Source organism: Proteus sp. PR00208 (assembly GCF_016238545.1).
In the GTDB taxonomy this organism is placed as follows: domain Bacteria; phylum Pseudomonadota; class Gammaproteobacteria; order Enterobacterales; family Enterobacteriaceae; genus Proteus.
The window spans coordinates 1-57,671 of the sequence record NZ_JAEHQE010000020.1 but is presented as its reverse complement, the minus strand read 5'-3'; the positions used below and the strand labels follow the sequence as shown (position 1 = coordinate 57,671).

General features: G+C 35.9%; 36 protein-coding genes and 1 riboswitch (1 of these 37 running past the window's edge). Of the genes, 19 read left to right on the top strand and 17 right to left on the bottom strand.

Features of this window, described 5'->3' with window-relative positions; genetic code table 11:
- Together sgrR and mutH are read left to right on the top strand one after the other, a co-directional pair.
- Window positions 1-551, top strand: partial view of an HTH-type transcriptional regulator SgrR gene (gene sgrR / locus JEP36_RS13740; RefSeq protein WP_198630355.1) — the end only. Its footprint begins 1,129 nt before the window's first position; only the last 551 of its 1,680 coding nucleotides appear in the window; the start codon falls outside the window, past its left edge; it ends in the stop codon at window positions 549-551.
- A 623-nt stretch (window positions 552-1,174) separates the two neighbouring features.
- Window positions 1,175-1,852: a DNA mismatch repair endonuclease MutH gene (gene mutH / locus JEP36_RS13735; protein WP_198620926.1), complete on the top strand. Its 678-nt coding sequence runs from the start codon at window positions 1,175-1,177 to the stop codon at window positions 1,850-1,852.
- A 94-nt stretch (window positions 1,853-1,946) separates the two neighbouring features.
- Here mutH and JEP36_RS13730 read toward each other — a convergent pair whose 3' ends face one another.
- From JEP36_RS13730 to speA, 3 genes are all read right to left on the bottom strand, one after another.
- Window positions 1,947-9,047: an anthrax toxin-like adenylyl cyclase domain-containing protein gene (locus JEP36_RS13730; RefSeq protein WP_198630354.1), complete on the bottom strand. Its 7,101-nt coding sequence runs from the start codon at window positions 9,045-9,047 to the stop codon at window positions 1,947-1,949.
- A 196-nt stretch (window positions 9,048-9,243) separates the two neighbouring features.
- Entirely contained in the window at window positions 9,244-10,164 is a 921-nt protein-coding gene (speB, locus tag JEP36_RS13725) for an agmatinase (protein ID WP_198620924.1), read from the bottom strand.
- A 102-nt stretch (window positions 10,165-10,266) separates the two neighbouring features.
- Complete coding sequence (gene speA / locus JEP36_RS13720) at window positions 10,267-12,174, bottom strand: biosynthetic arginine decarboxylase (protein ID WP_198620923.1); 1,908 nt, start codon at window positions 12,172-12,174, stop codon at window positions 10,267-10,269.
- Window positions 12,175-12,863: 689 nt separating this feature from the next.
- Here speA and metK point away from each other — a divergent pair.
- The gene (metK, locus tag JEP36_RS13715) at window positions 12,864-14,018 is read left to right on the top strand and encodes a methionine adenosyltransferase (protein ID WP_198620922.1); all 1,155 of its coding nucleotides are present in this window, start codon (window positions 12,864-12,866) and stop codon (window positions 14,016-14,018) included.
- 185 nt (window positions 14,019-14,203) lie between these two features.
- Here the strand turns inward: metK and bcsG are convergent, their stop codons facing one another.
- A complete protein-coding gene (gene bcsG, locus JEP36_RS13710) occupies window positions 14,204-15,949 on the bottom strand; it encodes a cellulose biosynthesis protein BcsG (protein ID WP_198630353.1) in 1,746 nt (581 codons plus the stop codon).
- Between the two features lie 843 nt (window positions 15,950-16,792).
- Here bcsG and bcsR point away from each other — a divergent pair.
- The 5 genes from bcsR to bcsC are packed head-to-tail and all read left to right on the top strand — an operon-like array spanning window position 16,793 to window position 26,014.
- Window positions 16,793-16,984 (top strand): cellulose biosynthesis protein BcsR, encoded by a 192-nt coding sequence (gene bcsR / locus JEP36_RS13705; protein ID WP_109371180.1) that lies wholly within the window; start codon window positions 16,793-16,795, stop codon window positions 16,982-16,984.
- Between the two features lie 8 nt (window positions 16,985-16,992).
- Window positions 16,993-17,730, top strand: coding sequence for a cellulose synthase operon protein YhjQ/BcsQ (locus JEP36_RS13700; protein ID WP_196533366.1), 738 nt, complete (start codon window positions 16,993-16,995; stop codon window positions 17,728-17,730).
- Complete coding sequence (gene bcsA / locus JEP36_RS13695) at window positions 17,730-20,315, top strand: UDP-forming cellulose synthase catalytic subunit (RefSeq protein WP_198630352.1); 2,586 nt, start codon at window positions 17,730-17,732, stop codon at window positions 20,313-20,315. The genes JEP36_RS13700 and bcsA overlap by 1 nt, the downstream gene beginning before the upstream one ends.
- Before the next feature lie 59 nt (window positions 20,316-20,374).
- On the top strand, window positions 20,375-22,696 hold the full coding sequence (bcsB, locus tag JEP36_RS13690; RefSeq protein ID WP_198630351.1) for a cellulose biosynthesis cyclic di-GMP-binding regulatory protein BcsB: 2,322 nt from the start codon (window positions 20,375-20,377) through the stop codon (window positions 22,694-22,696).
- Window positions 22,697-22,699: 3 nt separating this feature from the next.
- Window positions 22,700-26,014 (top strand): cellulose synthase complex outer membrane protein BcsC, encoded by a 3,315-nt coding sequence (gene bcsC, locus JEP36_RS13685; protein ID WP_198630350.1) that lies wholly within the window; start codon window positions 22,700-22,702, stop codon window positions 26,012-26,014.
- A gap of 82 nt (window positions 26,015-26,096) precedes the next feature.
- Here the strand turns inward: bcsC and JEP36_RS13680 are convergent, their stop codons facing one another.
- The 3 genes from JEP36_RS13680 to JEP36_RS13670 are packed head-to-tail and all read right to left on the bottom strand — an operon-like array spanning window position 26,097 to window position 27,276.
- Entirely contained in the window at window positions 26,097-26,510 is a 414-nt protein-coding gene (locus JEP36_RS13680; RefSeq protein ID WP_198630349.1) for a DUF6691 family protein, read from the bottom strand.
- Between the two features lie 4 nt (window positions 26,511-26,514).
- The gene (locus JEP36_RS13675; protein WP_109371192.1) at window positions 26,515-26,949 is read right to left on the bottom strand and encodes a YeeE/YedE family protein; all 435 of its coding nucleotides are present in this window, start codon (window positions 26,947-26,949) and stop codon (window positions 26,515-26,517) included.
- Between the two features lie 3 nt (window positions 26,950-26,952).
- Window positions 26,953-27,276, bottom strand: a complete 324-nt coding sequence (locus tag JEP36_RS13670) for an ArsR/SmtB family transcription factor (RefSeq protein WP_036912417.1) — start codon at window positions 27,274-27,276, stop codon at window positions 26,953-26,955.
- 105 nt (window positions 27,277-27,381) lie between these two features.
- Between JEP36_RS13670 and JEP36_RS13665 the strand changes: the two genes are divergently transcribed.
- Entirely contained in the window at window positions 27,382-27,891 is a 510-nt protein-coding gene (locus tag JEP36_RS13665; protein WP_198630348.1) for a SprT family zinc-dependent metalloprotease, read from the top strand.
- 76 nt (window positions 27,892-27,967) lie between these two features.
- Here JEP36_RS13665 and mgtE read toward each other — a convergent pair whose 3' ends face one another.
- The 4 genes from mgtE to hcp all read right to left on the bottom strand — a co-directional run bounded on the left by mgtE (window position 27,968) and on the right by hcp (window position 32,825).
- Complete coding sequence (gene mgtE, locus JEP36_RS13660) at window positions 27,968-29,041, bottom strand: magnesium transporter (protein ID WP_100159143.1); 1,074 nt, start codon at window positions 29,039-29,041, stop codon at window positions 27,968-27,970.
- Between the two features lie 75 nt (window positions 29,042-29,116).
- Window positions 29,117-29,288: riboswitch (M-box (ykoK) riboswitch) on the bottom strand.
- A 214-nt stretch (window positions 29,289-29,502) separates the two neighbouring features.
- Window positions 29,503-29,838, bottom strand: coding sequence for a DUF6694 family lipoprotein (locus JEP36_RS13655; protein ID WP_198620915.1), 336 nt, complete (start codon window positions 29,836-29,838; stop codon window positions 29,503-29,505).
- A 271-nt stretch (window positions 29,839-30,109) separates the two neighbouring features.
- On the bottom strand, window positions 30,110-31,114 hold the full coding sequence (hcr, locus tag JEP36_RS13650; RefSeq protein WP_198620914.1) for an NADH oxidoreductase: 1,005 nt from the start codon (window positions 31,112-31,114) through the stop codon (window positions 30,110-30,112).
- Between the two features lie 58 nt (window positions 31,115-31,172).
- Window positions 31,173-32,825 carry a hydroxylamine reductase gene (gene hcp, locus JEP36_RS13645; protein WP_196533359.1) on the bottom strand — a complete coding sequence of 551 codons (1,653 nt, stop codon included), beginning with the start codon at window positions 32,823-32,825 and terminating at the stop codon, window positions 31,173-31,175.
- Window positions 32,826-33,317: 492 nt separating this feature from the next.
- Between hcp and JEP36_RS13640 the strand changes: the two genes are divergently transcribed.
- Window positions 33,318-34,799: an aldehyde dehydrogenase family protein gene (locus tag JEP36_RS13640; protein ID WP_198620913.1), complete on the top strand. Its 1,482-nt coding sequence runs from the start codon at window positions 33,318-33,320 to the stop codon at window positions 34,797-34,799.
- A 187-nt stretch (window positions 34,800-34,986) separates the two neighbouring features.
- Here the strand turns inward: JEP36_RS13640 and JEP36_RS13635 are convergent, their stop codons facing one another.
- Entirely contained in the window at window positions 34,987-36,387 is a 1,401-nt protein-coding gene (locus JEP36_RS13635) for an alanine/glycine:cation symporter family protein (RefSeq protein WP_099074772.1), read from the bottom strand.
- 195 nt (window positions 36,388-36,582) lie between these two features.
- Here JEP36_RS13635 and clcA point away from each other — a divergent pair, with 195 nt between their 5' ends.
- Complete coding sequence (gene clcA / locus JEP36_RS13630; protein ID WP_198620912.1) at window positions 36,583-38,004, top strand: H(+)/Cl(-) exchange transporter ClcA; 1,422 nt, start codon at window positions 36,583-36,585, stop codon at window positions 38,002-38,004.
- A gap of 99 nt (window positions 38,005-38,103) precedes the next feature.
- Here the strand turns inward: clcA and tehB are convergent, their stop codons facing one another.
- The 5 genes from tehB to JEP36_RS13605 all read right to left on the bottom strand — a co-directional run bounded on the left by tehB (window position 38,104) and on the right by JEP36_RS13605 (window position 42,732).
- Window positions 38,104-38,958: an SAM-dependent methyltransferase TehB gene (gene tehB, locus JEP36_RS13625; RefSeq protein ID WP_198630347.1), complete on the bottom strand. Its 855-nt coding sequence runs from the start codon at window positions 38,956-38,958 to the stop codon at window positions 38,104-38,106.
- A gap of 78 nt (window positions 38,959-39,036) precedes the next feature.
- A complete protein-coding gene (locus tag JEP36_RS13620) occupies window positions 39,037-40,152 on the bottom strand; it encodes an NAD-binding protein (RefSeq protein WP_232799457.1) in 1,116 nt (371 codons plus the stop codon).
- 79 nt (window positions 40,153-40,231) lie between these two features.
- Window positions 40,232-41,317 carry a linear amide C-N hydrolase gene (locus JEP36_RS13615; protein ID WP_198620910.1) on the bottom strand — a complete coding sequence of 362 codons (1,086 nt, stop codon included), beginning with the start codon at window positions 41,315-41,317 and terminating at the stop codon, window positions 40,232-40,234.
- A 248-nt stretch (window positions 41,318-41,565) separates the two neighbouring features.
- On the bottom strand, window positions 41,566-42,144 hold the full coding sequence (locus JEP36_RS13610) for a YceI family protein (protein ID WP_109371210.1): 579 nt from the start codon (window positions 42,142-42,144) through the stop codon (window positions 41,566-41,568).
- A 33-nt stretch (window positions 42,145-42,177) separates the two neighbouring features.
- A complete protein-coding gene (locus JEP36_RS13605) occupies window positions 42,178-42,732 on the bottom strand; it encodes a cytochrome b (protein WP_198630346.1) in 555 nt (184 codons plus the stop codon).
- Between the two features lie 1,016 nt (window positions 42,733-43,748).
- Here JEP36_RS13605 and JEP36_RS13600 point away from each other — a divergent pair.
- The 8 genes from JEP36_RS13600 to JEP36_RS13565 all read left to right on the top strand — a co-directional run bounded on the left by JEP36_RS13600 (window position 43,749) and on the right by JEP36_RS13565 (window position 57,567).
- A complete protein-coding gene (locus tag JEP36_RS13600) occupies window positions 43,749-44,576 on the top strand; it encodes a MurR/RpiR family transcriptional regulator (RefSeq protein ID WP_069367652.1) in 828 nt (275 codons plus the stop codon).
- Window positions 44,577-44,803: 227 nt separating this feature from the next.
- Window positions 44,804-45,553: a YadA-like family protein gene (locus tag JEP36_RS13595; protein WP_198620908.1), complete on the top strand. Its 750-nt coding sequence runs from the start codon at window positions 44,804-44,806 to the stop codon at window positions 45,551-45,553.
- A gap of 229 nt (window positions 45,554-45,782) precedes the next feature.
- Window positions 45,783-46,274: an N-acetyltransferase gene (locus JEP36_RS13590; RefSeq protein WP_198620907.1), complete on the top strand. Its 492-nt coding sequence runs from the start codon at window positions 45,783-45,785 to the stop codon at window positions 46,272-46,274.
- 326 nt (window positions 46,275-46,600) lie between these two features.
- Window positions 46,601-48,160 carry a sulfatase-like hydrolase/transferase gene (locus tag JEP36_RS13585; RefSeq protein ID WP_198620906.1) on the top strand — a complete coding sequence of 520 codons (1,560 nt, stop codon included), beginning with the start codon at window positions 46,601-46,603 and terminating at the stop codon, window positions 48,158-48,160.
- Window positions 48,161-48,305: 145 nt separating this feature from the next.
- Window positions 48,306-49,190 (top strand): OmpG porin family protein, encoded by an 885-nt coding sequence (locus JEP36_RS13580; protein WP_198620905.1) that lies wholly within the window; start codon window positions 48,306-48,308, stop codon window positions 49,188-49,190.
- 36 nt (window positions 49,191-49,226) lie between these two features.
- The gene (locus tag JEP36_RS13575; RefSeq protein WP_198620904.1) at window positions 49,227-51,392 is read left to right on the top strand and encodes an autotransporter family protein; all 2,166 of its coding nucleotides are present in this window, start codon (window positions 49,227-49,229) and stop codon (window positions 51,390-51,392) included.
- Between the two features lie 11 nt (window positions 51,393-51,403).
- Window positions 51,404-54,469: a chondroitinase family polysaccharide lyase gene (locus JEP36_RS13570; protein WP_198630345.1), complete on the top strand. Its 3,066-nt coding sequence runs from the start codon at window positions 51,404-51,406 to the stop codon at window positions 54,467-54,469.
- Between the two features lie 56 nt (window positions 54,470-54,525).
- Window positions 54,526-57,567, top strand: a complete 3,042-nt coding sequence (locus JEP36_RS13565; RefSeq protein ID WP_198630344.1) for a chondroitinase family polysaccharide lyase — start codon at window positions 54,526-54,528, stop codon at window positions 57,565-57,567.
- The last annotated feature ends 104 nt before the right edge of the window (window positions 57,568-57,671 follow it).

The following is a 57,671-nucleotide window of genomic DNA, read 5'->3' as shown; positions in this document are numbered from 1 at the left end:
GTCATTGGTCTCCCGCTTATGGCTTATTACTTCATTGGCATCACAGTAAATTAATACGCCAACATCCTAAACCAGCTTCATTAACAAAACTCACTGTCACGCTTTATAAAGAGCATCATGAATACAGTACTATTGCAGACTTAATAGAAAGTATTTTATCTCAGTATGATATTGAACTAACCATTCAAGTACTTGATTATGAACAATGGTATTACGGTGAAGCTAATAGTGATATTTGGTTAGCGACAGTGAATTTTTATAAGCCTTTAGAGTTCTCAATTTTTGCTGCACTTTATGAATTACCCCTCTTTCACCAATGTTTGGGAGCACCGTTCTCACAAGAGCTCACATTATGGCATCAAAAATCTTTGCCACTTGAAGAGTGGTGTCGCCAGCTAACACAAGATATTTGGCTTTACCCTCTATTTCACCATTTATTAGAGCTACAAGGGCAGAGAACCATACGAGGTGTCAAAATGAATACTTTTGGCTGGTTTGATTTTAAATCAGCGTGGTTTACACCTGATATCGATACACCAAGATTAAAATAGGTTATCGTCTCTTTTCAGCATACGGATTAGCCATTATTTGCGTTAATTCACAGAAACCTTGAAAGTTATAAACACCCACATAAATGCTTAGGGGATTTATTCACTTTTTCTGTGGATATCTATGTGAAAAAGAGTGAGATAATCAGGGTATAGTTTTTATATTGTTAGAAAGGCTGTTGATATAAATTTTAAAATATCACTTATAATTCAAATTAATAGCTATATTTCAATGCCTATTTCAGCGATTGGGTAAAACAATTAAAATACTCCCCTGCTTAAATCGCACAAAAAATAACCATAGGGTGTTTTATCCACAGGTTATGCCGATTAGTTAGACAAAATAGGATAATTTTGGCAAATATCTGCAAAAGTCAAGGCTGTAAATCAGAACAGTGATCTCACTTTCTGTGAGTTATCCCATAAAGCTGTGGATAACCTAGTGCAAAAGCCTGTTTATGATTTCAGGATAACCGTGCACAACTTAGAATTATAAATTTCAATTGGCGAGTTAACTCAAAAAAATGATGATATATCATGCTATTATGATTTAAATGAAATAAAGCTAAATACGTTATCAATAACCTGTTTTTTCTGTCTATTATTTATACAAGAAGATAATAACTATGTTTACGCCACCAGTAGCGCCCGAAAATGAGCAAGTTTTATTCGAACGAGCAAAAGCGCTTGCAGGTTATACTTTTGGTGAACTTGCCTCTTTTGCACAACTTCCTATCCCAATTGATCTTAAAAGAGATAAAGGCTGGGTAGGTATGTTGTTGGAATATTATTTAGGTGCAAGTGCAGGTAGCAAACCTGAGCAAGACTTCAGTGAGTTGGGCATTGAACTCAAAACAATTCCAATTGATAGATTAGGTATGCCTTTGGAAACAACTTTTGTCTGTGTCGCAGCATTAACCGGAAACAGCGGTATTACATGGGAAAATAGCCATGTAAAACGTAAACTCTCAAAAGTATTATGGGTGCCTGTTGAAGGAGAAAGGGAAATACCATTAGCACAACGTCGCGTCGCCTCTCCATTACTTTGGAGCCCTAATAGGACGGAAGAAGAATTATTACGTCATGATTGGGAAGAGCTAATGGATATGATTGTGTTGGGTAAAGTAGAAAGCATTACCGCACGCCACGGACAAGTCTTACAAATCCGTCCTAAAGCAGCTAACAGCAAGGCATTAACCGAAGCCATTGGTGAAAATGGACAACGTATTATGACATTACCCAGAGGCTTTTATTTAAAAAAGAATTTTACCGCTCCACTGCTTGCTCGTTATTTTCAGCTTTAACGTTATCGTAGTTAAGATATTTGTTATCTGTGAAACAGCCCCAAATCAAATTGGAGCTGTTTTTTTAAGTTATGGCATCTCAATGATTAAAAAATCACAACTGCTTTTCCACTAATGCCAAAGGTGACCATGTCGATAGCGACATAGTTTCATGATTGTTTACGACAGTAAATTGTTGCTGATTGAATATTGCCATATCTTGGATAATATTTGCCACCCCTTGTAATGATAGCTCTGAGGATGTTTCAGTCATCGAAATAACAGGTTTCTGTTCTTTTTCATTCACCTCATTTGCTGCCATTTTTACAGTTAGCGTAAATTGCTTATCTTCAGTTTGATACTGTGTATTATTACCCACTTGAGATGAAATCAATGTTTCATTTTCCGTCAATCCAGTCACAAAAATATGACTGTTTTTTCCTTCATCATAAACAGTCACATGACTTTGCCGTTTTTGCACCACATATACATTGTTACCTTCACCCCCACTCAGATAATCATGACCAAATTGAGAAATTAACAGATCGTTGCCTTCACCTCCGCTCAAGCGATCATTACCTTCTCCAGCAATTAAAATATGATGCCCTTTATTGACAAGAATATTATCATCACCTTTCCCACCATCAATAACTGAGCTTATATTATTATGATTAATAACAATATCATTCCCATCATTCAGTTCAATAATAGGCAATAAATCAATGAGTTCTTTCGGTTTATCTGCAAGTGCTACTGATAATGGAGTTGAATAAGGCACTACTGAATTAACACCATAGGCAGATAATGCTTCTTTATTTAAAATAAGTGATTCAGGGATCACTAATAAATCATCATTATTACTTATATTTAAATTCAAATTAACTACAGGCATTAGCAAATTTGAATAGCTATCTTTAGTTGGTAATGTAAAAACAATATTATCTTTATCTATTAATCGAATACTCACGTTTGTATCGACGATTTTATTTAATAGCTCTGAATCGAAAGATAGCGTTAAATAATCATCAGGAAGATAGCGATGAGATAAAAGGCCATCTTTAAATGTTAAATCAAAACCACTTATATCTGTTAAAAAGAAATGGCTCACATCAGCATCAGTTAGTTTATCGATATAGTCAGATAGTGAGATATTTACCCTTTCATTGTTATTGTTTGTTAAAAATGTTTTTATTTGATAACTGTCATTTCCCTGACTTAATTTAATGTATGAGTTAGCCTCAATACCAAAATAATGATTATTTTGGTTATTCCCGTGAATACCAAATCGTAAATTTGTTCCAGATGAGAAACCACTATATTTAAACTCTGGCAATAATTTTATATTTCGACTCTGACTTTTAAAAGCAGTCACAACTAAATTATCATACTCATTAATATAAAAATCTTTAATTGCTAATTTTGATTCATTATATTTTTCTAAATAACTAAACTTGTATAATACCTTATCTTTAGTACTTTCATCCAACGTGAGTGTAAAACCATCTTGAGTTATTAATGTATAACGATGTGAATGCGTATTATTTACTGAATCATCATAAACATTTTTCAATGTCACAGAATGATAAATATATTTTCCCTCCTGATTTTCATTATTAATTTTAAAATCAAAAATAATATCTTTTTTATTACGTTTTATTGATGTTATCTCATCAAAACAATAATTAAACCTTACAACACTAGATCCGAAATTATTAGTTTCATTAATTATAGTTTCAAATAATTTATTATAACTCTGTTCTAAAGAAGAACGTAAAATAACATAGCTATCATTGCCCTCCCCCCCTTCAGCATAACCTTCATTTAATACAAGTGTATCATTTCCCCCTTTACCATATAAATGATCAACACTACCAGCACCATTTAAATAATTATCCTCTTCATTACCCAAAATATAATCATCACCTGTTTCACTGCCAATAACATTTTCAATACTGTCTAAATACGCAATGACTTGCTGATCTTGTAACTCTATATTAGGCATTGTATCAATAAGTTTTTTCGAATAAAAACGCCCTTCACTTTGATAAAGATAAAGTTTTGAATGAAAACTTTGGCTATTAGTTTTATCTTCTGAGTTTTGAAATTTAACGTAATTATGTTGTAAATCGACTTTATAACCCGTGTATTTACCTGTGGTTTTTATCAGGCGAAGTGTATCATTTCCTTCTCTACCATAAAAACGACTCGCATAATAAGGTGACTCTGATGTAAAGACATTAAATACATCATCTTTTTCACCACCACTTAATCGCTTAGTGCCATTATAAATATCGAATGTATTTTGAGTTATTGAGGGTGCTGCAATAATATCATTACCATTATGTGTGTTAAAATAAAGCACTGCATTTTCATGCCAATCCGAAGTATAGTATTTTTCAATATTATTAGTTTTTATTAATCCATTCTCTAATTTACTTTCTCCTAATTTATTAATTACATATTCTTTAGTCGTTTTACTATTCTTAAAAAAATCTTCATCCACTATCTCGCCAAAAATAGCATCTTCGTCGTCAGAAGCAATTTTTATTGTATATCGGTTTAACTCATTAATATAAAAATCCATATCAAAAATAAGTTTTTCATCTGTGGCAATCGCTTCTTTAGGTAAATAATATTTATAGACTGTTTTTTTCGCACGCAGATTAGGATGAAGCGCTGACATTTCTTCAGCTTCTTTTTGGCTCATATTTTGTGCTATTCGCTGAGAAATAAAATCTTTTGAAGGTATTAAAATAGAATCGACTGTTTCTTCTATTAATGTAGAAATAACTTTATAATAATAATGTTCTTGATAAATCTGTTTTTCATTTGTATAAAAATAGCTACTATTTGGGCTCTGTTCTTTTATTTCTTCATAATGAGTTAACGCTTTTTTATCAATCATCTCTTCAAGTTGATTTTCGGTGTCTAAATATATTATCTCATTTTTCTTATCTGGCATAATATCGCCCATAAGAAAGGCATGAAAACCATTATTTAATTCCTCCATAGGTGTAAAATTGACTTGTTTTTTTGCCTCTTCAATTAATCTTACTGCATTATAAATTGAAGTTGCCAATGCAATCAAAGTACTCGCGACAATACCAATAGGTCCTGCAATTGTTGAACCTGCAAGTATAGCTATAGAAATGCCGACAGTAACAAGCCCTGAAACAATCGCGAATGAACCATTAACGATATAATCAATTTTTCTCTTTTCATCAGTCTCACCTGAAATACGGCTGAAATTATCATAAGCATGATAAATATCAAATCCAACTGAAAGCACATTAAGCGCAATCCCTACTCGCGTGCTTATCTTACTCACATATTCCAAAGGGTTGTGTCGATATCGCAATAATCCTTTTGCTATTGCAATTTCAATTATTTCAGAAACCCCATTAAATGCCATTTCAGACCACATTAAGGACAAGTCAGTAATGATTTCTTTTCGTTGTTGTAAAGATATATTTGGGTTATTGAGTTGTTCTGCTAAAGAAAAAGTATTATTAACAGACTGCCACATGGAATAACCAATATTAGCATAACCTACCTTACTCAATATTTTCATATGTCTAGGTATTTTTAATGAAGGTTTTCTGATGCTCTCCCAATAATGTTCATCAAATGGGACTTTTTCTAATTCTAGAATTTTAACTAATCGTTCATAACTTGCAAGATAATCAATACGCTCAGCATTAATTGAAATTAATTTTTTTATATTCTCTTCTTTATTATTTAATAAGCTTCTAATAATAGAAATAGCTGTTTTATCATCATCTGTTCCCGAAGCACATAAGAAATAATCATTTAGCTTATCCGCATCGAATGTAAAATTAGAATAATCATGATTTTTTTCAAAAATATCCGTATGCTCTATTTTTTTATTATTAATTTTCGCACCTAAGCTGATAAGTAGTCTTTTGTCTACTTCGATATCATGGATTTTTATTTTATCCTCTACAATTTCACTATTATTAAGCCCTAAGCTTAATTCAAATAAATTATCAGTTGATTTATTCTCATGTGATCTTTTTTGACTTAATGCTCGTACTTCGTTTATACCAAATGATGATAAAATATCTTTATTACTATTTAATGAGATTAAATAATCAACATCATTAATAGCAATATTATACTCTTGTTCATTTAAAGCTATTTTCAATAAATCAACTGTCAATTTATTTTTATTAGGTTCATTAAAATAATGAGAGAGTAAATCAATTGATGCGTCACTTAAATAATCAATCGATTTTGGTATATCATAAATATTATTTATTAATAATTTAATTCTATTTAAATTATCAGTTATAGTATCGTTTAAATAGTTAAAATCATAGCTGTTTTTCCATGCTTCTAAGGTTATATTTTCATTCACATACTGATTAAACGCTTTACTCATTAATGGATCATAAAGAGCAATATATAATTTATTGGATAATAAGGTGCTATTATCAATAGAGAAAACCTCTGAAATTTCTTTAAAGTATTTATGTATTGCATATTCAACTGAAATTTTGCCTTCGATAATTTTATCTATCACATTTTTAATAGTGACTGATCCTAGTGATTCACCACACCAAGCTCCAAAAATATTATTCAGCTGGAAAGAATTTATCTTTCTTTCCGTTTTTTCGTTAAATGTCGTTCTATACTTATCAATACCAATGCCTTTTAATTCTCCGTCATATAAATCAAAAACGGGCTCTTGATAATTTATTTCATTAGCAATTTCTAATACAACGTAATTTTTATTATTGATAATTTTATTTTTTATTACACGAAGATGTGTTCCCGGTGCAATAATTGCTCTTTCTGAACTACCTGAATGAAGACTTGTTAATGGTTTAGCTCGGTGCTTTCCAACAATAGAAACATACACATTATCAGACGATGTTTTCTTTACTTTTTCAATATTACTAAAGCCATGAAAAATACCATCAAAAGCGAGCAAATTTCCTTTTTCATAATTATTTTTTAAAACATCACTATTTTTAACAGTAAATGATTTATATATTGGTGTATCAATATCAGAATATTTAGATAATAAAGAAAAGACACTAATTAAACTAGTTTCATTCGTTCTATTCAAAAAAAGTCCATCTGTCTTAATCAATGACTCAAGTAATTGATAACCTACTTTTTTAAACCATTGTATATCTCTTATTTTAGAATAAAATTCGATTCTCTCTTTTGTAGATAGAAGATGATTTTTATTAGTCATCTTATTTAAAAGATCATTTTTACGATTATATTCTGATGATAATAAAGTTATTTCATTCCTAGCATTATTATTGAGTTCTATTTTAGACGAAATTGTATTATTTTTAACATAAGAACCTTCATTAAACTTATTAAGTGAAGCTTCATGTTCTAACGTATATTTATCTTTTTTATCTATGCTTAACTTTCGTCCTACTTCATTTTTTGTATCAATAAATGAGGCTGAGATCTTTCGTTTATTTGTAAAATAATTATCATTGATCCCATTGTTCCATTTTTCATTTAAAGGCGCAATATAACCTAAATCAATCATAAATTGCTGAAACTTTGAAAATTCATCTGGTGATTGTAATACAACAGTGCCATTATTATTAATATAAAATAAATCATGTAATGTTTGATTTTTTGAATTAAGGGATTTATCAAATAGTGATTTAGGAACAAAAAAAGTGGCAGGAAAATTATCATGAATTACTGCAAAGGGATTAGCATCATCGGCACCATGATGGACTATTTCCATCCCTATTGATCGCCCCAATGCTGTGTTTAGTTCATTTTTTAGTTCTTTTATTTGCTGACTAATAAACCCTAATTGATGTCCTTCATTTTTTTCATATAATAATTGATTATTGTACAATATTTTTTGCTTATCAGTGAGTTCAGAGTAATTCACACTTTGTTTCCATTCCTCCCAAGATACAGGCATATTAACCCGTGTATTTGTTCCTAAATGGCTATAAGGATAAATCACCGTAAATAGATCATAATCCGCAATCATCGGTTTATTTGATATAGGATCAGCTATCACCAATACAGGCTCTACTTCAAGTCGATTATGGTGTTGAACTAAATAATACTGTTTTCCTTCTATTATTTGTGGTTCTAAAAAGAACTCATGTGTTTTATTATTGTGTATGACTTCAAAAGTTAAAGGTGAATCTTTATCATAAGGATAATTGATCACCTTGCTCTCCATCAATTCGTCCACTCTTTCGGTAGAAAGATAAAGCTCACTCACAGATGCAACGCCTGTTTTTATTGCATCTGCTACTGCGTCCTTATATTTCAATAGATCTTTTTGTGCCGATGCTTTAGCCAGTGATTGATCGACAGGAATAAAACCAGCCATAGGTCCCCAATCAGAACTTTTCGCCTTGATAGCTAAACTCTTACTACTATATTCTCCCGATGAAATTAATGAAGTTGAGTTAGTATCGATCGGTCTTACACCAATAATAAGCCCTTTTTCTTCTGCTATCTGAGAAAATATCGCTTGATCTTTAATTGGCATACCTATTTTTACTTCGTTTAACTCCTTTTTTCTATGATTATTATAACCTAATGAATTTAATATCTTATTATTTTCTTTTTTGTTTAATTCTGAAAAGCTATTATATTCTTCTCTATTTGTGAAGCTGATTTTTTTTACTTTTTTATTTTTACTTAATAATTCATTATAGATGAGATTATTGTTATAGTCCTCGTCAGGATTTTCATAAGAGAAATAAATATTTGTATTTATTTCCAAATCTGATGGAAAAATAAATTCATTTTTAGGAAGATAACTACTTAATATAATGCCTTTTATTTCATTATTCTTGGCAATATTATTTGCATATAATAAAAGCGCATTTTCTCTTTGATCGTTATTTCCATGAATGAAAATATTTTGAGGTAATTGCCCTCTATGCTGTAACCAAAGATGTTCTAATAAATCAGAACCTGCATTTTTGTTTTTTGATACATCAACAATAAATAAATCATATCCAGCCGCATGATATTCATCTACATATCTAAGATAGTTTTTTTCTATTTCATCTGCTTCACTCAGAAGAATAATGACATTTTCGTTAGTGTTCTTTCTTTTATCATTTAATGAATAATATGCATTTATTTTATCATTTCTTACTTTTTTTAAGATATCTGTCTCTGCTTTTATGAGTGTAAATCGATATGATTCATCATTATCTATTAATAATTTATTTTCTTCCATTTTATATTTTCCATTTAAATAATTTATTTATCTGAAAAATAATTGCATTATTTCATTAATGTAAATATAAAAAATAACACACATTAAAATAAGATGTATAATTATAATAAAACGAGTAAGAACAAGAATAGTTATTTTATAAAAAAATAGCTTCATATTATGAAGCTATTTTTTATTTAATAGACATCAAGCGAAGTTATTTTTTAGCTGCCTGCAAATAAAGCATATCAAGTGCAATTGTTGCCCCTGCAAGCGCAGTAATATCAGATTGATCGTAAGCTGGAGAAACTTCAACTACATCCATACCGACAATATTTAACGGTTGCAATGCACGTAAGATCTTCAGCGCTTTATCTGTTGTTAATCCACCGACAACGGGTGTTCCTGTTCCTGGTGCAAACGCAGGATCAAGACAGTCAATATCAAAAGTGAGATAAACAGGTAAATCGCCAACAATACCTTTGATCTGATCTACAAGATCAGCCACACCACGATCGTTAACTTGCGCTGCATCCAATACAGTGAAACCATTATCACTGTCATGATCAGTACGAATACCAATTTGAACAGAGTGGTTAGGATCGATTAATCCTTCATTTGGTGCATGGAAGAACATTGTACCGTGGTCAAATTTACTACCATTACCATAAGTATCGGTATGTGCATCAAAATGAACTAATGCCATTTTACCAAAGTGTTTTGCATGGGCACGTAATAACGGTAATGTGACAAAATGGTCACCACCAAACGTTAAACATTTTTTACCTGCCGCTAATAATTTCTCTGTATGAGCTTGTAATTTATCGCTCATATCTTGTGCATCACCGAAGTTAAAAACTAAGTCACCACAATCGACGACGCTTAAACGTTCACGCATATCGAAATCCCACGGCCAGCGGTTACCTTCCCACGCTAAATTCGTTGAGATTTGACGAATAGCGCCCGGTCCGTGACGAGTTCCTGCGCGACCTGATGTTGCCATATCAAAAGGCACACCCGTAATAACCCAATCTGCATCACTGCTGTAAGGCTGAAAATTCAGTGGAAAACGTAAAAAACCAAATGCATTAGAGATCAATGAATTATCAGTCTCATTACCTAACGTACTATTTTTCATGCTATTACCTCTGTTACTTATTTAAAATAAGCAACATACAATCAATATGATAGATAAAGAGTGATGTTTAATAACATCACTCTTGCATTGGAAAGTGAAGAATTACTCTTCTTCTTCCAGATACGTATAACCGTATAAACCACTTTCAAATTCAGTCAGGAATTGCTCTTGTAACGCTTCATCTAACTGTGCATTTTTTACTTGAGTACGGAAACGATCTAACAGCACGGTAGGATTTAACTTAACGTACTGGAGCATATCGGCAACCGTATCACCCTCTTCACTTTGCTCGTAAGTCAGGTTACCTTTCTCATCAAGGTAAACGTCAACAGCTGCCGTATCACCAAATAAGTTATGCATATTGCCTAAAATTTCCTGATATGCCCCTACCATAAAGAAACCGATCATGGGTGGATATTCAGGATCATAAGCGGGCATTGGCATTGTTGTTTCAACACCATCACCATCAACATAATGGTCAATAATACCATCTGAGTCACAAGTAATATCGAGTAACACTGCGCGACGATCAAGAGGTTTATCTAGCCCTTCAATAGGTAATACAGGGAATAACTGGTCGATACCCCATGCATCAGGTAAAGATTGGAACAATGAAAAGTTAACATAGAACTTATCTGACATACGTTCTTGTAACTCATCAATAATAGGACGATGAGCGCGATTACTTGGATCTAAATCATACTGAATACGACGACAGATATTCAAATACAGCTCTTCTGCCCATGCACGCTCTGTCAGGCTTAACATGCCGTGAACATATTGAGTATGCACATCGTGTAAGTCTAATTGGCTATCGTGTAACCATTCACGTAATGAACGGCTATGCCCCTTAGTTTGCATCTCTTCCCATGTTTCCCAAAGACTTGCAATCGGTCTTGCAGCATCATCTTCAGGTGGTGTAATTGCCGTAAATTCATTACGCTCAACGCCAATCACATTAGAAATTAATACGGTATGGTGTGCCGTTAATGCACGACCTGATTCAGTAATAACAGTTGGATGTGGTAAATCATTTTCATCACATGCGTCACCAATCGCCCAAATAACGTTATTCGCGTATTCATTAAGGCCATAGTTAACAGAGCAATCAGATTGTGAGCGTGTACCTTCATAGTCCACACCTAAACCACCACCCACATCAAAATACTGAATATTTACGCCCAATTTGTGCAGTTCAACATAGAAGCGTGCAGATTCACGAACACCCGTTGCGATATCACGGATATTCGCCATTTGTGATCCCAAATGGAAATGCAGTAATTGCAGGCTATCTAAGCGGTCAGCTTGGCGTAACATATCAATTAATTGCAGAACTTGTGTCGCAGCTAAACCAAATTTTGATTTTTCACCACCACTTGCCTGCCATTTGCCTGATCCTTGAGAAGCAAGACGAGCGCGAACGCCTAAACGTGGAATAACTTCTAAACGTTCAGCCTCTTCAAGAACCATTTTAATCTCAGACATTTTCTCAATGACTAAGAAAACTTTATGCCCAAGTTTTTCACCTGTGAGTGCTAAGCGAATATACTCACGGTCTTTATAACCATTACAAACAATCACAGAGCTTGTCATATTGGCATGAGCAAGTACTGCCATTAATTCCGCTTTAGAGCCAGCCTCTAAACCTAAAGGCTCTCCTGCATTCACTAATGACTCAATCACACGACGTTGTTGGTTAACTTTAATTGGATAAACTAAAAAATAGTCACCTTTATAACCATAGGATTCACGCGCGCGATGAAACGCGGCATTAATCGAACGTAAACGATGTTGTAGTATTTGTGGAAAGCAAAAAAGTGCAGGTAAACGCAGGTTTGGTTGCTCTTCTTGAACTCGTTTAACCAATTCGGTTAAATCAAAAGTAGCATCAGGAACATCAGGATTAGGGCAAACACTAATATTTCCCCGATTATTCGCTAAATAGTAACCGCCCCCCCAATATGCAATGTTATAGGTCTGCTGCATCTTACGAGCGATGTTATCATTCATGACATTCTCCTTAGGGAGTATGAGTTTATACCTTGCCTGTCACCATAGTAGTCAATTATCTGACAAAAATCTGAAACGACTGATAAATAACAGTTGGAAGTAATGGCTCACTATATATTTTTATATGATTATCCAGCTATACGCAGGACATAATAGTAGAAAGTTCTTGAGTTAACCTATAACGAGTTAACACAATCACCTATTGGCAAGTAACAGACAACTTCGCTCTAAAGAGAAAGAGCTCAAAGAGGAAATTACTCTAGATATACTACGTGTATAGTATTGGTGAGTACTGTTTTGGTTTTTGAAAAGACTAACCTGTAGACAATGGAACATTACCCATTCACTCCACACATGGCTTAAACCCGTAAGCCATTTCCCTAACAGAGAAACAGGATCAGAAATCCTGCGGTTTACACTGTGTTCAGATTTCACAGTAACCGCGAGTTTATACCTTTACTTAGTTAAAAATGCAAAGCAAAAAGTACAAAAAACTTTTTTTTCTCTACTCCCTATTTTCTCCACACAAAAATAGCGGGCAACAAAAAATAAGATTAACTGTTTGATTCTGCTTTATCCCTATATTTGATTAAAAAAAGCTGGAATTAAAGAGAGAAGAGTCATAAAATGGACGTCTAGATGTTAAAACATCCATCCTTAAACCGTTTGTATTAAGGTAACGAGATATAATGACTACACACCTTTTTACTTCTGAATCAGTCTCAGAAGGTCATCCAGATAAAATCGCGGATCAAATTTCTGATGCCGTTCTGGATGCAATTTTAGAACAAGATCCAAAAGCACGCGTTGCCTGCGAAACTTACGTTAAGACAGGCATGGTTATGGTAGGCGGAGAAATTACCACCAAAGCTTGGGTCGATATCGAAGAAATTACACGTAACACTGTTCGTGAAATCGGCTATACCAGTTCCGAGATGGGCTTTGATGCTAATTCCTGCGCAGTTATCAGTGCGATTGGTAAACAATCTCCTGATATCAACCAAGGTGTTGACCGTGCAAATCCATTAGAACAAGGCGCTGGCGACCAAGGTTTAATGTTTGGTTATGCAACCAACGAAACTGATGTATTAATGCCTGCTCCAATTACTTATGCTCATCGCTTAGTTCAACGCCAAGCACAAGTCCGCAAAAGTGGCACTTTATCTTGGTTACGCCCTGATGCAAAAAGCCAAATTACCTTCCAATATGACAACAATAAAGTTGTTGGTATTGATGCAGTTGTATTATCAACTCAGCATTCTGAAGATATTTCACAAAAAGATCTGCATGAAGCTGTGATGGAAGAGATCATTAAACCTGTTCTGCCAGCAGAATGGTTAAATGAGCAAACTAAATATTTCATCAACCCAACAGGTCGTTTTGTTATCGGTGGACCAATGGGTGACTGTGGTTTAACCGGTCGTAAAATCATTGTCGATACTTACGGCGGTATGGCTCGTCACGGCGGTGGCGCTTTCTCTGGTAAAGATCCATCGAAAGTTGACCGTTCAGCAGCTTATGCTGCACGTTACGTTGCTAAAAACATCGTGGCAGCAGGTTTAGCAGATCGTTGTGAAATCCAAGTTTCTTACGCAATCGGTGTGGCGGAGCCAACATCCATTATGGTAGAAACATTTGGTACTGAAAAAGTCCCAACAGCACAGCTGATCCTGTTAGTGCGTGAATTCTTTGACTTACGTCCTTACGGATTAATTCAAATGTTAGATTTACTGCACCCAATCTACCAAAAAACGGCTGCTTACGGTCACTTTGGTCGTCCTGAATTCCCTTGGGAAGCAACAGATAAAGCTGAAATCTTACGTGAAGCGGCAGGCTTAAAATAAGTCTCTTGCCAATAACATCATGTTATTGATTTTAAATAAGACCACATCTTTATAGATGTGGTTTTTTTATGGCTTCTGTTTATAAAACCCATAAAAAACCCCGCAATCATACGGGGATCTCAATAAGAGAAAACGAGAACATAGATTTATGATGAAACGCTTTTTTTATAAAAAGCGATAAAAAGTTAGTTAGGATAATTAATCCACTCTCCTCCATTTAACTTGATATAAGACTGCCCTTGATAATCAACCACAACCGTAGCTTGGTTTTCTGCAACATTGGCAGTTTGAGGAAGTTCACTGGCTAATGCATCCCAATCAATAGCAGATTGGTTAAAAACATCCCCATTCACATTACGAGAAATAAACTCAGAGATAGCTAAATAGCTGCTTGGTTCATCAACAATCACCGGAGGGTTAAATGATGCTTGCTCTTTTATTCCAGTGAAACGAATACCAACAGGTACGGTAGTAATACTTTGGCTTGGAATATCTCTTAACCCTGACATTTGCGTCTTATCACCTTGTAAAGCCGCACCATGCTCAGGCACAATCACCACCATCACTTTTCTTCCTTTTTTATCTAGTTCATCCATAAAGCTATCTAAATTATCAAGTAATGTGGAGGCACGTTTGCCATAATCAGCAGTACTATTTTCTCCTACATAACGGTTACCATCATGTAGTGATACCAAGTTCACAAAGGTCACAGTGCGGTCTTCGTTAGACTGTTCACGCGCTTTCAACCAACGTTGTAATGTTTCCTTATCGTTGTAAATTTTGGTGCCATCAAATGCGGTAATTTGATGAGAAAGATTTTCTTGATCTTGTAAGGCGATATTAAGATTGCCGAGTTGCTGAACTTCTTTGAGGTAATTACCAAACTTCCCGTTATGGTCGAGTACCAATTTCTTGGCAAATCCTAACGATGATAAATTATCCATCAGCGAGCATTGCGTATCTGCGGGATCGTATAAATCAGAATGGTGAGTCTGACCACAACTCGCACGTAATAATCTTAATGATGCAGGACCACTATAAGAAGATACGCTGTTAAAGTGGCTAAATAACACATTAAAGTTACCCCAAATTGGGTGTTCTTGTAGCCCAACAACCGCCGCATCAGCGGTAGAAAGTGAACAAATATTAATAATCAAGATATCAAAAGGCTGAGCATTGGCTGCTAACTGCGCAGGAAATGGTGTTGTACGTTTTTTCTCGTAACCATAAAATTGTGTGAGCCAATCATCCAATACCTTATTACTAACCTTCTGTTTTTGTGGTGGATAAACAGTATTAATTGATGTACTTTCTACCTCTTTAGTCGGTACAACTTCAGGGAGGACTTGAGGTTCGACTGATGCGGGTAACACCTCAGGAGCTTTGACGACCGCAGTGCTTTTTTCAGTATTAATGTTACTTTCTTGCACAAAAGTATTCGCTGAAACAGGAGGCACCATACCTTGAGAAATATGAGTAAACCCACCAATATTTAGCCACAATACACCTGCAATAATAAAAACAGATACCCTTACCCACTGTTCAATAAAAAGGTAACCGACTAACAAAACAAAGGCGACACCTATCATTTTGATATTGATAAAGTTAACAGTTAACTCAACCAGGTAATCAAAAGAAAACTGTTTAAGTTGCCCACCTTGGGCAAGTACCGTTGAAAAGCTGGGTAACCAAGTATCATGGTAAAATAGTATTATCCCTATTGGGATAGCGACCCAATTGCGCATTTTATGCCAAATATTTTTTGGTAATGGGAACAATAAAAAGGCAAGAAAAAGTAAATTGCTAAAAGCATCAAAATTTAAATAACCATACCAAAGCAAAACAAACTTTAGTAAAAAATAGAAATTCCATGCTCCCAACCCATGCCAGTAATGTAAAAAATTGAACTGGGTTGTATTAGATTTGTTCATTTTAATTTCCTACTCTTTAGTATAAATAAATCCAATTCGACAGTTATATGATTACTCACATCTGTCTTTTTATTACTTCTGATATTTAATTAACTACTAAATAAACATATAAGAGAATATTTATTTAAAACCAAGTAAAAACCCTTAAATAAAAAAAAGAATCTCGCCAGAAAATACCGGTCTCTTATATAAAAGAAAAATTAATGCTAGAAAAATTATTTAAGATGAGTTTAAAAATAAAACACTCAACGTTCTATTTATATAATAGCGCCTATTTTTAAAAATGATGCTTTATTTACATTAAATAATGAAACACAGAGTTATCTTATTTTTATATTTCGAAACAAACACAAAACAAATTACACATCAATAACACCAAATAACAATTAATAAACATACTTATCAATAAACAAACAAGAGCCTCAATATAAAAACAAAACTAATCAATAAAAGAATATAATATAATGATTTTTCTATGAAAAATGATACTGATCAAGATACAATAATGATCATCGAATTTGAATAATTTAATATATTGTTATAAACAGCTAATCTACATTTCTTTTTTTTACTTTACTTTGTAGCTAAGCCCTTTCCGTTATTATTTAACAAATAAATTTTAAAAATATAAATATAAAAAAGAAAACCAATAGCCATCTTTTATAGAAATAAGATAATAAATATCTATTTTATGTGTTTTTACGTAATTGAAATAATGTATTTTAAAGCCTATTCTAAAATAAGAACCTTAATTAAACAGAACAAATCATTAATCAGACACTATTTTATCAAGATTTTAATTTTGATAGAAATCTATTTTTATTTTATTCAGAGGTTATTAAAATGAAAAATGAAAATTTTATTAACTCAAATATGAAAATAGAAAAAAATAATCTAAATAAGGACATTGATAAACTAAAAAAATTATTTTCATTAAATAACTATCACTATCAGGATATTAATAAAGAAGAAGGAAATAATATGCTTATTTATCGCTGGCCATTACTTAATGCATTTCATTACATGACTAAATGAGGCTAACTATGCCACTTATTGTATTAAAAGGACTCCGAGGTGGAGTGGGTACAACATCCACGGCAATTGCACTTGCTCGGCAATTTAATCAACAAAATAAAGAAGTGCTGATTATTGATAATTGCACAGAAAATATTTTGTCTTTCTATTTTCCAGCACAGCAAAAAAGTACCACATTAAGTCAGGCATTATTAGCAGAAACGCCAATAGAGGAGAGTATTTTTTACTATCGACCACACTACCAAGTGTTACCTTTTGGCTTGGTTAATATGAAGGATAACTTGCTCTTACAATTGTCATTCTCAGCAAAACAACATCTTACCCATTTTTTAACGACATTTATTCAGCTACACCCTGATGCCATTATTTTAATGGATTTACAGCATACGCAAGACACCCTTTTCGCGTCTTGGATAGAAAAAGCGGATATTTTTTTTACCGTATCAATGGCAGAAAGCAACTGTCATATTCGCCTTAACCAGCACACATTTATCGAAAATGAATATGTATTAATTAACCAATTTCGTGCCACCAGCCAAATTCACCAAGATTTTTATCAATTTTGGCAAACGACACCATTTCCATTATGCCCTGTTGTTCTTCATCGAGATGAAGCCTCACTAGAGGCCTGTGCCTCACGTTTACCTTTATATGATTACCGAGCTAATTGCATGTTAGTAGAAGAAATATCGCAACTTGCTCAATGGTGTTTTTCGTTATTTAAGAGGAAAGAAGGACAGTCATAATGCCATCATTTTACGATGCTACGAATAAAATCGAAAAGAATGTGACACAACATATTCTTATTCGTTACTACAAGTTTTATCGCCATAACGGTGCATCTCGTAGCGCAGCTATTGTTAGCGAGCTATTTATGGGCATTATGTGGTTTTTTTTACGGATGGAATCCCCTTTTTGGCGGAAAATTGCCAGAAAACAACGAGAGCTATATCCTCATATTGATCCTCGTTGCCCTAAAATTTTCGATCCCTTGCGCTATTTGTTACAAAGCATTTGGCTAGCTTGCCATTATGTAGGGCAATTACTGATTAAAAAACCCACACAATTTATTTTCTATATTCGAAAAACATACAAAAAACTCTTTGTTCATGTCTCTCCTATCGCGATTGAAATCATTGAACATAAGGAAAAAACCACACCTTTTTGGCAATATGCTCTCTATTCCATTATCGCTATTTTTGCCATTTTCTTTATTTTACTCAGTATCACTCAACCGTTTGATCTTACATTTCAGTTCGTTTTTGTAATTGTTCTTTGGCTAGTTGCCTTAGCTATCCGCGATATTCCTGGTCGTTTTTCTTCTATCGCAATGGTTATGTTGGCACTGACAATTGCATGTCGATACATATGGTGGCGTTATCATTCAACCCTTTATTGGATTGATAATTTCAGTCTATTTTGTGGCTTACTGCTTTTACTGGCTGAAACTTACGCATGGTGTGTGCTATTCCTTAGTTTTATGCAATGTATTTGGCCACTGCATCGAAAACCTGTTTCTATGCCTGAAGACATTACACAATGGCAAAGCGTTGATATTTTTATTCCTACCTATAACGAAGATCTGCAAGTTGTTAAACCCACAATCTATGCCAGCTTAAATTTAGATTGGCCTAAAGATAAGCTCACTATTTATCTGCTTGATGATGGCTCCCGTCCTGAATTTAAAGCATTTGCTCAAGAAGTTGGTATTCGTTATATCGCACGAGAAAAACATGATTTTGCTAAGGCAGGTAATATCAATCATGCCTTAACTCTTGCTTCTGGTGAATTTGTCGCCATCTTTGACTGCGACCATATTCCAACACGTTCATTTCTACAATTTACAATGGGATGGTTTTTAAAAGATGAAAAAATAGCTTTGGTACAAACACCTCACCATTTTTTCTCCCCAGATCCTTTTGAACGTAATTTAGGTAACTTTCGTGAAACACCCAATGAAGGCACACTCTTTTATGGGTTAGTTCAAGATGGTAATGACACTTGGAATGCAGCGTTTTTCTGTGGCTCGTGCGCAGTTTTACGTCGTACTGCATTGGATGAGATTGGTGGCATTGCCGTTGAAACTGTTACAGAAGATGCGCATACCTCATTACGCTTACACCGTCATGGCTGGAGATCTGCTTATATTCGCATTCCACAAGCCGCTGGTTTAGCGACAGAATCATTATCCGCACATATAGGTCAACGTATTCGATGGGCGAGAGGAATGGTGCAAATATTCCGTCTTGATAATCCCTTGTTTGGTAAAGGACTAAGCGTGTCGCAACGTCTTTGTTACTTAAATGCCATGTTGCACTTTTTTTCTGGCATTCCACGGATGATTTTCTTACTCGCACCACTAACGTTTCTTATTTTCCATGCCTATATCATTTATGCACCTGCGATTGCGATCGCTCTCTATGTTGTGCCGTATTTGATCCACATTTCACTCGCCAGTGCAAAGTTACAAGGCGCTTATCGCCACTCATTTTGGGGTGAGGTTTATGAAACGATTTTAGCGTGGTACACCACTCGTCCAGTGTTAAGTACCCTTATCTCTCCTCATAAAGGAACTTTCAACGTGACTGGCAAAGGTGGCGTGATGGAAGAAGGCTTTGTCGATTGGCGAATTAACCGCCCTTACTTACTCTTTCTCAACTTGAACTTGCTAGGTATTTTGTTTGCTTTTTGGCGCATAGCAACGGGCGATCCCGATGAAGCATGGGCTGTTACCATGTGTTTATTATGGGTTTGTTATAACCTTATCTTACTCGGTGTTGCAATTGCAGTTTCTGTCGAAACAAAGCAACAGCGCCGTTTTCCTCGTGTTCGCGTTAAAGTTCCTGCCATGTTGCTGTTAGATAATGGCTCTCTCTACCGATGTTATCTCTATGATTTTTCTGATAATAGCTGTGCAATTTTATTGCCTGACAATGTCAAACTTTCACTATCTCCAAATGAAAGCATCACACTATTACTCAGTCAAAATCAGCGTGAACATGCCTTTAAAGCCAATATTTCACGTATTGATGGGCAAATTATTGGATTACAACTCCTTGAAATGACAACGCAAAAAGCTATCGAGTTTACTGCTTGTACTTTTGAGCGAGCCGATACTTGGGCAGATTGGCAAAATGAACTTCCAACCGACAGACCTTTAAGCAGTCTCAAGAACATTATTTTTATCAGTATGCAAGGTTATAACACCTTGTTAAAGCGTGCTCCTTACTTTATTTACGCTACTTTCCGCTTACTCGGTCTCTTTTTGCTATGGCTTTCATCGTTACTCCCTCAACGCGTTAATGTTTCACAAATATTTCATCAGTCTTGAAGGTAAAACTCAGTTTTCTGGGAATTTATTAATAAACAATAAGATCATGGGTAACAATAATGAAAAAACGTTTTCTCATATTTGCCTTATTTATGCTCACTTCTTCAGTTCATGGAGATGAAACGCAAGAAGCGCAAACCACTATTTCAGAGCCACCCGTTACAATAACTGAAGCAGCTCCTGAAGTTATTTCTCAAGCAGAGCCTAGAAATACACAATTGCCTTCTACAGATATCACGCCTTCTGCTCGCCAGAAGATATTAAAATTTGCAGAGACAGCACCTAGTTATGGCGCGATCCATTTGACGGGTGTTAGCCCTGATGGCTATTTAGAATTTGGTGTCCGTAGTGATGAATATGTTTCTAAAGCCACTCTTGATTTAGAATTTACACCGTCTCCGTCACTACTTCCTGTGGAATCTCATCTTAATGTCTATTTAAATGATGAATTGATGGGAGTTATTACCTTAAAACCAGAAGATTTGGGTAAGAAGAATCAAATTACGATACCTATTGATCCTTTATTTATTCAAGATTTTAACCATATAAAACTCTCTTTTATTGGCCATTATCGTGAAATTTGTGAAAACCAAGCAAATACAACACTCTGGCTTGATGTAAGTAAAAGCAGTCAACTCAATCTGACCTTTCAATCACTCCGTTTAGGTAATGAGTTAGCGCACTTCCCTGAACCCTTTTTTGATAGCCGTGATTTTGGAGAATTAACACTGCCAATGGTTTTCAGCCAGTCACCTAATTTAGCTCAACAAAAAGCGGCAGCGATCCTCTCTTCTTGGTTTGGTACTCAAGTTGATTGGCGTAAGCAAAATTACCCTGTTTATTATGATGCTTTGCCAAATCAACACAGCATTGTTTTTGCAACCAATACACAAAAACCCGCCTTTTTAAAACAGCATCCCGATGTGAAAGAACCAACCATCGAAATGCTGACGCATCCAACCAATCCTTATATTAAGTTACTTCTTATTATGGGGCGTGATGATAACGATTTGATCACTGCCGTAAACGGAATAGCCCGTGGACAAGTTATCTTCAGAGGGAATATCGTCACAATTAATGAAGTAGAAAAATTGATCCCGCGTGAACCTTATGATGCGCCAAAATGGGTACAGTTAAATAAACCTATCTACTTTAATACGCTACAAGACTATGAAGGCCAGTTGCAATCTCGCGGATTAAAACCGAATCCTATTACATTAAATATGACGTTACCGCCTGATCTATTTATGTTTAATAATACGGGATTACAAATGCAATTGCGTTATCGCTATACCGCTCCTGCATTTCAAGATGATTCTCGTATGTCTATCTCAGTAAACGACCATTTCATTAAAGCTTATCCTCTTGAGAAAGATAAAAAAGATAATCTTGTCATCGCTTATTTACCGCTTATTCAAGGCTGGATTGAGCATAAGAATTTATTGAATATACCCGCCGTAAAACTGGGTGAACGTAACCAAATTACATTTGCCTTTGATTACACCAACCCCATTCCTGGGGGCTCAGTAGATCAATGTATTACTTATCAACCTGTACCAAATGCTGTCGCTATTGATGATTTATCTAGCTTTAATTTTACAGGTGATTATCGACACTATATTGCACTGCCTGACTTACGGGTTTACAGCCATGCAGGCTTCCCATTTAGCCGTTATGCGGATCTGTCAGAAACCTTGATTTTTGTTAATCAGCAACCGTCTCCAACACAATTATCTACCCTATTAATTTCAATGGGGAATATAGGTGCTCAAACAGGTTATCCGGCACTCAATGTTTCATTAACCAGTTCATTGGATGAAGTGCAAAAAAGAGATGCTGATCTACTACTTATCGGAACCATTCCACCTGCATTAAATAATGATAAACAGATGAACGTACTGATTGATAAAGCACGTAGTGAAATCACTCTGCCTTCTCGTGAAATCAGTATCTTTAGCCACACAAGTTATCAACCGACTGATAAACGTCCTGATAGCCGGATCTCGCTGACCTCAAAAGGATCGATGGGGGCAATTATTGGTTTCCAATCTCCATTCTTTTCACAGCGTAGCGTTGTCGCATTATTAGCCGATAGTACGCAAGGTTACAAACTGTTAAATGAGGCGATCAGTGATAGTGGTAAGCGTGATGCTATGCATGGTTCAGTAGTATTGGTCAGAGAGTCTGGCGTAAATAGCTTGCGTGTGGGAGATACTTATTTCGTCGGTTATTTACCTTGGTGGGAAGAGGTTTGGTATGTGTTTGCTTCTCACCCTATATGGCTTGGTTTAGCGGCAATTGTCGGCATTATTCTTGTCTCTCTTCTTATTTGGCGAGCAATGAAAATAAGAAGCCAACGTCGTTTAGCGACTAAGGACTAAGCTATGTGGCAATTTGGTCACACACATCGCCACTCTATTATTGCTCTCTTTTTGCTGACAGGCTTTTTGCCTGTCACGCAAGCCAGTGAAGAGGCAACAGAAGCCTTTTTACAAGAGCAAGTGAGATTAGGTACATCCACAGGAAATGAAGTTTTAGTGGCTCAATCGCTATATCGTTTAGCGTTAATTAAACCCAATGATCCTAATATCTTGTTAATGCAAATTCAGTTTGCTGTAAAACAGAAGGACAATGCAAAAGCACAACAGCTATTTACCCAATTAGGTACTCAATTTCCACAGTCAGAGCAATATCAGCGTGCAATCAAAACGTTATCACTGACAACGGATGTTAATCGGCAAAAATTACAGCGAGCCCAGCTTTACCGTACAGCTGGCCGCTATGATGATGCGTTAAATTTATACGATGAAATTTACCGAGGAATGCCTCCCGATGAGACTTTAGCACTCGAGTATATTCAAGTACTTATGCAATCGTCTCACGATGATAAAATAGAACGACTCAATCATATTTATCGTCAGTATCCGCAAAATACGAAAATAGCGAGCCTCTACCAGCAACAACAACACGCCATAGAGTCAGTAAAAAGCCCAGTTTCAACAATAAAACCGCAAATAGATGTTACCTCATTACCTATTGCGACCTTAAAACAAAAAGCACGACAACAACCTGATAATGCTGATGTTGTTGGTGCTTTAGGTGTCCGTTATTCTCGTGCTAATCAACGCAGTGCAGCTATTTTTTATCTTTCCCAAGCGCTGAAATTAGCGCCCAACCATGATAATAGTGGTCAATGGCGATCTATGTTGCAGGCTAACCAATATTGGCATCTGCTTTCAAAAGGCGATGACGCACTCTTAAAGCAAGATTATGAATTAGCAGAACGCTATTTTAATCAGCTTAATAAGTTAAGCCCTTATGAAAGTGAACCTTATCTTGGTTTAGGTGATATTGCTGTTGCACAGCGGCAATGGGATGTTGCCGAAAACCATTATTTACAGGCATTAAAATATCAACCCAATCACCCTGCAACGCTACATCGTTTAGCAAAGCTTTATCGCCAACAATCTCATGAAAAAGCGCAACAATTTATTGCAGGCTTAACACCTAGACAATATAAAAATTTAGCAGAAGATTATGGCTATATTATTTCTGGTATAAGGCAAGATTTAGCGGCTGATGATGAACATAAAGAGCAATACCTCAGTGCGATTGAAAAACGTAAGGCAATAGCTAAAGATTATCCTAATGATGTTTGGAATATTTATCGTCTTGCTGATGATTTATTAATTACCCAGCAAGACTCTGTCGCTGAAGCGTATTTTAATCAGCTTAATCGTCGTCTTCCTAATGATCCGTCTCGCCTTTATGCTTATGCGTTATATCTCAATAAAACAGGACGAGAAACTCAAGCACTTGATACGCTAAAAACGATCCCCTTATCTCAACGCAGTGAGAGCATGAAAGCGTTAGATAGTCGATTGCGTTTTGGTCAAATAGTCGCACATGCAGAGTCTCTACGAGCGAAAGGACAAGAACAACAAGCTGTTGATTATCTTTTTGCTCATATTCCGCCAGAGCAAAAAATTCAGACTTATTTGTTATTAGCGAACTGGGCTCAAGAACGAAATAACCTCGATCAGGCCTTAAGTTATTACCATACTGCACTGAATTTAGAACCCAATAATGAAACTGCATTATTAGGTGCGACGGATATCGCCTTAGAACAAGGGAAAAAGATGCAGGCAAAATACTACCTTGCCAAAATAGAAACGCTTTCTCCCAACCAGTTTAATAGCAACTCAATTAGACGCGTTGCCAATGCTGAAAAAGAAGTAGGTAATACAGAAAAAGCACAACACTATTTTGCTTATTTGGCACAACAAATTGAAACAGAGCCAGACAGTGCTGATCCTTTAGTATTACGCGATATTGCTCGTTTTCAGCGTGATGGGCAACATCGCCAACAAGCTCACTATTATTATCAACAAGCTATGATCAAGGATGGAATAACAGATAGGTTGCCAAAAGATAATATTGAGTACACCACATTAATGCGTAATGACGAAAAAGATAATTGGCTATCTCGGAGTTTACGCGCGGATGCTGACGCGCTTTATCGCCAACAAGAGTGGCGATTTACGCTTGAGCATGATTATTGGGGCTCTAGTGGTAGCGAAGGTTATTCAAAACTACGCGCCCACACCACAATGTTACAACTTGATCACCCTGTTTATGATGGGCGTTTCTTCTGGCGTGCAGACTTAGTTAATCTTAATAGTGGCAAACTGGGTACATCACCATATGATTCAAAATTTGGAACTTGTTACCGCACGGGTTGTTTCCCGCTAGAACAAAAATCCTTTGGTGTTAGCCCTGCAATTGGCTGGGAAAATGGTCAATGGCAATGGGATCTTGGTACCACACCGTTAGGTTTTGAAGTGACTGATTGGGCCGGTAAAATCGCCTATAGTCATGATCTTTTTAATGTGGGCTGGACACTTGATATTCACCGCCGCCCTGTTAATAGCTCTATGCTTGCTTTTGGTGGTCAACGAGATATTTGGACTAACCAAATATGGGGGGGTGTAAGAAGAACCGGTATTCGTTTAAGCGGAAGTTATGATTTAGGTGGGAAAGATGGTTATTGGGGCGAGGTTTCTGTTGATAAATTGACAGGTAAAAATGTTGAAGATAATAGCAGTGTCCGAGGAATGGGAGGCTACTATTATAAACTTATCAATGAGAACAACCGCCGCGTTTCTGTTGGGTTAAGTACTATGCTTTGGCATTATGATAAAGACTTAAGCGGGTACACTTTAGGTCAAGGTGGTTATTATAGCCCTCAAAAATATGTCTCTTTAGGGCTCCCAATTAATTATCGTGAACGTACTGAAAATTGGTCTTGGGAATTATCAGGCTCTCTTTCTTGGTCTTACTCCCAAACAGATGACAGAAAGCGTTATCCTTTACAAAATCTCGTTTCTCTCGATAAATTTAATCGCTATATGAATGAACTTAGCCCCGAAGATCGAGAAGAAATAATGAGACTTTATTATCAAGAGCGTGATGCGGTTGATGAAGGAGATTCTGGCAATGGATTTGGTTATACCGCCAGAGCATTAGTTGAACATCGTATTACGCCGCATTGGTTTATTGGTGCAGCTATTGATATTCAACAAGCCAAAAACTATACCCCAAACCATGCATTAATGTACTTGCGTTATTCATTTGATGGTTGGAACGGTGATTTAGATTTACCGCCAAACCCTCTTATTCCTTATGCTGACTTTAAATAACGTTCAATGTATAAAATACACAAACGGGAAGCACTGGCTTCCCGTTTAACGTTTTCTCTAAAATGATGAGAGCAAACTGCTATTATTGCGCTTTACGAAAAAGCCCAACAAACAGCCAACCTACAATCATGGCAAGGACAAATAAAATACCTTGATAAAACCCAGCACCTGCTAATACCAAGCTAGGACCTGGACAAATTCCAGCTAATCCCCAACCAAGACCAAATAACGCACTACCTAACACTAAGGGTTTATCAATCACTTTATTGGTTGGGATATTTAAAGGGCATGCTAATACACTTTGTTGTCTACACCGTGTTAATTGGTAACCTATCACGCTGACAACCAGTCCTGCTCCCATGATTATCAATAAAGAAGGGTCCCAGTTTCCTGTGATATCCAGAAAACCTAGAATTTTTTGCGGATTGCTCATTCCACCAACAATCAATCCTGCACTGAATAGAAGACCACAAAGAAAAGCAACAAACTTAGTCATTTTCTTAGCCTCCTATCACATGACGCTGAATATAAACGGTAATAAATGCCGTTGCCATAAACACTAACACAGCAACAATAGAACGACGCGATAATCGTGCTAATCCGCAAATACCATGACCACTTGTGCAACCACTGCCTAAACGTGTACCTGCTCCCACCAGCACTCCGGCAATAATTAACATCCAAGGTGACGTTTCAATTACTGGCGATAAGGGTTTATCAAAAAAATAAAACAGTGTAGGTGCGATTAGCATGCCTAGTAAAAATGCCCAACGCCAGCCATTACCTTGCTGTTTTGTTGATAAAACCCCACCCAAAATCCCGCTTATTCCTGCAATACGGCCATTAAATAACAGTAAAATGGCGGCCGCAGCACCTATCATAAGCCCACCAATTGCCGCACTTAAAGGCGTAAAGTGAACCCAATCTATATTCATAAATTAACCTGCTATAGGGCAATAAAGCTGATAAAGCGTATTGAGTAGTACGAGAACTTTTTCATCAGCAATAGAATAAAAGATACGTTTTCCATCACGACGAGTATTCACTAACCCTTCATTGCGCAAAACGGTTAGCTGTTGAGAAAGTGTCGGTTGACGGATACCTAAACTCTCTTCTAATTCACTCACACTCTTTTCGCCCTGACTTAGCTGACACAATAATAAGAGGCGATCGCCATTTCCTAGCGTCTTAAGCATGCTAGACGCTTCATTAGCCGCCAATTTCATTGCATCTAATAAATCAGGTTGAACTCGTTGTGTCATGGTAAACTCCATAATCAATATACTTTTTAATAATATGTTAATTTATATATTGTGCAAGTTTTCTTTTTATTGCGTGTTTGTATAAGCCACTATATGCTCTGTAACATGAAAACGGTAAGAGTCCCCATCACCTTAGTGCAAAGCGTTATGCGAACACTGCGTGAAAAATTGCAGCAGGCTAATCTTTATCTTAATACAAATTACCCAGAACCTACTCTACATTATAATCAGAGAGGAACTATTGCTGGCAGTGCCTATTATGCAAATTGGGAAATTCGTATTAATCCTACATTATTGATTGAAAATAAACAGAATTTTATTGAAGAAGTTATTCCTCATGAATTAGCGCATTTATTAGTTAATCGCCATTTTGGTCGTGTAGCACCTCATGGGAAAGAGTGGAAATGGATGATGGAAACAGTATTACAAGTTTCAGCTAAACGAACCCATCATTTTGATGTCAGCGCAGTTAAAGCTAAAACCTTTCCTTATGCTTGCCATTGTGAAGAAAAACATCAGCTTACCATTCGCCGCCATAACAAAGTATTACGCGGAGAGACACAATACCGTTGTCGCCATTGTCAGGCTATTTTGCAATTTATTAAGCATGAATAAATGCAGACAAAAATAAAGCCGATGTGTTGATTAATTCACATCGGCTTTATCTTGAGAATGAATATATGGGATTGTCTTAAGCAAACTCGCTCATCACATGAGATGCGATTTCAAAGTAAATAATAAGACCTGTACCATCAATTAACGTCGCGATAAATGGTGCTGAAACAACCGCAGGATCAATACCTAAACGCTTTAATACCATTGGAATAACAGATGAAACAATCGCACTCCAAACCGTGATTGAAATAAGCGTTAAGCCAACCACAATCATCACTTCCATACCCACACCTAAGAACCAAGCACGCACAAAACCAGCAATACCCATAGTCAGTGCAACCATTATCGATGTGGTTATTTCTTTTCTTAATACAGACCAAACATTACGTAAGCTCACTTCTCCTAATGCCATAGCACGTACTAATGTTGAGGTGATCTGTGTACCACTATTTCCACCCGTACCAATCAGCAATGGAATAAAAAATGCTAATGAAATTGCGGCTTCGAGTCTGTCTTCAAAAGCATGTAACACAGTGCTGGTATACGCTTCTGCCACAAACAGCATCAATAACCACACAACACGTTTACGCCATAATGTTACTGGACTGGTTTCTAAATAAGGCTGCTCTAAAGGTGAAGTTGCACCCTGCATTTGTGCATCAAGTGTATTTTCATCTTCAATTAATTCAGCAATATCTTGAGGGCGTAAAACACCGACCAATTTTCCAAAATGCATCACTGGTACACTGTCTAAACCGCTATGGCTAATCAGTTGATACACATCATGTCGATTCTGTTCTGGTGAAACAGAGAAAAAGGTTTGACGCATCACATCAGACACAAACAGATCATTAGCCGCGGTTAATAATGATTTAACGGGCAAAATCCCATTTAGATAATTATCTTTATCCACCACATATAAATAGGTTGGAATTAATTCATCTTTTAAATCATTAACCAATTGAGCTTTCACATTTTCAACAGAATCAGCGACAGAAACCGCAATATAAGACTGGCTCATATAAGCACTAACGGTTGCATCATCTTTTAAACGATTGTATTGGTCTTGAGTTGAGTTATTTTGTGGTGTGTTTAAGGATGCATCTGCAACTAATACAGCATCCATTTTGTTTTGAGTATTGAATTTCATTTTGTGGTTCCCTATTACTGTTTGTGTTTAGCAAATCAGTTCTCCATAGGGGCGAAACCAGAAGCGAGAATGCAAAAGCTATCTACACGTCTCGGTTTTAGCACTATACAACGTATCCGATGAATACTGGAAGTTACATGGGGATATACCTTCGGTCGATATATCCTGTCCTAATCTTGGGCGTCTCTCGACGTCGTCAGATCAGTAACCTGTGTTTGTATAGGAGCCTCGCCTAACGAGATACTGCACTTTTCTTGCGAATGCGGCGCGCATTATAACCACCCACAATATAATGAAAAGCACGATAACGATTTTGTTTAAGTTCTATTGAAAAATAGCCTCAAGCATTCATCACACAATTAAGAATTGTAATTACATTCGAAACCAATATATAAAAAGAAATGAAGTTTTCCTACGAAAGCTAAAATCGTATAGTAAAAGATAATCTGTTTATTAATTGATTATTTTAATGCTAATTTTTGTACTCTTATTTCTTCTGCTTGCAAAAATATATCTTTTACCGTTTTACCATCTAATGATTGGCACATTTTACGCGTGATAATATCCGCATTTTTATTACGACCTGCGATAACTAAATCATTAAAATTAATATCATTAAGGATCGCTAATTCTATTGCTTCATCAAAACGTGATTGTTCATCAAGGGGAAGTGAGTTGCGCATTTCAACAATTGAGATACGTAGCGACTCTACATTAGAGCCATCAAGGGTTTGTTGAGGTTTTTCACAGCCAGATAACATGACACTAAATAAACAAACAAGTAACAATTTTTTCATATACCCCCCCTTACCCAGTCAATAGTTTAAATAATAGCAGAATGTTTATAAGGAAACGCCCCACTAACTAAAATATATTTTTAGTTAATCATTATTTCCAATATTTTTATTATTCTGAATAAATAAAAATCTTCTTTAATTTAAAATAAAGGGAAGCATTCTCCAGATTATTCAGTTTTTTAATGGGGAGAATAGACATAAAAAACCCTGTTAATAAATTAACAGGGTAAAAAAAACAGGAAAATAGAAGGAAATACTTAATAAAAAGAGGTTAAGCGAGCTCAACATCTCCTTTTAAACGACAGCTACATGCTAAGACATAACCTTGAGCTATCTCTTCAGCCGTTAATGTACTGGTACTGCTGACATCATAATCACCACTCACAATACGAGTTTTACAACTACCACAAACCCCTGCTCGACAAGCCGCAAAGACAGGAACTTTATTTTCTTCCATAGCGGATAATAAAGTCATGCCAACAGGAACTTTAATTTGTGATAATGGATGACGAATAGTCATGGTTAATTGTTCGTTTTCATCAACACAAACAGGCTCATCACCAAAACGTTCCATAAAGATATTCTCAGCAGGTACACCAAGATTTCTTGCAAAACGTCCTGTGTCTTCCATATAACTATTTGGGCCACAGCACATAACTGTACGACTCGCAATATCAGGTACTAGTGCAGCCAATTTTTCTTGAGAAATGCGTCCACTAAATAACCCTTTATTATCAGGTAATTTAGGCATCATGATAAAATTAAGATTGTATGGATATGCATTTGCTAATTCGATCCACTCTTTCTCAAAAATAAACTGGCTTTGCTCACGAATATTAAAAATAACCGTGATGTCTGCTTTAGGTTGATTATTTAACAACCAACGTGTCATCGACATAACAGGTGTCACTCCACAACCTGCTGCCAACATTAAATAGCGCGCACCTTCTTTACCAGCACAAGTAAATTCACCCTGAGCATCAGATAACCAAAGATAATCACCTGGTTTTACTTGTGATGTTAACCAACCTGAACCCACACCATTTTCTAAACGGCGAACGGTTAAAGTGATAAATGGACTTAATCCCGGAGAAGATGAAATGGTATAAGCACGCAGTATTTCATCACTATTATTGATACTCACCAGTGCAAACTGACCTGGTTTATAAGAATAAAAGTCATGATTAATTAAATTCAGCGTCCACACTTCAGGTGTTTCCTGATTAATAGAGTGAACTTGCATACGATTAGGACAAAGAGAAGTAGGCATCGTCATGGATATTGATCCTTCACCGAAGCCCGTAGGCTTCGGTAATGATAATGAATTTAAAACATTAAGCAGAAAGAATATCTTTAAGATCTTGTTCTGGTGTAGTAATAGAGCGCATACCAAATTTCTCATTTAGTACCGCCAGCAGATTGTCGGTTAAGAACGCAGGTGCTGTTGGGCCGGTATAAATGTTTTTCACGCCTAATGAAAGCAGTGTCAATAAGATAACAATCGCTTTTTGCTCGAACCAAGAGAGAATTAAAGACAGTGGTAAATCATTCACACCACAACCTAATTTTTCAGCAAGGTTAACGGCTAGCATAATCGCTGAGTAAGCATCGTTACACTGACCCACATCAAGTAAGCGTGGTAAGCCTTCTAAAGTACCGAAATCCAGTTTATTGAAACGGTATTTACCACACGCCAAAGTCATAATTAAACAGTCTTGTGGAATTTCTCTTGCAAGATCGGTGTAGTAGCTACGTTCACCACGGCTACCATCACACCCCCCCACTAAGAAAACATGACGTAATTTTTTCTGTGAAACTAAATCAATCACAGTATCAGCGGCATTTAATAGTGTTTCACGACCGAAACCAACTGTAATTAAATGCTCAATTTCATTGTATGGGAAACCTTCTAATGATTGTGCTTGTTCAATCATTTCAGAGAAGTCATCACCAGTAATATGTTTTACACCCGGCCAGCCTACAATACTGCGAGTCCAAATACGGTCACCGTAATTACCAACATTAGGATCGATAATACAGTTTGAAGTCATTAATACAGGACCTGGGAATTTTGCAAACTCAATTTGCTGATTCTGCCAACCACTTCCGTAGTTACCCACTAAGTGTTTATATTTTTTAAGTTCTGGATAACCATGAGCAGGTAACATTTCACCATGAGTATAAATGTTAATCCCTTTACCTTCCGTTTGCTCGAGTAGCATTTGCAAATCTTTCAGATCATGACCTGAAATTAAAATCGCTTTACCTGCAACAGGGCGCACGTTAACAGTAACTGGTGTAGGGTTGCCGTAAGCTTGAGTTTCGCCTTTATCAAGAATAGCCATAATGCGGAAGTTCATTTGACCAATGCCCATCGCATTTTCTAACAACTCATTCATATCAGCAGGATCAGTACCTAACCACGCCATATAACGGTGATATTCTGCATAAATTTCATTGTCATACTGACCTAAAACATGCGCGTGCTCCATATAAGCCGCAGCTCCTTTTAAGCCATACAGGCACAGCATACGTAATCCATGAAGATCATCACCGATTTGCGCTTTATCTGCATTTAAAGCAAAAAGCTGAGCTTGTTTTTGTAAACTGTCTAAATCGTTACCCGCTAATTGGATTTCAGCTCTTGGATTAGTGACTTGAATTGCCGCATTTTTCGCTAAAGTACGAGATTTCAAACTTTCACGGAAATAGATAGCTTCTTTCGCATAACCAACAATGCGATCAGAATCAAAGTTGACGTTAGTTAACGTAGAGAAAAAAGCACGAGGAGCAAAGCTATCTACATCATGATCAATAATACCAACGCTACGCGCTGCTAAAGCCCACGCTGAAAGCCCTTCTAATACCGCAACGAGTAAATCTTGAAGATCAGAAGTTTCTGCTGTTTTACCACACATACCTTGCGCATAGGCACAACCATTACCTACAGGCGTTTTCATTGTTTGTTCACATTGCACACAATACATATCGTATTCCTTCTAATAAAAGATAACGCTTTATTTTTATAAGTTGCATTCAAGATGCAACATAAGAATACGCCATTTTTATAAGAGCGAAAGTGCAATATTGAACAATTTAAATGTTGTTTGATCTAACTCAATTTCTAGCAAACCTTTTAATATTCCTTTTTTTATCCTTTGATTTGGCTTAAGCCAAAAATCTTTTTTTTAAAAAAAAAGATTAATTATATGACACCGTAGGCATGTAAATGAGAAGGATTATTTAAGAATTATTGATGGTTGTTTTTTGTTTAATCATATAAAGACTGAGAGATGAAACGATTAAGTTCATCCGCTTTTGTTAACTCAGTAATATTCTTTACTATTTTTTATAGTTAATATCACCTATTGCATCAATAGCTAATCAAATTATTTCAATTGATATATGTTATTAGCACGAGTATTACGAAATGAAACTACACATTTGAAAGATACTCACCCCTACATTGGAGATTAAAAATGATTAAATTAAATAATGTTCCATCAGAATTTCGCCCTCTAGAAAGCTACAAAATGTTAATTGGAGGAGAATGGGTATCTAGCACATCGCAAAAAACAACCAAAACCTATAGCCCTGCTACTGGTGAATTATTAAGTGAATACCAATCTGGTAGTGCTGAAGATGTTGAACGCGCAGTGAGCGCTGCACGTAACGCATTCAAAACATGGAGCAAAACGTCACCTGCAGAGCGTCAAGCCCTCTTATTAAAAATCGCAGATCGTTTAGAGCAAGAGCAAGAACGCTTTGCTTGGATTGAATCGCTTGATAACGGTAAGCCACTCAATGAGTCGAAAAACATAGATTTACCTGCCTCTATTGACCATTTTCGATATTTTGCAGGCGTGATACGCTCTCATACCGATGAAAGTGCCATCCTAGACGAAAATACCATTAGCCTTGTTATTCGCGAACCTATTGGTGTTGTGGGCCAAATTATTCCATGGAACTTCCCATTATTAATGGCAGCATGGAAATTGGCACCAGCGATTGCGGCAGGTGATACCGTGGTTATTAATCCAGCAACACTGACTTCCCTTTCATTATTAGAGCTAGGTCGTATTTTAAATGAGATATTACCAGCTGGTGTGATCAATATTGTTACAGGGCGCGGTTCTGTCGTAGGACAAGCTATTTTAGAGCATCAAGATATTGATAAACTTGCGTTTACAGGTTCTACCAATGTGGGCTATACCGTAGCAGAAGCCGCAGCGAAAAAAATGGTTCCAGCAACATTGGAATTAGGCGGTAAATCAGCCAATATCGTGTTCCCTGATGCAAACATGAAAAAAGCGGTCAAATATTCAGCATTGGCAATCTTGATGAACCAAGGACAAGCTTGTGAATCAGGTTCACGTTTGTTCTTACATAAAGATATTCATGATGAATTTTTGAAAGCATTAAAAACTGAATTTGAGAGTATTCGTGTCGGTGACCCACTTGATCCGAATACGCAAATGGGTACACAAGTTAGCCAAGATCAAATGGATACTATCTTAGGCTATGTTGAACTCGCTAAAAAAGAAGGTGCGACAGTATTAACAGGCGGTGAACGTATCACCGGTGAAGGTTATGATGATGGTTTCTTTGTTCGCCCTACTATCATTATCAATGCCACAAACCAAATGCGTGTTGCTCGTGAAGAAATTTTTGGACCTGTATTATGTGTTATCCCATTTGATAATGAAGATGAAGTTATCGACATGGCAAACGACTCTGAATATGGACTAGGTGGTGGTGTTTGGACTCAAGATATTAACCGTGCCTTACGTGTTGCAAAAGCAGTAAGAACTGGTCGTATGTGGGTTAACACTTATCACGAACTCCCAGCTCACGCACCATTTGGGGGTTACAAGAAATCAGGTTTAGGACGTGAAACACATAAAATGATGTTAGATGCTTATAGCCAAGTGAAAAATATCTTCATCAGTATGAAAGAATAAGATTTTCTCTCTTTTCTAAATTCTTATAAATATAATATCTATACTCATCTCTTCGCCTTCTCCCCAGAAGGCTTTTTATTATCTATAATTTCTCACACCTCAAGTTATTACCATAAAAAAACCGCATCCTTATCGCTATAAAGTATGCGGTTTTATGTTGTGTTGTTAGCCAATAAGTAAGAACGAGTTACTCTGCTTCGGCTTCTTTTTTGCTCACTGAGTGAGTTTCTTTATCTAATTCAATATTATCAGCGTTAACATCTTTTATATGATCTCTTGTTAAGCGATAAACAACAGGGCTTAATAACGCTAATGCAATTAAGTTAGGGATCGCCATCATTGCATTGAGTGTATCAGCCAATAACCACACAAATTCTAATGATTGTGTTGCCCCAACTGGTAACGCAATCAGCCAAGCAATGCGAAATGGCATAATAGCTTTAGGTCCAAACAGGTATTGCACACATTTTTCACCGTAAAAACTCCAGCCTAAAATCGTGGTAAATGCAAAAATAGCTAATGCAATTGCCACAATATAGTTACCACCCGGAATAGCGATAGAGAATGATGCGGCGGTTAATGTTGCACCACTTTGCCCTGTTAACCATTGTCCTGTGATAACAATAGTTAATCCTGTAACAGAGCAGACAATGATGGTATCAATAAAAGTTCCCAGCATCGCAATCAAACCTTGGCGAACAGGATTTTGTGTTTTTGCCGTCGCATGGGCAATAGGTGCACTACCCAATCCCGCTTCATTTGAGAAAACACCACGCGCAACACCAAAACGGATCGCAGCCCAAACAGCTGCACCTGCAAAACCACCTTGAGCAGCAACTGGTGTAAATGCAGATTTAACAATAAGGATAATAGCATCTGGGATCGCAGTCACATTCAGTGCTAAAACAACAATACCTGCACCAAAATAGCCAACGGTCATAATAGGAACTAATTTACCGGCAACATCAGCAATACGTTTAATGCCACCAATGAGTACAGCACCGACTAAAACAACGAGCACAATAGCGGTAATTGTCGTCGAAATACCAAAATTACTTTCCAGTACATCAGCCACAGAGTTTGCTTGTACTGTATTACCAATACCAAAACCTGCAAAACTCCCAAAGACAGCAAAAACAGTACCTAGCCAAACCCAATTTTTACCTAAGCCATTTTTGATGTAATACATTGGCCCACCGACATAGTTTCCATATTTATCAACTTCACGAAAACGTACAGCAAGCACGGCTTCTGAATATTTGGTTGCCATTCCCACTAATGCGGTCATCCACATCCAGAATAATGCACCTGGACCACCTAAGACAACAGCTGTTGCAACACCAGCAATATTACCCGTTCCTATAGTGGCGGATAGTGCGGTCATCAACGCATTAAATGGTGATATCTGACCTTCGCCTCTTTTATCATTTTTTTCAAATAACAGCTTAAATCCTGTACCTAATTTCCTAATAGGTAAAAAGCCAAGTCGAAACTGCATAAAAAGGCCGATACCGAGAATACCGACAAGCATCGGAACTCCCCATACCACGCCATTTATAGCGCTTAATATATTAGTGATAAAATCCATAAATTACCCTTTTTCGTCCAAATGTTATCTAAATATGTATTTTTTGTTATCAATTACACTAAAGATGAAAAAGTGAAAATATGCTAGAAAAAAAAACGACTAATTTTAAAATTGACTGAGTTATGTGAGAAATATCACTTCATTATTAAATTACGCTATCATTAGGTTCATCGTTACAATACTTCAGTCAAAGTTATGCATAATCATAAATCAGCACAAAATACCCAAAATGAACGTCGTTTTAATCTGTTCAGAAAAGCGCAAGAAACCAACCTTGCACCACTAAAAATCCTACTACTATCCGCTGTGGTTGGCTCGCTAGCTGGATTAGTGGGCGTTTTATTTGAAAAAAGTGTTAGTTGGGTGATTCATTTTCGACAAGAAGAACTGATGAAAACCTTTACTAATCCTTATATTCTGGCAATAAGTACTTTGCTTTTTTCCTCTATTTTAGCAATGCTGGGATATTATTTAGTCAAGAAGTTTTCACCCGAATCGGGTGGCTCTGGAATACCTGAAATTGAAGGTGCGATGATAGATATTCGCCCTGTTCGTTGGTGGCGAGTATTACCTGTAAAATTTATTGCCAGTATTGGAACTTTAGGCTCTGGTATGGTGTTAGGACGAGAAGGTCCAACGGTTCAATTAGGTGCCAATATCGGCCAGCTCGTAAATGATATTTCTCGAGTAAAAGATAAAGAGTCACGCCACACGTTATTAGCAACTGGTGCAGCCGCAGGATTAACCGCTGCTTTTAATGCACCTCTAGCGGGTATTTTATTTATTATTGAGGAGATGCGACCTCAATTTAAATACAGTCTTATTTCAATTAAAGCAGTCTTTATTGGCGTTATTATGTCTTGCATTGTTTTTCGCCTATTTAATGGTGAAGGCGGTGTTATTCATATCGGTAAATTTTCATCCGCACCACTCAATACACTCTGGCTGTATTTAGTTTTGGGTATGTTATTTGGCATTATTGGCGTTATATTCAGTAAGCTACTTTTTTATGTCCAAACCCAATTTCAGCGTTTCTATCAAGATAAAACATCACGCTTTGTTTTAACTGGTGGCATCATCGGTGGGCTTTGTGGCTTATTAGCATTAATTATTCCTGAAATAACTGGCGGTGGATTTAGTATTATTCCTGCGCTGAGTACGGGACAATATTCCCTGATTGCGCTATTACTTTTCTTTGTTTTACGAACGATCACATCTATTGTCAGTTTTGCCTCTGGCGCTCCTGGCGGTATATTTGCACCCACTCTGGCACTAGGTACTCTATTTGGCAGTGCATTCGGATTAACTGCAACCTTACTTTTCCCCGATTATCAAATTCAAATCGGTACATTTGCTATTGCAGGAATGGGTGCATTATTTGCGGCAACGGTAAGAGCACCACTAACAGGGATCGTCCTCGTATTAGAAATGACCGATAATTATCAACTTATTCTGCCTATGATTATTACCTGCTTAGGAGCAACGATGTTGGCGCAACTATTAGGTGGTCGCCCTATTTATACGGTTTTATTAGAACGCATATTACAAAAGTCTGAAGAAAAAGAACAAACAGACCAATCCCTCGACATTAAAAGCGATAAATCACCACAACAATAAAATTCGCTTAAACAAATAAAAAATACCCCAAAGTTGGTGTCCAACTTTTGGGGTGCAGTTCATTATTTGGGGTATTTAAAAAGAGATGATAGTTCTTAACTATTTTTTGCGTGCGATTAAAGTAGCAAAATTTAAGGCGATACGATTGCCATTTGCATCTGTTTTATGTAAATGTCCTGGATCCTCATTATATTTAATAATTTCCCAGTCTTTATAATAATCAGCTAATTCGTTTGGACGTAAAAAGGTTTTAAATGGAATTTCAGCTGGATCACTATTTGGCGTTTCAACAGGGCAAACAATCACATTAATACCGTTAGAGTTGGTACATTCCTGCATATTTTTAATAATACTTTCAATACGTTCCCGTTGGCAGAACATCAATACAACAGTTGAAAGAATAATATCGTATTTCTCAGTAAGTGAAGCTTTATTTATATCATATAAGCCACTTTTTACAACCAATCCTGTTTTGGTTTTAACTGTTTCAATAGCATCAATATGTGAAGCATTAATATCTAACGCCGTCACATCATAACCTTGAGACGCTAAATAGAAGCTGTTTCGACCACGACCAGCACCTAAATCTAACACCTTGCAAGGCTGAGTAAACGTTGCCATATAACGTACTTCAGAATGCGGTAATGATAAGTCGTTTTCTTTAAATAGCTTATCTTCTGGGGCACATAAAAAAGAGAGTTGGCAACGTACATCATCACTGGCTTTATCTATTTTATGCCACTGTTGAGGTTGAATTAAAGGTGGCTGATCCTCAGTATTACACTCAACTGAAATTTGTGAACCATCATCATTAAAAACAACAAATGTCATGTTGCCTTGCAGTACTCGCATTTGGGCATAAGTGCCTTCCTTTGTATTGTGACGTTCTAATAACGCTAAAGGAATGGATGTACGAGTCCACTCTGGCATTGTTTTATAACTTACAAGTTCCATAATTCAACCTCAATTAAGATGCATTTTAAATACATCTTATGGCAATCATTATCATTCGTAAAGAAGGTTTTATCAAAACTATGATTTTAAATATTTGTTTAAAAGCAAATCAGTCACATCTGAGGAGGAAATAGATTCACCACATAAAACTTTCATCATAATTTCTTTGCCTAATGATGCTAAAGAAAACAGCATATCAGGACGTAATCGGCTGATCTTATCCCTATTTTCATCTTGATTAATAATGGTGATCAATTTGGCATCAACATTAGAACATTCTTGGATAGTCAGCAAAATAAAGGTATTTTCTGCATCACTTTCAGATAAAGTAACAACCCAACTTGCTTTCGCAATATTGGCAGATAGCAATGTTTTAAGATTAGTTGGATCACCTTCAATAATATTGGCTTGCGCGTCATAAGAGGCTTTACTTTTATCGGTACAAATCGCAATGACAGGTTTCCCTTGTTCTCTTAACCCTTTTTCTAATTGAGAAGCTAATGCCGATGAACCAATAATAATAAAATGATTATGCATTTTAGCGATCCTTTTCTTAACAATATCGCGAGTACCGCGCGCAAGAAATCCCATGACATACACAATGGAAGTAGTAAAAACAGTTATTCCCAAGATAACAACAGTGAGAGTAAAAATACGTGCATTCGTGCTAATTGGCACAATATCGCCAAACCCTAGTGTCGTCATGCAGACAATAGAAAAATAGAACGCATCCATCAATGTTGTAATATGTGGCTTAAATTCATCACCAATATAAAGACTTCCCAACATTGAGAATAACAGCAAAGAAAAGATACAGATAAAAGCCACAAAACCAGCACTGGTTAAACTATGATGCGGAAATGCGCGCCAACTGATTAATAACCCAATCGCTAAAATAAAAGAAAAATAAGCCTGAATGCCAATTTGCTGATAAACCGCAACATCAAGAAAAACAATGGTAGCTAATAAAATCAAGGAAACACACCACGCGATCCTCGCCCCTAGATACATAAATATTGAGAGCAAGATTAACGCACAAGCCAACATCACCTTTGGTATATCGAGGAGTTTTAATACCCCTAATGATTTAAGCCATGCAGAAAACCCGTGTATTTCCCAATCCAGATAAATACCACGAGACAACAAAATGGAGTAAATGATAAAAATACCATTCAAGATAAGTAATAAAGACATCATTTTTCTCGTCACTTTAGATGTCTCTATTACATGTAGTATTACAGATAGTTTCATATTAGGTATTGTGAATATTCCACTAGTTATTTAAAGGGATATTATCTAATCCTTGAAATTTAAAAGGCTCTGCGGGTTTGAAATGACGGGTTGCATTAGCAGAATAGATGATTGATTGCTCCTCACCTAATGGTAATGTCATCACTTTCCCACTCTCTTTTGAAAAATCGATTTCCTTTAAATTAACCCAAAAGGTATTCGGTGATAATGCTGATTCGAAAAAATATAATTGGTTTTTATGATCAGCCACGGTTCTCCAGCGTGTGGATGAAATTTCTGGTGATTCAGCTGTACTTAATCCATAAGGTACAGATACATTTCTAATCACACCAAATACGCTAGCGAGAGATTTTTTACTCGATTGAGCTTTAGGAATGGCATTCACATAAAAAGAAGCTCGGGCAAAACGATCTGAAGCACGATTCGTCCCTGGTAACATCACGGTTCCACCGATTTGTTGCCAATAACTATTCAACGCTAATTGTTCTGAAAAAATAGGAGAATTCGTCATCACTTGATACTCTTTACTGTGATGAATCACTTGTTTACCATTTATATATTCAATAATGGCGCTATCTCCCGTTGCATCTGAAAGCGAAAGATGCAGTGTTGCCATTCTATCTTGTCCAGGAACTTTATCCGTCAATACAATAAAAGGCTCACTCTCTAATGCATTCACGGCTTCTTCAACTGAAGCAAAATTATCTAACACATACTGCGCCCAAGCTGAAATTGACAATGCGGGTTTATCTTTGGAATATGTTGGATAATCAGATTCCGCCAACCACAATAAATTAGCCACCAAGCCTTTTTCATTCATCCCATCTGTGGTTGAGATATCGTAACCTGACGCGATAACGCTACCATATTTAGATACCCACTTAATCGAATTATCGCCTGCCTCTCCTGATCGCTGCATACCTTGCGGAAATATCCATAAATTTGTTCCTATATCATATTTCCAATCCATTGAGCGAGCCGTAATAATTTGGTTATTATCACCTAAGTAAACAACTCGAGTGCAGGCATCCACCTCTGTAATACCCTCCATTAAAAATCCAGATACAAGTAGAGTACCTAAAAAAGTATGACGTAATTTTCTCATCATTGGTTCTTTTCCTGTGAAATAAATGATTAGATTAGGAGAATATTTTCTTCGTATTTCTCTTTTTGCTCTTCCTTAAAATAGATAAAATCGCTAATTAATTTCGATTAATTAAGTACAAAACAAGAACAATTTCCTAAGTATAAGACAATTAATCTTATTTACGCATAAAAAAACCGATGCCTTAATGCATCGGTTTATAAATCATCTAGATTGTTTTGAGTACAATAACTCAATGAAAAAGCCAGTAATTACGCTTTTTTCACACCTTCAACAGAGATAATTAATTCTGCTTCTTGTGCTTTTGGTCCTAAGTCTGATTTAAAATTAAACTCTTTCAGATTAACTTTACCTGTTGCTTCAAAACCAGCACGGTAACCTTTCCAAGGATCAGTACCTTCGCCAATTAATTTGGCATTTAATGAAACAGGTTTAGTCACACCATTTAATGTTAAATTACCTGTTACTACATAGTTTTCGCCATCACGAGTAACTTGGGTTGAGACGAATCGAGCTTCAGGATATTTGCTTGCATTAAAGAAATCAGCGCTACGTAAGTGCTTATCACGTTCTGCGTGATTAGTGTCTAAGCTTCCTGTTTTAATCACAACATCAACTTTGTCTTTTGATGGATCTTCTTTATCGTAACTAAATGTACCATCGAAATCTTTAAAAGTGCCATATAACCAGCTATAGCCTAAATGTTGGATACGGAACTGTACAAATGCGTGTTGGCCTTGTTTATCAATAGCATAATCTGCTGCTAAAGCAGTACTTGCATTTAATAACAACGCACCTGCTGTTAAACCTAATAAAGCTTTCTTAAACATTGTTATCTCCATAATTTCATTTTATAAGTTTAATTATTTAGTCCGCATTCCTAGCATGCGTTTTAACGTGACATCTTTATCAATAAAGTGATGTTTTAAAGCACCAGCAGCATGTAATAGCGATAACAAAACCACTGCCCAGGCTAAATAAAGATGAATATCGCCCGCTAAATCCGCTTGTTCGGCTTCTCCTGTAAAAATGGCAGGCACAGAAAACCAATCAAATACAGATATAGCTTGTCCATCAGCGGTCGAAATTAAATAACCACTAATCAGAATAGAAAATAAGATTAAATATAAAAGCATATGTGCAATATGAGCACTAATGCGTGTCAATTTACTGTAACTTGATAAAGCTTTAGGAGGCGGAGAGATCCAACGCCATATCACACGCACGATCAAAATAATAAATAAAAGAATACCAATGCTCTTATGTATTTCAGGTGCAGAATGATACCAGCTATCATAATACCCTAGCGTCACCATCCACAGCCCTAAAGCAAACATACCATAGACAGTAAGCGCCACCCCCCAGTGTAAAAGGAGTGACAAGTGCCCATAGCAAGACGCATTATTTCGCCATTGCATAATAAAAATCCAATAGTTTCTAATTCATTAAAATAATGTTATCTAGTTTAGTGTATTGAGGATAAATTGTTAGTCCATAATTCAACAAATAATTTGCTTATCATTATCAATAATAATCAATAAGTAATAAGCTCTTATTAGTCACTCTGTTGACTATCTAATCAATGACATTGTTGGATCAGTTTTTTTCAAAATAAGATAGGTATATTGGCAGGTGTTTATATACATAATCAAAAACATAAAAATAGGAATAAAAAATAATAAGTAAAATAATATCAATACAACAATTGTCTAACTATAAAAACAATTGTATCTTTCACTTATCCTAAATTAGAACTTATTAAGCAAAATACAATAATAATTAGAGGAACCGTAAAAAAAACGGATAACCAGCGCATTTCGCGTACAACACCAAAAATAATACCAACAATACAAATAAAAAATATAACTGGCATCATTTCTGAGTAATGATCATGGCAATAGTGCATTAATAAATTAATCCACGAGTGATCGTTTTGCATATAAAAACTTCAACCAATGAAAATAAATTTTAATTAAGATAGTGATAAATTACCATCATTAACAAATAAAACAAGCGTCGTATTATAAATATCAATCATCGCGCACAAAGATATTAAAACACTTAACATTTCAAATAGAGATAACATTGATAATAAAAAATAACAATCTAAGCTAAATTTTCAAAAAAATAAAACAAACAAGGTCAAATAAAATAAAATCTTTCTAATGAAGCCAATATCATTATTAATATCACATTAGTTAATTTGAAATAATAATTTCATTTAAATTCAAATAAAGAAAATTAATTTCGCAAGGTTATAATAAAATCAATAAAGAATAAATGAAATAGAGTTTTAAACATCGAATAATTACCTTTAGGTCATTAATTTACTTGAAATTAACTCTATATTTCATTTTAATTACTATTAGCTAAAAACATTCAAATGCCACGCAAAAAACACTACAATTACAATAGTATTTTTATTGAGGGCACTATGTCTACTGCAACAAATCTGAATGAACTACAGGAACAAGTTCGCTCCCGCTATAATGGATTAAGTAAAAGGCTACAGCAGGTTGCACATTATCTACTTGATAATAAAAACAGTGTGGCATTTGATACAATTGCGATCCTTGCAGATAAAGCAAATGTTCCTCCATCGACATTAATTCGTTTTGCCAACGCATTTCATTTCAATGGCTTCAATGAAATGAAACAATTATTTCAAAATCACTTGATGAATGAAATGGTAAATGAAAATGAAAATTTAACTTATAAACAAAAATATAAAGAGGAGCCTCCTAATCTGAATGAGCCAGCCTATATTTTGCAAGAATTTGCACAAGCAAATAGCCATTCATTGCAACAATTGGCAAATCAGACTCACAGAGAAATGTTAAATAAAACATTACAATTACTCGAACACGCTGACACAATTTATATTTGTGGCTTTCATCACTCATTCAGTGCTGCAAGCTATTTTTTTCATGCTCTCTCGCATATCCCTTGTGAGACTGTTTTTGTCAACAGCCTAGGCGGGATGTACAAAGAGCAATTAAGAAATATTACACATCGTGATGTGCTCTTTGGTATTCATTTCCATCCGTATTCAGATGAAATGCAAAAAATGTGTGAAATGGCAACTTACAAAGAAGCAAAACAGATTATTGTTACTGATAGTCCAATTAGCCCATTAGCGAGTTTAAGCGATGTTTGTTTAACTGTTAAAGAAGCTCAAATAAAAACCTTTCGTTCTCAAACTTCAACAATGTGTCTGCTACAAGCAATCTCTGTCGCTTTTGCTTTTAGAAAAAAACATTAATAACTTTTTTATCCTAAACTGCATCTTAAGTAAGATGCAGTTTTTTATAAAATAAATTTTTTTAAATACTATTTAATGAACTATAACTATTGATCAAATATTAAATAGCTTAGTATTTTATTTAAAACTATTTTTAAGAGTAAATACAGAATGTTTTATTTGTGATGAGAAAAGTAATCATTTAGCATTAATTCATACCACTAAAGATCATTAAAGGATTAAATTAAATGTTATTTAAAAAATTATTTTTAATTGTTTTCTTATTTCCAAATTTCTCCTATTCAAACACAAACTTAATCAAAGAAAATAAAAAAGATCCAATAATCATTAATATCCCTAGTATTTCATTAGGCGATAAAAGTAATGCATCAGGTAACGGTTCAATTGCAATAGGAACAAATAGCCAAGCTAAAAATACACACTCAGTTGCTATTGGCGCTAATTCATTAGCAACGGAAGAAAATACAGTCTCATTTGGAAACATTGAAAATAAACACACTTCACGATTAGTTAATATCAGTGAAGGAAAAAATAATACTGATGCCGTTAACTTTGCTCAAGCTAAAAAGTTGGTTGATAAAAATAAAATAGCAACAAACAACACCATTAATCAGCTAAAGAGAACGGTCAGTACAGATATCAGTAATCTCAAAACCCATATTAATGATTTTGATAATTATTATAAAAAAAGACAGGCTGAAATCACAGATTCAATTGCAAATTTAGACAAAGAAATTATCGCGTTAGAAAAAAAAGTATTTGCTGGCATAGCTTCATCAGTTGCAATGACTAGCATTCCTTATCTTGCTCATCACACTTTAAGTGGCGGAATTGGTATTAGTAATTATCGGACAGGAACAGCATTTGCTGGAGGTGTACAATATAAACCAAATAACGATATTGCATTTCGATTAAACTCATCCATTAATAGTGAAAAAGAAATTATTATTGGCGGTGGATTAGCTTATGGTTGGTAAACAATTTTCTCTTCTATAATCAGATTATTAAAAAATAACTTTATAATTAAAGCAGTAATAATTTAATTAATATTACTGCTTCTTTATAAAAAAGAATTTCAATTGACAATAAATAAATCATCTAAAGAAAAATTGATAAGTTTAACTTTAGTATTTCTAACATATTTTTTGTAATATACATTATTTTTTATATACTAGGATTATAAGCCAGAGCAAAAAGGAATAAAAAATGAATTATATATTTCAAAAAATGACCGCTAAAGATATAAGTGCAGTAGCACTATTATTACAGGCAAATTCTGAATCTCAACAAGGTGGATTATATGGTGAATATCCTCTAAATAAAGTTGAGGCGATGTATCAAAATAGCACTAACGCCATTGTTGCACTTTACCAGGAAAATATCATTGCTGTTGTTTTTAGCTTTCCTGTTACCTCTTTTTCGATCCCTCCAATTGCTCAAGCTATTAACCAATACTTTCCAGAAATAACACAAAACAATTGGTTTTACGGCCCCGTTTGTATTGATAAATCGCACCGAGGAAAGTCACTATTAAAAAATCTCTACCAACAGATCTGTTCTTTACATGGCGGGCACCCTATCGCATTTGTTAATAGCGAAAATATTCGGTCACTAAAAGCACATCAAAAATTGGGCATGGAGGTCGTTAAAAACTTTGAGTTTAAAGGCACATCATGGTGGATCATTAAAGGACAATGAAAACAAACGAAAGAAAAATGCTTACACTTTCTGTTATCCTATTTACCAGCTAAAAATGGAGGCTTTTAGATATTTTTGCTACCGTCATCACAAAACAAATAATATCTATATAAATCAACATAATAAATAAAACAATAAAAAATTAATCTATTCTTAACAATATTCCAACTCCTATTTTAGCTGTCAAATTGCTTACAATTTGACATCATTCTGTGATCTCCCTTTCAATTCTTGATCTTTCGTTAACTTACTTTTTGATCTTATACAAAAGTATAAATAAGATAAAAGACACCAATTCGAAAGTAAACGTAAAATAGGAGGAAGCAATGACTGTTTCCCGCAGAACTTTTATCAAAGGACTCGCAGCCAGCGGTGCGGCAATGTCTGTTTCTACCCCTGTTCTTGCTAATTCAGGGAGCTCTACGCCTAACAAACCAACGCGCCCAGAAAACGCACCTAATTTATTAATTGTTTTTCCTGATGAAATGCGTGCTCACGCTCTGCAGTTTATGGGGGAAGATCCTTCAATTACACCTAATCTTAATAAATTTGCGAAGCAAGCCAAAGTAATGACACAAATGGCATCAAACTATCCTTTGTGTTCTCCTTTTCGCGGCATGTTTATGACAGGACAATATCCTGTACGCAATGGCATTACAGGTAATGCTCATGATTACGGTGGAAAAGTGGGTATTGATTTATCGCCTTATGCAAAATGTTGGTCGGATGTTTTAAAATCTCTCGATTACAGCACAGGCTATATTGGTAAATGGCACCTTGACGCACCTTACGAACCGTTTATTAAAAGTTACAACAATCCAATGGAAGGTCGTTATTGGAATGAATGGGCAGCACCAGATAGACGTCATGGTTTTGATTTTTGGTATTCTTATGGCACTTATGATTTACATTTAAAACCAATGTATTGGGCAAACGATACCCCTCGTGATAAGCCAATTTACATTGATCAATGGGGACCTGAACATGAAGCTGATATGGCAATCAAGTTCCTCAAAAATGAAAATAATCAATTTAGAGATAATTCAAAACCATTTGCATTAGTGGTTTCAATGAACCCTCCTCATTCACCTTATGATCAAGTACCGAAGAAATACCTCGATGCTTATCAAGGTAAGACGTCAAAAGAGCTAAATACACGCCCTAATGTACAGTGGGATACTGAATATCAAGAGGGCTATGGACCTCAATATTTCAAAGAATATATGGCAATGGTCAACGGTGTTGATGAGCAATTTGGTCGCATCGTAGATGAATTAGAAAAACAAGGTCTTGCAGATAATACTCTTGTTGTTTTCTTCTCTGATCATGGCAGTTGCTTAGGGGCAAATGGACAAGCAACAAAAAATAATCCTTATGAAGAATCTATGCGTGTTCCTATGATGTTTCGTTTACCGGGTAAAATTAAACCAGGCACTGACGATGCATTAATGTCAGCACCTGATATTTACCCAACTATCTTAGGGCTACTTGGTTTATCGGAATGGATCCCTGATTCCGTAGAAGGTACTAATCTTGCAGATAGGGTAGTCACAGGCAAAGGCGACACAGCAAATTCTCAGCTTTATCTCTTTATTCCTTATGGTGAACCTTCATTCGGTAAACGAGGTGTCAGAACCAAAACTCATACTTTGGTTATAGATAGACAAGATGGACAACCATTAAAATATACTTTATATGACAATGTGAACGATCCATATCAAATGAAAAATGTTGCCAAAGATAATATGCCTTTAATTGAGAAGTTAATTAAAGAAGAATTAACCCCTTGGTTGGAAAAAACAGGAGATTCTTGGCGCGCCACTGAATTTATTACGGCTACAACTAATAAATTAAATAAAACAATATCAACATGTAAAGAGAAATAATAAAAATATCTGCGCCATAATATTATGGCGCTATATATAAACCCAATTCGCTGATATAAAAATCCTTTTAATAAAACAAAGGGAAAGATGTCCTACACCTAAAAATTGACACAAATAAAAGCGAATAAAGAATTGGATATATACCATGAACAAACTTCGTATTGCTCTTTTTTTACCTCTTCTTGGCTTAGGTTTAACTTCTTTTCATTCTCAAGCAGCTAATGTCAACGCCATGTTTTCGTGGGAAACAGCAGATTACGATACACCAAATAACTATGCTGGTTATCGTGTAGATTTTAATATTAATCCAGATAAGTCTAACTGGTATTTCGATGTTGGTTTTCGTCAACGTGAGCATGATAATAAAAACCGTTATCAGCGTTATGATTTACAGGGTAGCTATCGTTTTAAATTAAATAATGGTTGGATCCAACCTGGTTTAAAAGTACGTCAAGATCTCACTAACTATGATAATGGAAGTCGATTAACTATTGATTTCTATGAATCAAAAACCAATTACCAATTTCCAATCAATAAAAATTGGGTTTTAACGGGTAGCGTTTTATTTGGCTTACAAAAGAAAGAAGATAAACGCAGTAATGGTGTCACAAACACGGATTACTTAGGATGGGAAATTGAACCTGGCCTACGCTATTTTGTCACTCCTAATATTAATACAACCGTTGCTTATTTTGATGGTGGTAAGCAAGCTATTCGACACGAAGAATATGACACAAAAGAAACAAACCACAATCAGCAATTACGTATGTATGTTAACTGGACAACGCCAATAGGGTTAATTGTTTCTCCATCAATGCGTAAATCTATTTTTGGAAAAATAGAAGATAGAACAAATAAAGGTGTTTATGTCGAAAAAGATATGACCCGTTATACCCTACAAATGGCTTATCAAATATCACCTCAATGGCGAGTCATGACGGAATATTATAATGAACGAGTTGAAAATAAAAATGATGGTAGTAAATCAACTCAGGATTATTTCAAAGTTTCATTCCGAGCAACATTCTAATAATTAAAATCATATAATTGTTCATGGAGTTATATTGTGAAAAATAAAAAATTGTTATTTTTGAGCGCTGCTATTTTATCAGCTATTTATGGTTCTGCATGGGCTGCTGATTGTGATCCTAATTTAAATATCTGTGAAACCGTTAATGTTAATAATGGCAATAATGCTCAAATAGATAAAGATGTCACAGTTTCACAAGGTGATGGCGTTGTATTTAATGGTTCATCAACAGAATATAAAGCTCAAGCAATCACAAAAAATATTACCGTAACGGGTGATGGAGCCAGTGCAATCAAAATAAATCAGGGTGCCTCTTTTAGCAGTAATATTAATTTAAATGGTGCTAACGTCACCAGTGAAAATGGTACAGCAATACTTGTTGAAGGCAATTTTCCAAAACGAGGTACTGGTGTTTATATTAGAGACGGCGCCATTATTCGAGGAAAAACAGCGGCTATTGACTTTAGAACACTGAATACAGGTTTTAGAAGTGATGTAAATGGTGAGATCCACGGTGATATTCTAGGAAATGGTCACGTTGACACTAAAATAAACTTTGCTTATCAAGGTGGTGCTCAAAATGCTTTATTTGATGGATACAAAATCACAGGTGTTCCATTAATTGAAAATCATGGCAATTTAACTATCCAAGGAAAAGATAGAACAATTCATTGGGAAGGTAATTTCATGAATAAGGAAAATAGTCAGCTTATTTTCCGCCTTGATGATAATACCAATACTGATGACGCTATTCTCCATGTTGATGGTGATGTCACCTTTAAAAAAGGTAGCCAAGCCAAATTAGATTTTAAAGGAACCAGTGTCGATAATATCATTAACAAAGATATCGTATTAATTTCCTCAAATTCCGCCATTAAAGACGAAGCTGGTATCACCGTTACTGATGCTAATGCCATTGCACCTGATGTTTCTCCTTTATTAGAAAAAACAGATTCATGGTTAGAAACCACACCGCCGAATATTAGTGGTGGCGTTAGTGGCAATCAGTTAGTTGCACGTTATGGTATTAGTTATGAAGGCGGCAATAATTTTATTAGTGCAGCAGAACGTGGCAATGTAAGTGAAAATGGATTAGCTGCAGCAAACTTTGTTATTCCAACCGTATTAAATGAATTTAATAATACGCGTAACCAAATTTCAGATGAAGCACTGAGTTTATTAGTCGCCGCAGGAAATGACGATAATAATATTGCCGCATTATCGAATGATTTAGCCCCTATCGCTGATGGTAGTGATATTCAAGCGGGATTAATCATGGTTGAAGATATGCGCAATAATATTGCTCATCGCTATTTACGCTATGATAACCAATTACCTATTGAAGAAAGAGAAGCTGGCTGGAATAGCTGGGCTAATATGCTGTACGGTTACGGTACACAAAGTAATCAAGGTGGCATTAACGGTTACAACACTTACCGCACAGGTATTCAAATCGGTACTGATTACGAAATTAATCAAGATGCTCTTATCGGCGTTTCTTTGGCTTATAACTACGCCAAAGCTGACGCGAAACAACGTAACGCAAGTAAAGAAATTAACCATTTTGAATTTATGCCTTACACCGGTTGGTATAGTGACACATTATTCCTAAACGGTAATTTAAATATTGGTTATTACACTGTTGATAGCGAGCGAGATATCGGTGGCAATACCGGATGGCAAGGAAATACCAAAGCAAAAGGTGATTATTCTGGTGTGCAATTAGGTTATCAGATTAATGCAGGAACCTATTTTGATTTTGATTTCATCCATATTAAACCAATGCTGACTTACCAATATCAATGGCTAAATATTGATTCGTGGGAAGAAACAGGTTCGGCATTATCAATGCGTACTTATGGTCAACGCTACGCAGTTAATCAATTAGGGGGATCTGTTGCTTTATGGAATAGCTATCAAACCTCTTATGGCAAATTAACACCATCACTTAATCTCCGTTATTTCAAAGATATTGCGGGGGAAAATAATATTAATCAACGCCACAGCCTCACTTATTTTAATACTGGAGGAAGCACTTTTGATATTAAAGGAAATGCCGTTGGCGGTGACATTATTAGTGCAGAATTAGGTGCCAATCTCGATATTACCAACACGCTAAATTTAGGCACAACGATGGGATATCAGCGTTATGACAAATTCAATGAAGGGCGCATTGGTTTTACTGTTAGCCAGCGTTTCTAAGGAGAATAAATATGCCGATATTTCGCTTTACTACACTTGCCATGACGTTGGGGCTATTATCAGCCCCTTATAATGCAATGGCAGCAACAAACAATCCTGCATTTGATCCTAATAATCTGATGCAGTCTGAAATATATCATTTTGCCCAAAATAATCCGTTAGCTGATTTCACAACAGATAAAAACTCAACACTGACGTTATCTAATAAGCGTAGCATTATGGGAAGCCAATCTCTTTTGTGGAAATGGAAAGGTGGAAGTAGCTTTACTTTGCATAAAAAGCTGATTGTACCGACAGACAAAGAAGCCTCTAAAGCATGGGGACGTGCATCTACACCTGTTTTATCATTTTGGCTTTATAATGAAAAACCCATTGATGGCTATCTCACTGTTGATTTTGGTGAAAAACTCAACGCCAACAGCGAAGCGCAAGCGGGCTTTAAAGTAAAACTGAATTTTACGGGTTGGCGCGCAGTGGGTATTTCACTAAATAACGACCTTGAAAACCGTGAAATGACATTAAATCCCATGAATACCTCGTCAGATGGCTCTCAAGATAGCGTCGGTCGTGCTTTAGGTGCAAATGTTGACAGTATACGATTTAAAGCCCCGTCCAATGTGGGGCAAGGCGAAATATATATCGATCGTATTATGTTTTCTATCGATGATGCTCGCTATCAATGGTCTGATTATCAAATAAAAACACGCTTATCAGAGCCAGAAATTCAATTTCACACCGTACAGCCTCAATTACCTGTAACACCTGAAAATTTAGCGGCAATTGACCTTATTCGCCAACGTCTTATTAATGAATTTGTGGGTGGCGAAAAAGAAACAAATCTCGCGTTAGAAGAAAATATCAGCAAGTTAAAAAGTGATTTTGATGCACTTAACATTCACACTTTAGCGGATGGTGGAATACAAGGGCGACATCTGATCACGGATAAACAAACCATTATTTATCAGCCAGAAAACCTTAATTCTCAAGATAAGTCGCTTTTTGATAATTACGTTATTTTAGGTAATTACACGACATTAATGTTTAATATCAGCCGTGCTTATGTTCTTGAAAAAGATCCGACACAAAAAGCCCAGTTAAAACAGATGTACTTATTAATGACAAAGCATTTATTAGATCAAGGCTTTGTTAAAGGGAGTGCATTAGTCACAACTCATCACTGGGGATATAGCTCTCGTTGGTGGTATATATCTACATTATTAATGTCTGATGCCCTAAAAGAAGCCAATCTACAAACTCAAGTTTATGATTCATTACTGTGGTATTCACGAGAGTTTAAAAGTAGTTTTGATATGAAGGTAGGAGCAAACAGTTCAGATTTAGACTATTTCAACACCTTATCTCGTCAGCACTTGGCTTTATTATTGCTAGAGCCTGATGATCAAAAGCGCATTAACTTAGTTAATACTTTCAGTCATTACATTACTGGTGCATTAACTCAAGTACCGCCAGGCGGTAAAGATGGTTTACGTCCTGATGGTACAGCATGGCGACATGAAGGTAACTATCCGGGTTACTCTTTTCCTGCTTTTAAAAATGCCTCTCAGCTTATTTATTTACTGCGTAGTACACCTTTTGCTGTTGGTGAAAGTGGTTGGAATAACCTGAAAAAAGCCATGGTTTCGGCATGGATCTACAGTAATCCTGAAGTAGGATTACCTTTAGCTGGGCGGCACCCATTTAATTCACCGTCATTAAAATCGGTTGCTCAAGGCTATTACTGGCTTGCAATGTCTGCAAAACCATCACCTGATAAAACGCTCGCTTCTATTTATCTTGCCATTAGTGATAAAACGCAAAGTGAATCGAGCGCTATTTTTGGTGAAAATATTGCACCAGCAGCACTTCCTCAAGGATTCTATGCCTTTAATGGTGGCGCCTTTGGTATTCATCGTTGGCAAGATAAAATGGTGACACTAAAAGCGTATAACACCAATGTTTGGTCATCTGAAATTTATAACAAAGATAACCGCTATGGTCGTTATCAAAGCCATGGTGTAGCCCAGATAGTCAGTAATGGCTCACAGCTTTCACAAGGCTATCAACAAGAAGGTTGGGATTGGAATAGAATGCCAGGAGCAACCACTATTCATCTTCCTCTTAAAGAGTTAGATAGCCCTAAACCTCATACGTTAATGCAACGTGGAGAGCGTGGATTTAGTGGAACATCTGCCCTTGATGGTAAATATGGCATGATGGCATTTGATCTTATTTATCCTGCTAATCTTGAGCGTTTTGATCCTAACTTTACGGCTAAAAAAACTGTATTAGCGGCGGATAACCATTTAATTTTTGTCGGTAGCAATATTAATAGCAGCGATAAAAATAAAAATGTTGAAACAACGTTATTCCAACATGCCATTACACCAACATTAAATACCATCTGGATTAATGGGCAAAAAGTTGACAGTTTCCCTTATCAAACCACGCTAAAACAAGGTGATTGGATCATCGATAGCAACGGTAATGGCTATTTAATTACCCAAGCAGAAAAAGTGAATGTCAGTCGCCAACACCAGACCTCGGCTGAAAATAAAAATCGCCAACCAACAGAAGGGAACTTCAGTTCAGCGTGGATTGATCACAGCGTTCAACCTAAAGATTCCAGCTATGAGTATATGGTCTTTTTAGATGCGACTCCTGAAAAAATGAGAGAAATGGCAGAGAAGTTCCATGAAAATAATGAGTTATATCAGGTTCTTCGTAAAGATAAAGATGTTCATATTATTTACGATAAACTCAGCAATGTGACGGGATATGCCTTTTATCAATCTGCATCAATTGAAGATAAATGGATCAAAAAGGTTGATAAACCCGCGATTGTAATGACTCATCATCAAGGAAATACACTTACTGTCAGTGCCGTTACACCAGATTTAAATATGACACGGCAGAAAGCCGCAACACCTGTCACAATTAATGTCACCGTTAATGGAAAATGGCAGTCTGTGGATAAAGATGGTGAGGTAAAACATCGCGTTTCTGGTGAGAATACCGAACTCACTTTCACCAGTTATTTTGGTATTCCACAAGAAATTAAACTCTCACCTCTCCCTTGATTTAACCTTTAAAGGAACGCATTCGCGTTCCTTTTTTATTTGCAGGAAATCTGATTATGCTAATAAAACATCCTTTAGCCCATGCTATTACACTAAGTTTCTGCTTATCCTTACCCGCACAAGCATTACCTTCTCTTTCTCATGAACCTTTTGGTGATCTTTACCTCTTTGAAGGTGAAATACCAAATACATTAGTCACTTCAAATAGCAATCAATTATCGTTAAGTAAAGAACATGCCAAAGATGGCGTTCAATCACTCAAGTGGCAATATCAACCACAAGCAACATTAACACTTAATAATCAAGTAAATTATCAGGATGATAAAGATACCGCGACACCACTCACGTTTATGATGTGGATTTACAATGAAAAACCACAATCATCGCCTCTCACATTACAATTCAAACAAAATGATCAAGTGGCATTAAGTTTTGATACTCAACTTAATTTCACAGGATGGCGCGGTATTGCAGTTCCCTTTCGTGATATGAAAGGCACTGCAACAGGAAAATTGGATCAATTAGTCATTACGGCACCAAATCAAGCTGGAACTCTCTTTTTCGACCAAATTATTATGAGTGTACCGTTAGACAATCGCTGGGCAGTTCCTGATGATAATGTGCCTTATGTTAATAATGCAGTAAATACCATGGTCAGTAAAAACTGGAGTGCTTTACTGATGTACGATCAGATGTTTAAAGTGCATTATCCAACTCTAAATTTCGATACTGAGTTTCATGATGATCAAGCTGAAATGGCATCAATTTATCAGCGTTTTGAGTATTATCAGGGAATTAACAGCGATAAAAAAATCACCTCAGATATGCTAGATAAAAATTTAACACTCTGGGAAAAATTAGAATTAACACAACACGCTGATGGATCAATAACAGGAAAAGCACTAGATCACCCCAACCGGCAAAACTTTATGAAAGTTGAAGGCGTATTTAGTGAAGAGACGAAAAAAGCATTACTTGATGCCAATATGCTAAGAGATGTAGGTAAAACGCTTCTTCAAACTGCTATTTACTTGCGTAGTAATTCCTTATCAGTAGCCGATAGAAAAAAATTAGAAGATCTTTATTTATTAGGAACTCGTTACGTTCTTGAGCAAGGTTTTACACGAGGTAGTGGTTATCAAATTATTACTCATGTTGGATATCAAACCAGAGAGCTTTTTGATGCATGGTTTATTGGTCGTCATATTCTGGCAAAAAATCATCTTTTAGCGCCAACGCAACAGGCAATGATGTGGTACAACGCCACAGGCCGAATTTTTGAAAAAGACGATGAGATCGTTGATGCAAACGTTGATATTCTCAACACACAATTACAGTGGATGATAAAAAGCTTACTGATGTTGCCAGATTATCAACAACGCCAACAAGCCTTAGCGCAACTGCAAAACTGGCTAAATAAAACCATACTAAGTTCAAAAGGTGTTGCAGGTGGTTTCAAGCCTGATGGTTCTATTTTTCACCACTCGCAGCATTATCCAGCGTATGCGAAAGATGCTTTTGGTGGTTTAGCTCCTAGTGTTTATGCGCTAAGTGATTCCCCTTTCCGTCTTTCATCTTCAGCCCATGAGCGTTTAAAAGATGTGTTATTAAAAATGCGCATCTACACTAAAGAGACACAAATTCCCGTGGTATTAAGTGGCCGCCATCCTACTGGATTACATAAAATAGGGATCGCACCATTTAAATGGATGGCATTAGCCGGTACACCTGATGGCAAACAAAAATTAGATACCATATTGGCTGCGGCCTATGCAAAATTAGATAACAAAGACAGTTTTGAAGGTATTAAAGCTGAAAATGAACCCACTGGCGCATGGGCGATGAACTATGCTTCGATGGCGATACAGCGTAGAGCCTCTATTCAAGCCCCCCAACAAAGCTGGCTTGCTATCGCTCGCGGATTTAGTCGTTATCTTGTTGGTAATGAAAGTTATGAAAATAACAATCGTTATGGGCGCTACTTACAGTATGGTCAATTGGAAATCATACCCGCAAACTTAGCACAATCAGGATTTAGCCATGCAGGATGGGATTGGAACCGATATCCGGGTACCACGACAATTCATCTTCCTTATGATGAACTTGAAGCAAAATTAAACCAATTACCGAGTGCAGGTATTGAAGAAATGTTGCTTTCAACAGAAAGCTATTCTGGTGCAAATACATTAAATAATAACAGTATGTTTGCCATGAAATTACATGGTCACAGCAAATATCAACAACAAAGCTTAAGAGCTAATAAATCCTATTTCTTATTTGATAATAGGGTTATTGCATTAGGATCGGGCATTGAAAATACGGACAAACAACATAAAACAGAAACCACACTGTTCCAATTTGCTGTTCCTAAATTACAATCTGTGATAATTAATGGCAAAGAAATGAATCAATTAGGTACTCAATTAACTTTAAATAATGCAGATACTTTAATTGATCCTGCGGGTAACTTATATAAGCTCGCTAAAGGTCAAACCGTAGAGTTTAGTTATCAAAAACAACATTCACTCGATGATAGAAATTCAAAATCAACAGAACAACTATTTGCAACAGCCGTGATCTCTCATGGTAACGCACCTAGTGATGCGACTTATGAGTATGCGATAGCGATTGAGTCACAAGATAATAAAGCGCCTGAATACACTGTATTGCAACATAATAATCAATTGCATGCGGTAAAAGATAAAATCACCCAAGAAGAAGGGTATGCTTTTTTTGAAGCGACACAATTAAAATCACCTCAAGCAATATTATTATCGAGTGATGCACCTACTATGGTGATGGCTAAAGCACAAAACCAACAGTTAACATTGAGTATTGTTAATCCTGATTTAAATTTATATCAAGACATTGAAGCTGACCAAATTGATAATAATGGAAATCAAGTCGAAGTCAGTGTTTATTCTCGTAAATGGCTAACGGCCGACTCTAAACCAATAAGCAGCACAGTTACCGTAAAAGGCGTGTGGAAATTAGCAACATCTCAATCAGGTGTTATTATTAAACATCAGAATGATAATACGCTTATTACTACTACGACAATACAAGCAACACCTATTGTAATTAGTTTAGTTAAGTAAATACTTTAATATTTCAATTAAAACCCTTCGATATAAAAATACCGAGGGGTTTATTATATTAGCGAATCAATTATTTATTTAAAATAACAAAAATAAATCGAATA

Bases quoted from the DNA above. Each gene is read 5' to 3' on its own strand.
- clcA (WP_198620912.1), top strand. From the start codon at position 36,583: ATGCATAATCATAAATCAGCACAAAATACCCAAAATGAACGTCGTTTT.
- JEP36_RS13665 (WP_198630348.1), top strand. From the start codon at position 27,382: ATGAAAACGGTAAGAGTCCCCATCACCTTAGTGCAAAGCGTTATGCGA.
- JEP36_RS13605 (WP_198630346.1), bottom strand. From the start codon at position 42,732: ATGCAATGGCGAAATAATGCGTCTTGCTATGGGCACTTGTCACTCCTT.
- JEP36_RS13680 (WP_198630349.1), bottom strand. From the start codon at position 26,510: ATGACTAAGTTTGTTGCTTTTCTTTGTGGTCTTCTATTCAGTGCAGGA.
- JEP36_RS13570 (WP_198630345.1), top strand. From the start codon at position 51,404: ATGCCGATATTTCGCTTTACTACACTTGCCATGACGTTGGGGCTATTA.
- bcsR (WP_109371180.1), top strand. From the start codon at position 16,793: ATGAAAAATGAAAATTTTATTAACTCAAATATGAAAATAGAAAAAAAT.
- speA (WP_198620923.1), bottom strand. From the start codon at position 12,174: ATGAATGATAACATCGCTCGTAAGATGCAGCAGACCTATAACATTGCA.
- JEP36_RS13585 (WP_198620906.1), top strand. From the start codon at position 46,601: ATGACTGTTTCCCGCAGAACTTTTATCAAAGGACTCGCAGCCAGCGGT.
- JEP36_RS13675 (WP_109371192.1), bottom strand. From the start codon at position 26,949: ATGAATATAGATTGGGTTCACTTTACGCCTTTAAGTGCGGCAATTGGT.
- bcsC (WP_198630350.1), top strand. From the start codon at position 22,700: ATGTGGCAATTTGGTCACACACATCGCCACTCTATTATTGCTCTCTTT.
- JEP36_RS13615 (WP_198620910.1), bottom strand. From the start codon at position 41,317: ATGATGAGAAAATTACGTCATACTTTTTTAGGTACTCTACTTGTATCT.
- JEP36_RS13635 (WP_099074772.1), bottom strand. From the start codon at position 36,387: ATGGATTTTATCACTAATATATTAAGCGCTATAAATGGCGTGGTATGG.
- bcsB (WP_198630351.1), top strand. From the start codon at position 20,375: ATGAAAAAACGTTTTCTCATATTTGCCTTATTTATGCTCACTTCTTCA.
- JEP36_RS13700 (WP_196533366.1), top strand. From the start codon at position 16,993: ATGCCACTTATTGTATTAAAAGGACTCCGAGGTGGAGTGGGTACAACA.
- JEP36_RS13565 (WP_198630344.1), top strand. From the start codon at position 54,526: ATGCTAATAAAACATCCTTTAGCCCATGCTATTACACTAAGTTTCTGC.
- JEP36_RS13620 (WP_232799457.1), bottom strand. From the start codon at position 40,152: ATGTCTTTATTACTTATCTTGAATGGTATTTTTATCATTTACTCCATT.
- bcsG (WP_198630353.1), bottom strand. From the start codon at position 15,949: ATGAACAAATCTAATACAACCCAGTTCAATTTTTTACATTACTGGCAT.
- JEP36_RS13580 (WP_198620905.1), top strand. From the start codon at position 48,306: ATGAACAAACTTCGTATTGCTCTTTTTTTACCTCTTCTTGGCTTAGGT.
- speB (WP_198620924.1), bottom strand. From the start codon at position 10,164: ATGAAAAATAGTACGTTAGGTAATGAGACTGATAATTCATTGATCTCT.
- metK (WP_198620922.1), top strand. From the start codon at position 12,864: ATGACTACACACCTTTTTACTTCTGAATCAGTCTCAGAAGGTCATCCA.
- hcr (WP_198620914.1), bottom strand. From the start codon at position 31,114: ATGACGATGCCTACTTCTCTTTGTCCTAATCGTATGCAAGTTCACTCT.
- JEP36_RS13610 (WP_109371210.1), bottom strand. From the start codon at position 42,144: ATGTTTAAGAAAGCTTTATTAGGTTTAACAGCAGGTGCGTTGTTATTA.
- mutH (WP_198620926.1), top strand. From the start codon at position 1,175: ATGTTTACGCCACCAGTAGCGCCCGAAAATGAGCAAGTTTTATTCGAA.
- JEP36_RS13640 (WP_198620913.1), top strand. From the start codon at position 33,318: ATGATTAAATTAAATAATGTTCCATCAGAATTTCGCCCTCTAGAAAGC.
- hcp (WP_196533359.1), bottom strand. From the start codon at position 32,825: ATGTATTGTGTGCAATGTGAACAAACAATGAAAACGCCTGTAGGTAAT.
- JEP36_RS13655 (WP_198620915.1), bottom strand. From the start codon at position 29,838: ATGAAAAAATTGTTACTTGTTTGTTTATTTAGTGTCATGTTATCTGGC.
- JEP36_RS13600 (WP_069367652.1), top strand. From the start codon at position 43,749: ATGTCTACTGCAACAAATCTGAATGAACTACAGGAACAAGTTCGCTCC.
- mgtE (WP_100159143.1), bottom strand. From the start codon at position 29,041: ATGAAATTCAATACTCAAAACAAAATGGATGCTGTATTAGTTGCAGAT.
- JEP36_RS13730 (WP_198630354.1), bottom strand. From the start codon at position 9,047: ATGGAAGAAAATAAATTATTAATAGATAATGATGAATCATATCGATTT.
- JEP36_RS13590 (WP_198620907.1), top strand. From the start codon at position 45,783: ATGAATTATATATTTCAAAAAATGACCGCTAAAGATATAAGTGCAGTA.
- JEP36_RS13595 (WP_198620908.1), top strand. From the start codon at position 44,804: ATGTTATTTAAAAAATTATTTTTAATTGTTTTCTTATTTCCAAATTTC.
- JEP36_RS13670 (WP_036912417.1), bottom strand. From the start codon at position 27,276: ATGACACAACGAGTTCAACCTGATTTATTAGATGCAATGAAATTGGCG.
- bcsA (WP_198630352.1), top strand. From the start codon at position 17,730: ATGCCATCATTTTACGATGCTACGAATAAAATCGAAAAGAATGTGACA.
- tehB (WP_198630347.1), bottom strand. From the start codon at position 38,958: ATGGAACTTGTAAGTTATAAAACAATGCCAGAGTGGACTCGTACATCC.